The following is a 57,671-nucleotide window of genomic DNA, read 5'->3' as shown; positions in this document are numbered from 1 at the left end:
AGCGGCGAGAGCATCACCTCGGAGACCGAGGAGTCCGTCTACGGCCGGCTCGGACTGCCCTGGATCCCACCGGCGCTGCGCGAGGACCGCGGCGAGATCGCGGCCGGGCTGCGCGGCGAACTCCCCGACCTGCTCGACGACAAGGACATCCGCGGCGATCTGCACACCCACACCGACCTCACGGACGGACTGGCCCCGCTGGAGGACATGGTCGCTGCCGCTGCCGCCAGGGGCTACGCGTACTACGCGGTCACCGACCACGCCCCCAACCTCTCCATGCAGCGCATGACCGGCGAGAAGATCCTCGCCCAGCGCGAACGGGTCCGCGAACTGGACGGCAGGCACCACAGGATGCGGCTGCTGCACGGTACGGAACTCAACATCGGCCCCGACGGCTCGCTGGACTGGCCCGACGAATTCCTCGCGGGTTTCGACCTCTGTGTGGCCTCGGTGCACTCGCACTTCAATCAGAGCAGGCGGGAACTGACGCATCGCCTCATCCGCGCCTGCGAGAACCCGCACGTCGCGGTGATCGGCCATCCCACGACCCGCCGGATCGGCAAACGCCCGGGCATCGACGCCGACTTCGACGCCGTCTTCGAGGCCTGCGCGCGGGCGGGCACCGCTCTGGAGATCAACGCCCACCCCGAGCGGCTCGACCTGCGCGACGAGGACATCCTGCGGGCGAAGCGGTACGGGGTGAAGTTCGCGGTGAACTCGGACGCCCACGCCACCACGCATCTGCCCTACATGCGCTACGGGGTGGGGACGGCGCAGCGCGGCTGGCTGACCGCGGACGACGTCATCAACGCCTGGCCGCTGACCAGACTGCGCCGCTTCCTGGCCAAGAAGGGGTAGCGCCGGCAGAGGACCGGAATCCACCGGTTCCCGATTCGGCGGAATCGGCGATAACTGAAACGGCGGAAATATGTGATTCGCCGTGCCGGTCGGCGATCCGTCGCAGGGCCATGAATCCACCGAGCAGGTCAAGACTTAACTTCGGGGGACCCTGACCGTATGGTGTGGCTCGAATCGAAGGAGCCCCCGGTTGTCGAAAATGAAAAATGACCCCGCCGTGCGTGCGGTTGCAGCGGAGCGGGATTACGTGTCCTCCTTGTACGAGTTAATCTCCGAGCGGCTTTCGAAGGCGCGGGCAGATCGAGCGAACGTACTGAAGGCCCCGGCGGACAGCGCCGGTGAGGCATACGAGAGAGAAATCACCGCCGAGCGCCTGGCCGAGGAAATCCGCCGGCTGGAGGGCGCCGAACAGGGGCTGGTATTCGGGCGGATCGACCACATGGATGGCACGGCCCTGCGCATCGGGCGGATCGGACTGCACACGGAAGAGGACGACCTGCCTCTGCTCGTGGACTGGCGCGCGAACGCCGCACGGCCCTTCTACGAGGCGACACCCGTCCACCCGATGGATGTGCGCCGGCGTCGGCACCTGCGCCTCGAGGAGCGCACGGTCATCGCCGTGAGCGACGAGCTGCTGGACGGGACCGCTCCGACCGACGAGGACGTCGTGGGGGACGGCTGGTTGACCGAGGCCCTGTCGGCACGGCGCACGGGCAGGATGCGCACGGCCGTCGCCACCCTGCAGGCCGAGCAGGACGAGATCGTCCGCTCTGCGCACCGCGGGGTGACTGTGGTGCAGGGCGGGCCCGGCACCGGCAAGACGGTGGTCGCCCTGCACCGGGCGGCCTACGTCCTGTACGCGTTCCCGCGCGCCGCGGAGGAGGGTGTCCTGGTGGTGGGCCCGCATTCCCGGTTCCTCGACTACATCTCCCAGGTCCTGCCCTCGCTCGGGGAGAACGATGTCGTTCTGGCGACCTGCCGGGAACTGGCCGGAGTGTCCACGGACACGGTGGACCCGTTCGACACGGCGCGTCTGAAGGGCGGCCGCGACCTCGCCGACGCCCTGGCCGGTCTGCTGCGCGTCCACCAGGCCCCCGCGGGCGGCTTCACCGTGCGGGTCGGACGGGAACGGGTTCACCTCCGCGGCGAGGAGGTCGCCGCGGCACGCGCCGCCGCCGTGGCCGCCGTACCCGGGCACAACCCCGCGCGCCGGGTCTTCAAAGAGCTCTTGGTCGACGCCGTCACCGATGCGATGCAACGAGACATGGGCGGCCTCCTGGAGCAGATCGACGCCGATGCCGAACGGATGACGGGCATCGACCTCGACCGGTTCACGGGAGCGGCCCGGCGCCGTGTCGAAGGTGCGGCCGACCAGGGTCCGGCCCACGAGCTGGACCTGGACGCCATCCGCGCCGAGCTCCTCGACGACGCCGGCGTCGACCGGGCGGTCGAAGTGCTGTGGCCGCGGCTGCTGCCCGGCGCCCTCGTGAAGGCGCTCCTGACGGACGCCGACGCGCTCGCCGAGCACCTGCCCCGACTGACCGCGCAGGAGCGGTCCCTCCTGCTGCGCGGTCCGGACGATCCCTGGACCGATGCCGATGTGCCGCTGCTGGACGAGGCGGCGAGCCTGGTCGACGGCCCGCCCGAGCGGACGTACGGGCACGTCGTCGTCGACGAGGCGCAGGAACTGACCGCCATGCAATGGCGGATGATCGTCCGCCGCTGCCCGTCGAGGGCGATGACACTGGTGGGTGACTTCGCCCAGGCAGGCCCGGCCGCGACAGCACGCGACTGGCAGGAAGCACTGAGCCCGCATGTCGGACCGCGGTTCGCCCTGCACGACCTCACCGTCAGCTACCGCACCACGCGGGAGATCCTGGAAGGCGTCCGGGACCTGCTCACGCGGATCGCTCCGGACCGGAAGCCCACACGGTCACTGCGCAGCGGTGAGAGCCCCCGCACCGTGAGCGCACCCCCGGACGGGTTGGTCACCGCCGTCGTCCGGGAAGTCCGCGCCCAGAGCACCGCGCATCCGGGCGAGCTGCTGGGAGTGGTCTGCGCGGACAGCAGGGTGAGCGAGCTGACGGCCCGGGGCATGCCCCACCACGCACGCGTCGTGCCGGCGTCCGAAGCGCGCGGCCTCGAATTCGACGGGGTCGTGGTCGTGGATCCCGAGGAGATCGTCGCGGCCCGCCCGGGTGGGGAAAGGGACCTGTACGTGGCCCTGACCCGGGCCACGAAGCGCCTCAGCACCGTCACCGTCCGGCCCGCCTGACGGCTCGGCGCCCGCGTCGCCCCCGCGGGCGCCCCCGGTCCCCCGGCCTCGCCTCGGCCCCGATCCGTGAAGCCCGTGAGCCCCCGGCCCGCGCGCGACCGGGGGCGCGCCGGCCGCGCCCGCGGGCAGGCCCGGTTCAGTGGCCGAAGCCGAACCGGTTGACGTTCACGCAGCCGGCCGGCTGGCCGCTGGTGAAGGTACGCGTCGCGGTTGCCGGACGGCGGGGTTGTGGGCGGCATGGTCGGGGGAGTGGTCGGGGGGCGGTGTCGTACCACCCGTCGACCGCAGGACGGACACGTAGTCGACGACCGTGGCGTGGCCCGGCTCGGTGCCGGCGTCGGGGCCATGGCGATCTTCAGGATGATGGAGCCGGGTCCATGGTTCTGAGGCGCTCTCAGAGTGGTGGCCACTGTGCTCTGCGCCCGTGGCCGTCAAGGGCCGCGACGAGCACCTCCCGGCCCGGTGCGGCTCGGCGGGAACATCGGCCGAGGGTGGCCGCGGCCTCGGCGTGGGCGGAGCCCCGGCGGGGGCGGGGCATGGGCGCCGCGATCCGTTCGCATGTTCGAGATCTGGCAGGATGTGGGGCGTGACGACGGAAGGCGGAGTGCGCGAGGCGGGGGCGGGGGGCGAGGTCTCGTCGCGGATCCCGGACGACCTGCGGCGCGCCAAGGCGCTGGCGTACGACCCGGGTGGCTTCACGTGCTCGCGGGCGGTGCCCGAGGCGGAGAGCGCCGACTACGGGGCGTGCGAGTTCACCCTGGACGGTCTCTCGGTCAGGTTCCGCGTGGCCAGGACGACACCGACCAGGACCGGGCAGTTCGTCACGGTGTGGAAGAGGTCCGCGAGCGGGCCGATCCAGCCCTTCGACGCGGCGGATCCTGTCGATCTGCTCGTCGTGAGCAGCTGCGAGGGCGACCGGTTCGGGCAGTTCGTGTTCCCCCGGGAGGTGCTGCGTGAGCGGAACATCGTGTCGACGAACGGCATCGGCGGCAAGCGGGCCTTCCGCGTCTACCCGCCATGGGTGACGACCACCGGCCGGCAGGCCCGCAGTACGCAGGCCTGGCAGGTGGAACACTTCCTCCCGCTGTCCGAGGACGAGCCGATCGACATCTCCCGTGCGTACGCGCTGTACCACCCCGGTGCGGTCGGCCTTTAATGCGTTGTGGCGGGCAGCCGTTCCGGGCGAACATCCGGTGCATGGATGTGCCCGCCGAAAACCTCCGCTCGCACCGTGCCGACCTGCGCCGCTGGCGCATGAGCGACCTCGACGCCCTGGAACGGGCGATCCACGAGTCGCTCGACCATCTGGTGCCGTGGATGCCGTGGGCCGCCGACCCCGGCAGGCGGCAGACCGCCGAATTCCTCGCCAAGGCCCGGGAGCAGTGGGAGACCGGGCGAACCTTCGGCTACGCGATCACCTCGGACGCCCAAGTGATCGGCAGCTGCAGTCTCATGCGCCGCATCGGAGCGGGCGGCCTCGAGATCGGCTACTGGCTCCATCCTGCCTGGACCGGGCGGGGCCTGGTCACCATGGCCGTCGAGGCTCTCGTCGCCGAGGGCTTCCGGCTGGACGGCACCGACCGCATCGAGATCCACCACGACGCCGCCAACCATGCCAGCGGGGCCGTCGCCCGACGCTCGGGATTCACCGAGATCGAGCGCGTACCGGCTCCCGAAGGGCCGCTCACGCCCGGCGAGTCGGGGATCGACGTCATCTGGCGGACGACGGCGGACCAGTGGAGGACGCGGACCGCGCAGAGCGCCGCCGCCCGCCGGGCGAGCTGACCGGCGCCGCCGGTCGGGGACCGGCCGGACGCGGCCGCGCGCCGTCGCATCGCCGTGGACCATCCTGGCGGGCGGCGGGAGACTCCCGAGGGCCGCAGCGGTAGCGAGGCATGCGGCGACCACGCCGGAACGGGGGCCTGCCCGGACAGGTGGCGGCGGTATGCGTCCCGTAGAGTCCCGAAACCATGACCTCACCCGCATCCTTCACCTTCGTGCGCCACGTCGACGGCCTCCGCCATCGGTTCGAACCCGACGGCGAGCACAACGGCCGCCCCGCCTACCGCCGAACGGACGGGAACGTGCTGTGCGTCTGGTCCCCGACGGACGGTTGGCACTGCGAGATCGCCGACGGGCTCGTCACCGCGCTCCCTCTCGACGGCCGCGCCGACGGACCCGAACCCCCGGCCGCCGTCTGGCGCAGCTTCAAGGACGACCGCTCCTACCTCTACGACCTCCGGACCCCCGACTCCGACGCCGTCACCTGACACGGGATCGAGGCCGGCTGCCGACGGGCGAACCGATCGGTGCCCGAGGAAGTGATCCGTCCCCCCATTTCTTTCCGCCGGGACGGTGGCCGCGGCCCAAGGGGGGAAACCTTTTCGCACCCGCCGCCGCAACGGCGTCTGCGGTTCCGCCTATCGGCAAAACCGTCCGTGGACCCCGTGGGTGCGGTTACGGTCTGGCCCCATGAGGTTCCTGCACACTTCGGACTGGCACCTGGGCCGCCGGTTCCACGGAGTAGACCTGATCGACGCCCAACGCGAAGTCCTCGACCACATCTGCGAAACCGTCCGGACCCACCAGGTGGACGCCCTGCTCGTCGCGGGCGACGTCTACGACCGGGCCATTCCCGGACTCGACGCCGTACGCCTGTTCAGCGACGCCCTGCACCAGCTGGCGGACCTGGACATACCGACCGTCATGATCAGCGGGAACCACGACTCCGCACACCGGCTGGGCGTCGGAGCCCGCCTGCTGGCACGGGCCCGGGTGCACCTGCGGACCGACCCGGCCGACGTCGGCACCCCGATCCTCCTCGAGGACGCCGACGGACCCGTCGCCGTCTACGCGGTGCCCTACCTCGAGCCCACCCTCGTACACACCCAACTGGGCGCCGAGACGGTTTCCCACCAGGCCGTGCTCACCTCCGCCCTGGACCGCATCCGCGCCGACCTGGCCACACGCCCCGAAGGGACCCGCTCCGTCGTCCTCGCCCACGCCTTCATCACCGCCGGCGACACCCCGGCCGACGAGACCGGCAGCGAACGCAACATCAGTGTCGGCGGCGTCGCCGACGCCGGAGCCCGGGTCTTCGACGGCATCGACTACACCGCCCTCGGCCACCTGCACCGCCCCCAACGGGTCACCGACCGGGTCCACTACAGCGGCTCCCCACTGGCCTACTCCTTCTCCGAAACCGGGCACGACAAGTCGCTGACACTCGTCGACCTGCCGGGAAGCGCCGAGCCCACCGTGACCCGCGCGGCGTTACCGCCGGACCTGCAGCTTCCACTGGCACGCCTGACCGGCCACCTGGAGGACCTGCTGACCGACCCGGCCCAGGAGACCCTGGTCGAGTCCTGGCTGCACGTCACGCTCACGGACACCGCCCACCCCTACGAGCCGATGGCCCGCCTCAAGCAGCGCTTCCCCCACACCCTGCACATCGAGCACACCCCCGCCTCCATTCCCGCCCAGGCCACCACCTCCTACGGCGAGCGGCTGCGGGGCCGGGGCGACCTCGACATCACCCACGACTTCATCACCGCGGTGCGCGGCACCGAGCCCACCGACGAGGAGAGCTCCCTCCTGCGGGAAGCGATCGACGACTCCCGCATCAGCGCCCAGGAGAAGGAAGCCGTCTGACATGCGCCTGCACACCCTGCGCCTGCAGGCGTTCGGCCCCTTCGCCGGCACCCACACCGTCGACTTCGACGCCCTGACCCGTGACGGGCTGTTCCTCCTGCACGGCGACACCGGAGCCGGCAAGAGCACCCTCTTCGCCGCCGTCTGCGTGGCCCTCTACGGAGAGCCCCCCAGCGACCGAAAACTCCAGCTGCGCAGCGACCACGCGCCAGCCGGCCTCCTCACCGAAGTGACGCTCGAAGTCACCCTCGCCGGGAAGAGGTTGCGGATCCGACGCGTGCCCGCCCAGCAGAAGCCCAAGGTCCGAGGAGAGGGAACCACCCAGCAGCCGGCCGAGACCCACCTCAGCCAATGGTCCCCGGATCCCTCGGGACAGGGCCGCTGGGAGGCACTGAGCAGGTCCCACAGGGAAGCAGCGGACGAGATCAAGACACTGCTGGGGATGAGCCGGCAGCAGTTCTGCCAGGTCGTGCTCCTCCCGCAGAACGAGTTCACCAAGTTCCTGCGCGCGAGCGCCTCCGACCGCAAGGACCTGCTCGGCAAGCTCTTCCACACCCACCGGTTCGGGTCCGTCGAGAACTGGCTGGCCGCACGGAAGAACGCCCTCGCCAAACAGCGCGACGAGGCCCGTACGGCCGTCGTGCACCTGACCGAACGCATCCAGCAGGAGGCGGGGCAGGAGCTCGAGCCCCACGAGGGTGCCCCTCGCGCCGCCGACCCCGCCACCCTCACGGGCCCCGCCCTCGCGTGGGCGACCGCCCTGCACGCCAAGGCCGTCGTCCACGAACGCGACGCAGCCACCGCCGCCGGACAGGCGGAGGAGGAACTGGCCGCATTCCGCGACGCCGAACGCGCCGTGCACGACCTGGCCTCCCGGCAGGGAGCCCACCGCCAGGCGGGCGACCGGCTCAAAGCCCTCGACGAGCAGGCGGACCGGCAGGCCGACCTCGCCCGGCAACGCCAGGAGGCCTTGCAGGGCCAGAAGGTGGCCCCGCTGCTGGAAGCCGCGACCACCGCCGCCGGACAGCACGTCCGTGCGCAGGAGGACGAGCGCCGGGCGCGGGCCGTCCTGAGCCCCGAACACGCGGCGCTCGCCGCCGCCGACCTCATCCGCGCCGGGCAGCGCCTGCGAGCCGACATCGGAGCCCTGAACGCACTCCTGCCCGACGAGGCCGCCCTCCAGCAGCACAAGACGGACCTGCGGAAACTGGACGACGAACGCCAGGAACTCGCCCAGGACCTGAACGATGCCGAGGCCTGGCTGGGCGAAGCGCCGCAGCGCCGCACCCAGCTGCGCGCACGCCTCGAAGCCGCACGCACGGCAGAGGAGGCCGGCCGCCGGCACACCACTGCACTGGATCTCCTCGACACCCGCGTCGACGCGGCGAAACGCCGGGACACGCACGTCGGGCAGATCCGCGAGGCCGAGGAGGCACTCGCGGCGGCGCAGAACGCGACGGGCGAGGCCGCGCGGGAACACATCGACATCCGTCGCAGGCGCACGGACGGCATGGCCGCCGAACTCGCCCTCGGGCTCACCGACGGCGAGCCCTGCGCGGTCTGCGGTTCACCCGTCCATCCGAACCCCGCCGCCCCGCACCCCGACCAGCCCACGGCCGCCGACGAGAAGCAGGCCGAGACCCGCCACGCCCAAGCCCAGGACACCGAGCGCGGTCTCCGGGACAGCCTGCAGCAACTCCTCCAGCTGGCGGCGGCGGCCCGCGGCGAGGCGGGCGGAGACACCGCCCTGGCCGCCCTCACCGCCGAACGCGCCACGCTGCGGGACCTCCTGGCAGCAGCCCTCGAAGCCGCGGCCGACAGCGGTCCGGCGGCCGAGGAACTCGTCGCGCTGGAACGCCGGCACGCCCAGACCGACGAGGCCCGTACCGCGGCGGCCACCCGGCTCGCCGCGGCCGACGCCGCCTACGAGGCACTGGCCCACCAGACCGAGGACCTCGAGCGGAAGATCACCGACGCCCGCGCCGACGACCCCACCCTCGCCCGGCGCATCGCCCGGTTCACCCGGACGGCCGACCACCTCACCACCGCGGCCGAACACTCCGGCGACACGGCGCGCGCGGCCAACGAACGCGAGGAGTCGACGCGGGCGGCGGAGCAGGCCGCCCGCTCGGCCGGCTTCGACTCCCTGGAGGCCGCCGCACGGGCGCAGCGCTCCGACGAGGAGATCCGCACCCTGGAAGGAGAGATCGACCAGTGGCGCGAGCAGCGCGCCGTGGCCGCCGCACGCCTGCAGGAACCCGACATCGCCGCGGCAGCGGCCCTGCCGCCCGCCGACCCCGGGGAAGCCACCGGGCGGCTCTACGCCGCCACCGCCCGCCACACCGGCGCGGCCGCCCGGGCCGCACACGCCGCCACACGCGCCCGTGCCCTCGCGGACCTGCTGGCCCGGCTCAGCACCCGCATCGAGGAACTCGAACCCGCCGAACGAGCCCACCGCACCGTCGACAACCTGCACGGCCTGATCAACGGCACCTCGCCCGGGAACCGGTTGCGCATGCAGTTGGAGGCCTACGTCCTGGCCGCCCGGCTCGAAGAGGTCGTCGCCGCCGCCAACACCCGCCTCACCCGCATGTCGGACCACCGCTACAGCCTCGTCCACTCCGACGGGCGGGCCTCGCACGGAGCCCGCTCCGGCCTCGGCCTGAAGATCACCGACTCCTGGACGGGCAAGGAGCGCGACACCGACACCCTCTCCGGCGGCGAGTCCTTCTTCGCCTCCCTCTCCCTCGCCCTCGGACTGGCCGACGTCGTCACCGCCGAATCCGGCGGCCAGGCCCTCGACACCCTCTTCATCGACGAAGGCTTCGGCACCCTCGACGAGGACACCCTCCACAAGGTCCTCGACGTCCTGGACTCCCTGCGCGCGCACGACCGTACGGTCGGAGTCATCAGCCACGTCCCGGAACTCCGGCGCCGCATCACCCACCGCCTCCACATCCGCAAGACGACCACCGGCTCGACCCTCGCCCAGCTGACCGAGGCGGAGCAGTAACGCCGGCCTCCCGCCGCGGGCACCCGCCCATGACACGTTCCGTCCGCCGAGGCGATCGCCGCGGCGGACGGAACTCACCCGTGCGGCCCAATGCGCCCGACGTCAGCGGGGCGGGCCCAGCACCTCCTCGGCTCCGGGCAGGTCGTGGACGCAGACACCCCGCCCGGTCAGCGGCAGCAGCCCCGCCAGCGGGCACGACACGGGCATCTCGTGGTCGACCTCCCACTGCCCGACCTTGTTCCCACCCGTGTGGTCCGTCGTGCAGACGGCGTACAGGTGGCCGGCGCACCCCCGGCAGAGCAGGGGCTGGTGGCCGCTCACGGCCGTCCCGCCGGGTACGGCGGACTCGGCATGCCGCGTCCGTCGGGCGCTTGTACCGTCGGTCGCGACAGGAGTCCTCGAGATACGACAGGACCCCACAGGCCGGTTCGCGCATGCGGAACACGTCCCGTCAGCGCGCCGAGCCACCCGTGTGCCGCCCGCGTCGATGCCGAGCCGGTCAGCCCCTCGCGACGCGACAGGGCGCACGCGCAGCCCCCGTGAGAGAGGCCGTGCCGATGTCGAACGATGTTCCGATAACGAGCCTGCTGCGTGTGGAGAAGGGCGTCGCCGCCCCGGAGGAACTGGCCGCGATCGCGGTCGTCGTCGCCTGTTACGCGAACCGGACGTCCCTCGAGCGTGACGTTGACCGCGGCGCGAACGGCGGCGCCGGGAGGGGAGCTGGCGGCGGCTCCGGCCGCCGTCGTACCGTCCCACCCGACACCGGCTGCTGGGCAGGCTGCTGGACCTGCCGCTGAACCCCGTCCGCCGGCCGCGCGCACGGCCGGCGGACGGGGGGCGTGGGTGGTCACGCCCGGCGCAGCACCGTCGAGAGGACCTCGCGCAACGCCGCCGCGGGGTCGGCCGCGGCGCCTTCCGAGCGCCAGGCCACGAACCCGTCCGGGCGTACGAGCAGGGCGCCGTCGGCGCCCAGCCGGTGGACCTCGGTCCAGGGCGCCCCGCCCTCCGGGACCAGGTCCGCCCCCGGCCCGGAGCCGATCGTGTACGCGTCCAGCCGCACCTCCAGCTGCCGGGCCACCTGCTCCGCGGCCGCCTGCCACGGCGTCCCCGCACCGCTGAGCAGCACGAAGGAACGCTCGTACAGGTCCAGGGTGGAGATGCGCTCACCGGCCCTGGTCAGCCACATGTGCGGGGCCCGGGTCCCGGTGTCGCCCATCGACCGCAGCGTCTCGGGGATGACGGGCCGCCCCGGGTCGCCGCCGACGAGCGCGCCCTGCGTGTAGCAGTAGGCCATCGCCGTGGTGAGGACACCGCTGCCGGGGCCGCCGCCCATGGTGGGCGGAGGCACGTATCCCGGGTGGCTGTGTTCGGCCGAACGGGCCGAGGCCCGCTCGCTCGTGGCCCTGGCCACAGGCAGCCGCTCGGTCTGGTAGGTGTCGAGCAGCCCGATGCCCGCCCACCCGTTCAGCACCGCGGCGATCTTCCACGCCAGGTTGTGCGCGTCCTGGATGCCGGTGTTGGAGCCGAAGGCCCCCGTCGGCGACATCTCGTGGGCGGCGTCCCCGGCGAGGAACACCCGTCCGGACGAATACCGCTCGGCCACCCGTTCGGCCGCGTGCCACGGCGCCTTGCCGCCGATCTCCACGTCCAGGTCGGGTACGCCGACCGCCTCGCGGATCTGGTCCACGCACCGCTCGTCGGTGAAGTCCTCCAGGGTTTCGCCCTGGTCGGGGTGCCAGGGAGCGTGGAAGACCCACTGCGTGTCGTTGTCGACGGGCAGCAGCGCCCCGTCGGCCCCCGGGCGCATCAGGTAGCAGACGATGAAGCGCAGGTCGCCCAGCACCTTCACCAGCCGCTCCGAGCGGAAGGTGACGCTCACGTTGTGGAACAGCTCGCCGTTACCCGTCTGGGGGATCCGCAGCTGCTCGCGTACCGGGCTGCGCGGGCCGTCCGCCGCGATCAGGAAGTCCGCGCGCACCGTGAGGTGCTCGCCCGTCGTGCGGTCCTTCACCACGGCGTTCACCCCGGTGGAGTCCTGGTCGAAGCTCATCAGCTCGGTGCCGAAGCGGATGTCGGCACCCTGCGCCCGGCTCTGCTCCGCCAGCACCGGCTCGATGTTGTTCTGGCTGCACAGGCACCACTCCGTCGGGCTGAAACGCGCCAGCGCGCCGGACGGGTCGATGGACTTGATGAGCCAGTTGTGGTCGGCGGTGTCGGTCAGCGACCGCGCCTGCAGAATCCCCTGAATTCCCTCCAGTACGGACGCCGCCCGGCGGATCGCGTGCTCCGCCCCTGCTGTGCGGTACAGCTCCATCGTCCGGGCGTTGATGCCACGGCCGCGCGGGTGCGGGGAGGTACCGGAGTGCTTCTCTACCAGCAGGTGCCTCACTCCGTGGCGGCTCAGGAAAAGCGAGGTGGACAGGCCCACGAGGGAGCCGCCCACGACGAGAACCGGTACGCGAACATCGGCTTTGTCTTCCATCAGCTGCGGGCTCCTGTTTTCTGTGTGGGGGAGTGGACTCTTTATGCCCCCGATCCGGGATGAGGCCCAGTTGATTCGCCGGTTGTCACCCGCTTGATCCCGACATGTAGCGGTACGCCCCTACCCGGATGACGATGAGCGACAGCGGCTCCCCCGGGACGCGCCGGCCTGTCCATCCCCGGCGAGGCGGCCGCCGGCCCGGGCGGACGCCACCGGTGACGGACGAGGGGTCCGTACGCGATGGATCTCCACCCCCTCATGAAGGAGTGAGTAGATGACAACCACCCTGTCCGAACGGGTGTCGCAGTCAGCCTTCGACGGCTCCATGCTCCGGGTCGTCCTCCTGATGGATCTCCACGAGGGGACCCAGCAGCGGTTCTTCGAGGCGTACGAAAAGCTCCGCAACGACATCGCGTCGGTCCCGGGCCACATCAGCGACCAGCTGTGCCAGTCCTTCGAGAACCCCTCGCAGTGGCTCATCACGAGCGAGTGGGAGAGCGCCCCGCAGTACCTCGCCTGGGTCAACAGCGAGCACCACGCCGAACAGGTACGGCCGCTCGGCGCGTGCGCCCGCTCCATGCGCCCGCTCAAGTTCACCGTCCTGCGCGAGACCGGCCGCGGCTACGACCAGGCGTCCCGCCCGGCCACGGCGCGCCTGCAGTCCACGCCCCGCCTGGGCGCCGGCATCGTACGCCACGCCCTCACCTTCACCGTCAAGCCGGGCAGCGAGAAGGAGGTCGCGGCCATCCTCTCCAGCTACGCCTCGCCGGCGGCCCGCGTGGACGACCACACCCGCCTGTGCCGCACCTCGCTGTTCATGCACGGCAACCGGGTGGTGCGGACGGTCGAGGTCCAGGGCGACCTGATGGCGGCCCTGAAGCACGTCTCGGAACAACCCGAGGTGCGCGCCGTGGAGGAGGCCATCAACCCCTACCTCGAACAGGACCGCGACCTCGGCGACCCCGAATCGGCCCGCATGTTCTTCATGCGCGCCGCCGTCCCGGCCGTCCACCACATCGCCGCCCCGGAGCCCGAGTCCGACGACGTGCAGCGGCACGCGATCTACTACCCGGCGAAGCCCGGCTGCGGCCAGGCGCTCGCCAGATTCCTCGCCCGGCAGGACGAGGCCGCCGCACACCGGTCCGCGAGCCCCGTTCGGAGCAGCAGCATCTTCCAGCGCGACGACATCGTCGTCCGGCTGATCGACGTGCGCGGCCCGCTGAAGGCCGACCCCGAGGCCGTCTACGGCGTCTCGGGCCCCCGCAAGGCCGCCGTGCTCGACCGGCTGACGGTCGCGCCCGACGGGCGGGGTCGCGCCGCGCACCACACCATGAACCTGATCACCGACCGCCGGGCACCGGCGCAGTCCTGATCCCCCGGGACAGTCCGGCCCCGCACCCCATCGACCCCCACCCCGATCTCCGTCGAGGCTCTCACACGCCAGGAGGCACCCACCATGACCCAACAGCGCCCACGCATCGTGGACCTGAGCGAGACGCCGCCCAACCGTCGGCGCGGTGGCGACCTGAGGGCCGTACTCACCCCGACCTCGGTGGGTGCGACCAGCGGCTTCATGGGCCTGGCCATCATGGCCCCCGGAGAGTCGATCGCCGAGCACTACCACCCGTACTCGGAGGAGTTCGTGTACGTCGTCAGCGGGCGGCTGGAGGTCGACCTCGACGGGGAACCCCACCCGCTGCGCACCGACCAGGGACTGCTCGTCCCCCTGAACACCCGCCACCGCTTCCGCAACGTCGGGGACACCGAGGCGCGCATGGTCTTCCACCTCGGCCCCCTCGCCCCGCGGCCCGAGCTGGGACACGTGGACACCGAACAGGCTCCGAACCCGGAGGGAACCGCATGGGAGCAGCCGCCGGACCGTACAGGAGCGGTCTCGTGACCCGCCGGCGGGTGGCCGTCACCGGAGTGGGCGTCGTCGCGCCCGGCGGCATCGGCGTCCGCGACTTCTGGGACCTGCTGGCCAACGGGCGTACGGCGACGCGGGCCATCAGCCTCTTCGACCCGAAGGGATTCCGCTCACGGATAGCCGCGGAGGTCGACTTCGACCCCGCCGCGCACGGCCTCGACGACGAGGAGGCGGCCCGCGCGGACCGGTACATCCAGTTCGCCCTGGTCGCCGCCCGCGAGGCGGTGCGCGACGCCGGACTCGACCTCACCTCGGACGAGGCCTGGCGGACCGGTGTCTCCCTCGGCACCGCCGTCGGCGGCACCACCCGTCTGGAGCACGACTACGTCGCCGTCAGCCAGTCCGGCTCCTGGTGGGACGTGGACCACAAGCTGGCCGGCCGGCACCTGCACCGGGCGTTCACGCCGGCCACCCTCGCCTCCGCCGTCGCGGAGCAGACGGGAGCACGCGGCCCCGTCCAGACCGTCTCCACCGGCTGCACCTCGGGACTCGACGCCATCGGGTACGCCGTGCACGCCATCGCGGAGGGCCGTATGGACGTGTGCATCGCCGGCGCCTCGGACTCGCCGATATCGCCGATCACCGTGGCCTGCTTCGACGCCATCAAGGCCACTTCGCCGAACAACGACGACCCGGCCCACGCCTCCCGGCCGTTCGACGCCGACCGGGACGGGTTCGTCCTCGGCGAGGGCGGCGCCGTCCTCGTACTCGAAGAGCTGGAACGCGCCCGCGCCCGCGGTGCGACCGTCTACTGCGAGATCGGCGGCTACGCCACCTTCGGCAACGCCCACCACATGACCGGGCTGACCACCGAGGGCCTGGAGATGGCCCGGGCCATCGAAACCGCCCTCGCCCAGGCCGGGGTCGCCGCCGACGAGATCGACTACGTCAACGCGCACGGCTCCGGTACCAAGCAGAACGACCGCCACGAGACCGCGGCGGTCAAGAAGGTCCTGGGCGACCACGCCTACAGGACGCCGATGACCTCCATCAAGTCCATGGTGGGGCACTCCCTCGGCGCCATCGGGGCCATCGAACTCGCGGCCTGTGTCCTCGCCATGGTCCACCAGGTGGTGCCGCCGACCGCCAACTACGAGACGCCCGACCCCGAATGCGACCTGGACTACGTGCCCAAGGTCGCCCGGGAGCGGAAACTGCGCAGCGTGCTCTCCGTGGGCAGCGGCTTCGGCGGGTTCCAGTCCGCCGTGGTCATGACCCGGCCGAAGGAGGAGGTCTCGTGACCAGCCGTACGGTCATCACGGGCATCGGGGTCGTCGCGCCCAACGGCATCGGCGCCGACGCCTTCTGGAAGGCGACCCAGTCCGGCGTCAGCGTCCTGGACCGCGTCACCCGGGCGGGCTGCGAGCACCTGCCACTGCGCGTCGCGGGCGAGGTCAGGGGCTTCGACCCCGGCGCCCTGGTCGAGGAGCGGTTCCTCGTCCAGACCGACCGGTTCACCCACCACGCCCTCGCCGCCGCCGACCTCGCCCTGGAGGACGCCCGGCTCGGCCGGGCCGACTACGAGGACGACCCGTTCTCCTTCGGCGTCGTCACCGCCGCCGGCTCCGGCGGCGGCGAGTTCGGCCAGCGCGAACTCCAGCACCTGTGGGAGCAGGGGCCGCGCTTCGTGGGCCCCTACCAGTCGATCGCCTGGTTCTACGCCGCGAGCACCGGCCAGATCTCCATCCGCCGCGGGCTGAAGGGACCCTGTGGGGTCGTCTGCAGCGACGAGGCGGGTGGGCTCGACGCCTTCGCGCACGCCGACCGGGCGATCCGCCAGGGCAGCCGGGCCATGCTGGTCGGAGCGACGGAGGCGCCCCTCGCCCCGTACTCCATCGTCTGCCAGCTGGAGTACGAGGGGCTGAGCACGCGGGACGACCCGGAGCGCGCCTACCGGCCGTTCACCGACCAGGCCTGCGGCTACGTCCCCGCCGAGGGCGGCGCGATGTTCGTCGTCGAGGACGAGGACGAAGCACGCCGCCGCGGCGCCACCGTGCGCGCCGTACTGGCCGGCCACGCCGCGACCTTCACCGGCACCCGCCGGCGGGACGAGGCCGGCGAGGGGCTGGCCCACGCCGTCCGCGGTGCCCTCCGGGAAGCCGGCTGCGCCCCCGAGGACATCGACGTGGTCTTCGCCGACGCCCTCGGGACCCCGGAGGCCGACGCGGACGAAGCGGCCGCGATCCTGCGCGCCCTGGGCGACCACGGACGCAAGGTGCCGGTCACGGCGCCCAAGTCCGGTACCGGCCGGGCGTATTGCGCCGCTCCCGCGCTCGACACCGCGGCCGCGGTCCTGGCCCTGGAGCACGGCGTCGTCCCGCCGACCCCGAACGTCTACGACGTGTGCCACGACCTCGACGTGGTGACGGGCAGCGCCCGACCGGCCCAACTGCGCACCGCGCTCGTGCTCAGCCGCGGCCGGATGGGCTCGAACTCCGCGCTCGTCGTCCGCAAGGGCTCCCCGACGGCGGCCTCCCGGTCGGTCTGACCCGAGAGGTCCCTCACAGGAAGAGAGCACACACATGTCCGACCGACTGACCGTGGAGGAACTGGCGGCCCTGATGAAGACCGCCGGCATCACCGTCGATCCGACCGAGCTGGCGAGCCGTCCGGACTCCTCGTTCGACGAGTACGGCCTCGACTCGCTGGGCCTGCTCGGCATCGTCGGTGAGCTGGAGAACCGGCGCGGTCGGGCCCTGCCCACCGACGCCGACCGCTGCAAGACCCCCCGGGAATTCCTCGACCTCGTCAACCACAGCCTGATGACCGGAGCCTGACATGCCAGGACACACCGAGAACGAGATCACCGTCAACGCGCCCGTGGAGCTCGTATGGGAGATGACCAACGATCTCCCCAGCTGGCCCCAGCTGTTCAGCGAGTACTCCTCGCTGGAGATCCTCGAGCAGAAGGGGGACACGACCACCTTCCGCCTGACCATGCACCCCGACGAGAACGGAAAGGTGTGGAGCTGGGTCTCCGAGCGGACCGTCGACCGCAAGGGCCTCACGGTCCGCGCCCGGCGGGTGGAGACGGGCCCCTTCGCCCACATGGACATCCACTGGCAGTACTTCGAGGTGCCCGGCGGCACCCGGATGAAGTGGACCCAGGACTTCGCGATGAAGCCGGACGCGCCCGTGGACGACGCCTGGATGACCGACAACATCAACCGCAACTCCCCGATCCAGATGGCGCTCATCCGCGACAAGATCGAGCAGCGCGAACGCGAGGGCCGCACCCCGGCCGCGAGCCGTCTCTGAAACGAAAGGCGAGCAGTCGGATGAACGACACGCACCGCGCCCTGATCGTCGCCCGCATGGCGCCGGGATCGGGCCCCGACATCGCCGAGCTCTTCGCGGACTCGGACGCGGGTGAACTGCCGCACCTGGTAGGGGTCACACGCCGGAGCCTCTTCCAGTTCGGCGACGTCTACATGCACTTCATCGAGGCGGACCGGCCGCCCGGCCCGGCCATCGCCAAGGTCACCGACCATCCGGAGTTCCGCAGCCTGAGCGAGCGGCTCACGGCGTACGTCAGCCCGCACAACCCGGAGACCTGGCGCAGCCCGAAGGACGCCATGGCCCACGAGTTCTACCGCTGGGAGAACCCCCGCGCGAAGTGACCCGGCGGCCCGGACGGGACCCGCACACCGGCGTGTGCGGGTCCCGCCGCGCGTGGGCCGTCGACGGCGATGGCAGAGGGCAGGGCGGCAGAGAGCAGATCGGCAAACGGCACAGCAGCAAAGAGCAGAGAAGCAGGAGACGGCATGAACCCGACAGACACCGACCACTTCCCGGCGGACCCGGGCCGCCCGCACCATGGCGAGCACCCGCGGACCTCGCTGCGCGCGCTCGTCCTGTCCGGGTCCTCCCGTACCGGCTCGGTCAACGTCCGGCTCGCCGCCCTCGTCGCGGAGATGGTGCGCGAGGCGGGGGCCGTGGCGGAACCCGCCACCCTCCGCGACTTCCCCATGCCGCCGTACGACGGCGACGCCGAGGCGGGCGAGGGCCTGCCGGAGGGCGCCCTCGCCCTGTGCAAGCGGATCGAGGACGCACAGGCCCTGATCATCGCCTCACCCGAGTACAACGCCTCCGTGCCGGGCGTCCTGAAGAACGCCGTCGACTGGGTCTCCCGCTACCGCCCGCAGCCCTTCAAGGACAAGCAGACCCTGCTGGTGTCGGCCTCGCCCTCGATGGTCGGCGGCAACCGCGGCCTGTGGGCCCTGCGCGTCCCCCTCGAACACCTCGGCGCCCGCGTCTACCCAGACATGTTCAGCCTGGCGGGCGCCCACCACGCCTTCACCGAGGACGGCGCCCTGACCGACGCGGACCTCGGCGAGCGGCTCGGCGCGACGATCGGCTCCTTCCTCGACCTCGTCGAGGCCGACACCCGCTACCTGTGCCTCCAGCGCCGCTGGTACGAGTTCCTGGGCGACCGCACCGACGCCCCGGTGACCTCCCGCGCCCAGGACTGATCATCATCGGCCGCGGGGGGTGAGCTATGTTTGGCGCGAGTGACGTGAGAAGGAGGCCCTCCGGTGTCATCGGGGCAGCAGGCACGCGCACAAGCAGCTGCGATCACGCCGAGCGGTCAGCCGGCCACGGAGGTCCGCCCTCCGGCCGACCGGCTCCTCGCGCTCTTCGACGGCCGCCGCCTGTCCCCGGGCCAGCGGCGCATCGCCCAGTACCTGATCGACCACCTCACCGAGGCCGCGTTCCTGTCGATCACCGAGCTCGCCGAACGGGTGGGCGTCAGCCAGCCCTCCGTGACCCGGTTCGCGGCCTCCCTCGGCTTCAGCGGCTACCCGGCCCTGCGCGACGTGCTCCAGCCGATCGCGCTGAGCGCGGTGGCCGGCGCCCCCGACACCCGCGAGCAGATCCGCCGCAACGAACTCCAGGCGGCCGTGGACGCGGAGATCGAGAACCTGGAGAACGTACGCCGGCTGCTCGCCGACACCAACCAGGTGCTGGACATCGGCCGCGAGCTGGCCGCGTCGGTGCCGCTGACCATCCTCGGGCTGCGCATCTCGGTCTCCCTCGCCGAGTACTTCGCGTACGCCGCCCGCCGTATCCACCCCGACGTACGCCTCGTGACGCGCGGTGGCAGCGTGGCCTTCGACGCGCTGCTGCAGTCCAGGGCGGCCGGCGGGACCTGGGTCCTGGCGTTCGCGATGCCGCGGCACGCCAAGGAGACCCTGTCCGCCGTCCGGGCGGCCCGCAGTACGGGGCTGCGCGTGGTCCTGATCACGGATCCCACCCTCGGGCCCCTGGTGGACGAGGCCGACGTGGCGCTGACGGCGGCGACCGGTTCCCGCCTGGTGTTCGACTCCTACGCGGCGCCCGGGATGCTCTCGGCGGCCCTGCTGCAGGCGATGGCGGACGCGGATCCCGAGCGGACCCAGGCCCGGCTGGAGGACTACGAGCACGTGGCCGACCAGCACGGCTTCTTCCTGTAGACCCGCTGAAAGCCCTTCGCCCCGACTCCACCAGGCGATATTCAGCCTTCGAGGTGCATGAAATTTTTCATGCGCTTGCTTACTCGACGGTATATATGTTTACTGACGACGGCGCTCCTGATCCACCAGATGCCAAGGAGGACGACCCCACGTCCTCTCGAACGCACCGCGGTACGACGAACCTCCTCCTCACGTCGCGACCGCGGGTCGAGTCCAGGCTTTCGGATCCCGCAGAGCGCCCATGGCGGCCTCGGTCAACCCCTGGGCCGAGGCCGCCCCCCAGAACGTCTCGATCAGAGCTTCGACACCACTCGGAAGTGACGAGAATGCCCCAGACGGCCACGTTTACGCTCAGCCCGGACTGGCCCCTGCAGGTCAAGGCGCCCGGTACGCACGACTGGGAGCGCACGGCCACGCGCTGGTTGCGGGACCTCCTCCCGGCCCGATACGGCGGCTACCTGACACTGACCCGTCACCACGCTCTCCTCGCCCGGCACGTCCAGCTCCAGCTCCAGCACGAGATGCGTGCCGTACGGGCGGCCCTGCAGACCAGCCGCGCCGAGCTGCCCACGATGGGCATAGCCGAGTCGGTCATCGAGAACTCGATCAGGATGTACGCCCTGGAGCTGGAGCAGCTGGGCCGCCTCGCCCGCGGTGCGCGGCTGGTCTCGGACGCGCTCCTGGTGGGCACCCCCGCCCAGCGCCGGCGCTGACGGCGCCTTTCGGGACGGCCCTCAGGGCTTGCAGATCATTAACACGTCGTTTTGATCTTGTTGTTGGACTCGTCGGTCAGGGCGAGGACACGTGCTTGGAGGGCTGCGAGACCGGCGGGTGGGGTCGGTGCGGGTGTGATGGCAATGCCGTGGGCGTCGAGCAGCCGCCGGTTCTTCAGGAGGGTGCGGTGCATGGCGGTCCTGCTGCTGCCGAACAGCACGGCCAGAGGTTCCGCGGCCAGGGCCACCCGCAGGTGGAGCACGGTGGCCAGGACCTGTTCAAGGAATGAGAGCCGGGGCGGTCGGCCGCGCTGGAAGTCGCCGTCCGGGGCCAGAGTTGCTGTGAGGTGGTCCAGCTGCTGGCGGGTCATCCCGGTCAGCTCGGGATCGGACAGCAGGCACTGATCCCACTGCCGGGCAGGTTCCTGCGGGGCCCGGCCGGCCGGGACGGGCGGGGCCGGCTGGGGATGCAGGGCATAGTTCCAGTCGCCGTGAAAACTGTGTCGGGTGAGTGGCAGGGCTGCCATCTCCGCGTCCCCGATCTTGACGCCGGTGGGATAGGCGTTGGTGTCCAGATGGGCGGTCACACGCAGCCCGGTGCCGGTCGTGGTCGCCGCGATCGACTGCACGATGACCTCATGGTTGGTCAGCGGGCGGCCGCGCCAGTTCATGGTGATGTGCGAGAACAGCCGGTGCTCGATCTTGTTCCATTTCGACGTCCCCGGCGGCAGATGGCACACGGTGATCACGAGCCCGGTTTCGGCGGCGAGACGGGCGAGCTCAAGTTTCCAGGCCCGGGTGCGGTAACCGTTGGAGCCTCCCGCGTCGGCGGTGATCAGCAGCCGGGTCGCCCACGGGTAGGCGTCCTGGCCCTGGCCGCGCCACCAGCGGCGGATGGACTCCACCGCGAATGCGGCGGTGTCGTGGTCGGTGCCGACGTTGACCCAGCCGGTGTTCGCCACCGGGTCGTAGATTCCATAGGGGACGGCCTTGCCCAGCTCCGGGTCGGCGAAGTCGTGGACGTTCACCGGCACCGGATCGCCCGCCGGGCGCCACTGCCGGCCGGTGTTCTTGAAGCAGCCGACGAGTTCTTTCTTCTTGGTGTCCCCGCTGATCACGGGCTGGCCGGCGTCCCGGTGCTCGCGCGCCTGCTCGTTGAGATAGCGGAACTGAGCGTCGCGGTCTGGGTGCTGGCCGCCCTCCAGGATCTTGGCGTTGGCCTGGAGACTGAAGCCTTCCTCCCGCAGCAGACCGGCGACGGTATCCGCGCCGACCTTGTGGCCGACCCCGGTCAGCTCCCGCGCGAGGACGCGGGTGGACTTCACGGTCCACCGCAGCGGCGACATCGGATCCCCGCGCTCGTCCGGCTCCACCAGCGCCAGCAGCGCGGACCTCAGTCCCGGGTCGAGATGCACGACTCGTTTGCGTCCGCCACCCGGCCGCCGCACCCGCCCCAAGGGCTCCTCACCCGCCTCCAGCTCGAACACACCCTTGCGGACCGTCGTCTCACTCACCTCAGCCGCCCGGGCCACGGCACGGATACCGCCATGCCCCAGTACCCGAGCCTCGGCGGCCAACAGCAGACGACGCTGCCGCTCGTCCAGATGCGGGAACAACACCGCGAACTTCAAAGCGAGTTGAGTACAGACCTCTTCCGGGATGCGCATACCACACCAACGAGCCCTCGCACGGGAAGCAACACCTAAATGATCTGCAAGCCCTCAGGCCGGCTGCCACGAGCGCAGCCGGGCGGCGACGTCGAAGACGCCGACCCGCAGCATGCGGATGTCGGTGATGAGGTCGCGCCACTGCTCGTATGAGGCCTCCACCGCCTTGCCGCAGGCCTCGATGTAGGCGACGGCCACCCCGTAGGCGAAGTACTCGTTCGAGGCGGGCAGCGGCCGGAGCAGCACGATCGCGTCGAGCAGGGCGGCCGCACGCCAGTAGGCGTCGGGGTCGTCCACTTCCAGGCTGGGCGTGTTGACCCGGTGCCGGGCCACGGCGGCGACCAGGGCGGAGTGGTCGGCCACCTCCACGTCCTTGAACAGCGCTTCCTGCCGCTCCAGCAGCCAGCGGTGATCGATGTGCAGTTCCACGCGTCCGAGTATCCCCGCCCGGGTCCCGCCCGTGGGGCGTTTCGGCCGGGGCGGCGGGCCGCGGGGCGGATCACGCCCGTTCGGTCGCGGTGGCGGTCGCGCCGCCGGCCCGCCTCACCCCGGCCCGCCTCACCCGGCTGTCTGCACCGCCTCGGAGCAGAGACCCGCCGCCTGCGTCGACAGGTGTTCCTGCCGTACCGGACCGCGGTCCGCGAGATCCGACCGCGCAGAAGTGTTCCGCCGCGGGACTTTGCCTCCTACGGTCTGTGCAGCACAGTTCCGGGACCAGGAGGCAGCGTGAAGCGCGACATCGACATCGACATCGACCAGCTGGTGACGGCGATGCAGGCGGTCGACGAGGCGGGGCGGCTCTTCGAGGAGGCGCTCGCGGCGTACGAGTCGCGCGGCCTGAAGCGCACCAGCGACGACTTCAAGGTGGCCGGCGGCTCCGTGCAGACGCTCCAGGGCGCCGAGGAGATGGCGCTGGGCACCAGGAAGTTCCTCGCCGAACTCGCACTCATCCTCGGCTACGCGACGGCGGGCATCGAGGACCGTGTCGCCGCCCGGCCGGCGGTCGCCCGGGCCGGTTTCACCGGCATCAGCGGCGGCGGCGCCCGGATGGCGCGCCCGCTGCTGGAGCCGACGCTGCGGGGGCTGCGCCTGCTGCTCGGCGTCGACTTCTTCGAGCCGGCCTTCAAGGCCGAGATCGAGGAGGTGGTCCGGGCGGAGAAGGCGACCTACCCCGACCCCGCCACGTTCCGCATCCGCACGTCGGCCGGCGCCGCCTCCTCCGTCGGCCGAACGCGCTGACTCCCGGGATGCCGGACCGGCCCCACCCCGCGAGGCTGGGGGTATGCATCATGCGCCCGTCGTCGTACACCGGATCTTCCCGTCGGGAGGCCGACAGGTCACCCTGCGGACCGCCAACCGGGAGGAGCCCCTCGGGCTGGCCCGCTCGGACGAGGACCTCATCGAGTTCCTCCGGAGGGCCGGCATGCCGGACCCCGACGACGTCGTCCTCGGCGGCACCGAACTGGTGGAGTGGGAGTCGGACACCCCGCACGTCTACGAGGCCGACCCGCCGACCGAAGACCTCCCCTGAGCCGCTCTCCCCGGGACGCCCGTGTCTGCGCTCCCCGCGGGGAGCGCAGACCTGGAGGGACACACCGTGGTGGAGGCCCCCCCGGTGGACGTCCACCCGTCGGTCGCCCGCCCGCGGAAGACGGGCCGGGAGCCCGAAGGCCGGCGCCCGTGGGTGCCGGGGCCGCCGGCCCGCCCCGGCAGCCGGTGAACCCGCCTGGGGCCCGTGGAGCCTCCTGAGGCGGCCGTCCGGGCGCCGTCCCCCAGGCGGGCGGCCGAGCTGCTGGTCCGGGCGGACGGCCGACGCCTGAACTCGCCCCCGCCGATCTCACCGGCGGCGAAGCGCCGCCCCGGCCGCGCTGCCCCCTCGCCGTCGCCGGCCGCTCCCGCCGCCTCCATGTCGGGGTGCGCGTCCGGCGGAACGCGGAACCCCGCCCGCACGGGCGGCTCGGTCGCGCACCCGTCCGGTGCCATCCGCCCGCTCCGGGCGTGGGCGGCCCACCACGCCCCGGCTGTGTGAAGAGCGCGACGAGCGGCGCGGAGCGCCGAGCAGGGCCCCGCCCGGCCCGCTCCACTCCCGTAGTACCCGTATCGCATCGCCCGGTATCGCCGGGCACGGCCGGGACGGCGCCGGCCTGCGGGAGGAACCGAATATTCCGGCCCTGGCGCCGACGGGTTGTACTACTGACGTACATTGTCCAACGGCCCGCTGGGCCGGAAGGACAAATAGGGCGAGTGTGGGCAGGAGTGGCCAGGGCATGGCGCGACGCGGACGTGACGGGGCGGACCGCGGAGTCACCTCCGTCGAGCCCGCCGTCCTGGGCCACGAGATAGCCGCGGCCGCCGACGACGGGCATCTCGCCCCGGGTTGGCTGCGCCTGGGGCGCGACGGCCGGCTGACCGCCTATGCGAGCTGCGCCGAGGGCCTGGTGCGCTGGACGGAGTCGGCGCCGGGCTCGGACGTCTGGCACGGGCCCGACCTCTTCCCGGTGGACGGGTGGGCGGGCAGGTTCACCCTCACTCAGGACGCAGGCGGTTTCGTCTGGTTCGCCGGTACCCGCTATCGCGAGGGGGCGCCGAACGGCCGCGAGCTGGTCGTCGCCGCCCAGTACCAGACGGGCCGACCGCTCGGAGACTGGCGCGCCGTGGGCAACCCCTTCCCGGAGAAGGAGGAGGAGCCCGGGCCTTCGCAGGGGGACCCGATCGTGCTGCCCGACGGCGCCGGGGCGTTGCACGTGCTGGCCACCCGGTTCGGCATCGGTGTCCGGGGCCGGACGCGTCGCGCGGACGGCATTTGGGACAATTGGCAGGATTATCAGGGCAAATGGGTGCGCGGCCCCATCGCCCCGCTCGTAACGGCCCAGGGGCGCGCCGAGTTCCTCGCACCGTTCCGGGGTGGGGCGGCGTACTGGAGTCAGAGCGGGCCGGACAACGGCTTCAGGTGGCTCGGGCGCATGGAGGCCGACGCGGTCGAAGGGACCTACAGCTCCTGCGAGACGGGCCCCGGCAGGGGCACCTACTTCTGGCGCCACCCGGCGGACGGCGGGGTCGTGGCGTACCGCCCCCAGGCGCCGGCCGGGCCCGCGCGCACGCTGATGCCGCTGGGCGGGGCGGGAGGCGTGGGCCCTGTGGGCATCACCCGTGCCCGCATCAACGGCTACGACTGCACCGTCATGCTCCAGCGGGGCGCAGAGGGGCATCCGGAGATTGCCGCCTATCCCACGGAGGGCGAGCAGTACGGCGCCTGGTGGGCGCCCGTCGGGGACCGGTGCGCGGGTCTGCCGGCCATCACGCGCGACGCGCGCGGTGCGGTCACGATCGCGATGCTCGACACGGAGGGCGGGTTGCGCATCGCCCGGCAGGACCTGACCGACGCGGGCCTCGCCTTCGAGCCGTGGCGCCGCGTGGGGTGACCTACCTCACCGAGCGCACGCGTGCTCCGCTGCCGGGACGGCTTCCCGCGCATACGCCGCCCCAACCGGCGGGTAGTTGACGCGTCCAGCACGTACGGGATGTCATCGCTCGTTCGCATGCGTGAAGGTTTGGAGCGCTTGAGCGCTTGTGAATAGTTGCTCGGCGTTGAACAGTTGGCCTACGCTGCGCAGGCCTTGTGAACGTCGCATAAGTGTGCGGTCGCAGGCGGTGGGGAGGGTCGAGCGGACGGGGAGCGGTGGTGACCAGATTCAGGGGCGGGTCTGGGGGTGCGCCGCAGCAACTCCCGGTGCGCCGTGAGAAGTGTGTCTACCGAGGAGTTTGCTGAGTGGCAGGTATGCCCCGCCTGAGCGTCGTCGTGCCCTTCCAGGACGTCGAGATCTACCTCCAGGAGTGCCTGGAATCGATAGCCAGGCAGACGTTCCGCGACCTTGAAGTGATCATGGTCGACGACGGCTCCACCGACTCCTCGACCGCGATCGCCTCGGACTTCGCCCGCAGGGACCCGCGTTTCCGGCTGTTGAGACAGGACGCCATGGGTCCCGGTCACGCCCGGAACGTCGGCATCCGCGCCGCGCACCCCCAGGCCGAGTTCCTCGCCTTCGTCGACGGCGACGACGTCATACCCGAATACGCCTACGAGTTGCTCGTGCAGACCCTCGAGGCCTCCGGCTCCGACTTCGTCTCGGGCAACGTGCAGATGATGAACTCCACCAAGAAGTGGCAGTCGCCGCTGCACAAGGCGCCGATGCGGGCCAGCAAGCGCGGCACGCACATCACCAAGCTGCCCGACCTCATCTACGACCGCACGGTGTGGAACAAGGTGTTCAGGCGGTCCTTCTGGGACTACCACTACATCGCCTTCCCCGAAGGCGTCATGTACGAGGACTCCTGGGTGAACATGTTCGCCCATTTCCGAGCCGCCAAGGTCGACATCCTCACGGACATCGTCTACTTCTGGCGCCGGCGCGAGGGCGGCGCCGCACCCTCCATCACCCAGCGGCACACCGAGTTCAGCAACCTCCAGGACCGTGTCGCCGCCGTGCAGTCGGTCAGCCGCTTCCTCGCCGGGCACCGGGCGCGGTCCTACTCGGACCACAAGCGCAAGTACGACCTCGCCTGCCTGAAGTCGGACTTGATGCTGCACCTGAAGGTACTCCCGGACGCCGACGAGGACTACCGGCAGGCGTTCATGCGGTGGGCGAACGAGTTCCTGGACGAGGCCGACGCCGACATCATCCACGAACTGCCCGCCGACGCACGCGTGAAGTGGCTGCTGGTGCGTGAGGGCAGGCTCAAGGAACTCCTCGACGTCGTCGAGTTCGAGCGCAAGGGCGGGCCCATGCCCGTCCAGCGCCGCTTCCACCGGTACCTCAAGTACCCCTACCTGGGTGACCGGTCGATAGGCCTCGACAAGAGCGCGTACCGGCTGGACAAGGAACTCTCGCTGCACGGCTCGCTGTCCCGCGCTGCGTGGGACGACGCCGACCACCTCGTCCTCGAAGGCTCGGCGTACGTCCGCTTCATCAACGTGCACAAGCGGCACATGTCGATGAAGGCGATCGCGCTCCGCAACAAGAAGCAGGGCCGCGTCGTCGTCGCCAAGGCGAAGACCACGTACTACCCGCAGGCCACCGAGTACTCGAACCAGAACCGCTACTGCTACGACTGGTCCGGGTTCGAGGTCCGCTTCGACGCGACCCGGCTCAAGCGCAAGGGGGAGTGGGTCGAGGGGACCTGGGACGTGGCGGCAGGCGTCCTCAGCCGCGGACTGTTCCGCTACAAGGGGATAGCCCGCGGCGGCGCGGGCAGCGCGGCCAACCCGCCCTACCGGTACGTGGAGAAGAACACCCGCGTCGTACCGCTCTTCCTGCAGGGCAAGCTCAAGCTCCGCGTGGAGCGGGTCCGTTGCCGCATCACACGGCACCGGATCGTCGGCGACCACCTCGAACTCGGCGGTGTCTACCTCGGTCCCCAGCTTCCCGAGTGGGGCAAGTTCCGGGTGACCAGCATGACCGGCGCCGGCCGCCACGACTCGTGGGTCCACTTCAAGCCGGGCGGCGAAGGCTGGTACACCTTCGTCACCCGCATCCCGACCAAGGCGCTCGTCCCCGGACACCGGACGAAGTCCTCCGACGGCGTCCCGGAGAGCTGGAACACCGGAGCCAACGGCTGGAAGACGACCTTCCACGTGGAGGGCCGCAAGGCGGCCATCTACCCGGTCATGGCGGAGGACGCCACCGACGGCCACTACCGGATGCCGGCCGGGCTGCAGACCGAGGGCGGTGACCGCGAGATCTTCGTGCACCGCAACGGCTCCGGCTACGTGGTGCTGTTCGAACGCGACACGCTCCCGCTGGCCAAGTCGGCCACCTGGCGCCAGGACGGCTCCCTCGAGGTCCTCGTCGGCTACGCCGCCCAGGACAGGCTCGACGCCGCCGAGTACGCCATGGCGCACATCGTCGTACGCTCCCGCGCCCACGGTGCCGAACGAGCCGTCCCGATCACCTGGCACGGCGAGGACTTCAGCTTCGTCGTCACGCCCGCCGCGATGCGCACACTGGCCGGCGACATACCGCTCGCCGCCGGCCGCTGGGACTTCTTCCTGCGCCGCCAGGACCCCTCGGCCGTCAGGCCCGAGGACCGCTCCGGCGACCTCATGGTCAAGATGACGCAGGACCTGATACCCACCCTGCCCCGGGACATGAGCAGCAACGAGCGTCGCTACGAACTCCAGTCGGAGGCCTACGACCGGCTCTCGCTCCTGGTCCACTCGGCCATGCCGGACGAGGCCCGCGGTCCCTACCGGCAGAAGCTCATGCGCACCAAGACGTACCCCGAAGCCCGGCGCAAGCCGGTGACCGCCGCCGTGCTCTTCGACGCCTTCAAGGGCACCCAGTACTCCGACAGCCCGCGAGCCCTGCACGAGGAGATGGTCCGCCGCGGCACGGACCTCGAGCACCTGTGGGTGGTGCGCGACGACCAGGTCGCCGTCCCGCCCACCGCCCGTCCCGTCCGCATGTGGTCCCCGGACTGGTACGAGGCCATGGGCCGGGCGAAGTACATAGTCGCCAACAACCACCTCCCCGACTGGTTCCAGAAGCGTGACGGCCAGGTCGTCGTGCAGACCTGGCACGGCACCCCGCTCAAGCGCATCGGCCACGACATCGAGGCCGTGCACTTCGCGGACAAGCGGTACCTGGACCGCGTGGAGAAGGAGGTGCAGAACTGGGACATGCTGGTGTCCCCGAACAGTTTCAGCACCCCGATCCTCAAGCGCGCCTTCCAGTTCCCGGGCGAAATGGTCGAGAGCGGCTACCCGCGCAACGACGTCCTGCGCCGGGCGGACAGCGCCCAGCGGGCGGCGGACGTACGCCGCCGCATCGGCCTGCCGCCGGGCAAGAAGGTCATCATGTACGCGCCGACCTGGCGCGACGACCAGTTCTACGCGCCCGGCAAGTACAAGCTCGACTTCCGCATCGACCTCGACGACGCCAGGGCGCGGCTCGCCCACGACCACGTCCTGCTCGTGCGGCGCCACCCCAACGTCGTGGACCCGGTGCCGGGCGCCGGAGACGGCTTCGTCTTCGACGTGTCCGACTACCCGGACATGGCGGACCTGTCCCTCATCGCCGATGTGATGATCACGGACTACTCCTCCCTCATGTTCGACTTCGTCAACACCGGGCGGCCGATCCTCTTCTTCACCTACGACCTGGACCACTACCGGGACACCCTGCGCGGCTTCTACTTCGACTTCGAGCGGTCCGCGCCGGGTCCGCTGGTGTTCACCTCCCCCGAACTGATCGGGGCGATCCGCAACATCGACCGCATCCAGCACGGCTACGCCGCCCGCTACCGCTGGTTCCAGCAGGAGTTCTGCGACCTCGACGACGGCTACGCCTCGGCCAGGCTGGCCGACCGCATCCTGATCGCCGGCGGAGACCTCGACCCCGCGCGTGCCCAGGCGCCCGCCGTCGGTACCGCCCGCGGGCGCGCGGCGGACCAGGCCGGACGGGCAGCCCAGACGGGTCCCTGGAACGGAGGCACCCTCGGTCAGGTGCCGCGCCAGCCCGTGAGAAGAATGGATTCCGAGCATGTCTAAGGCAGCCCAGAACACACGCCGTATCTTCACCGGCGTGGATTCGTCCGGGGCGGTGCCCATCGAGTACCGGTTCGCCCATGCGCGGGGCGGCAACCGGCACCTGGTCGTCGTCTTCGCCAACTTCACCGCGCCCGGTGAGTACGGCTGGTCGAACGGCGTGCTCGACAAGGTCCGCTCGAACATCCTCTGGATCCGGGACCTGTTCGACGGTGCCAACACCTACTACCTCTGCAAGGGAATGGACTTCTCCCTGGAGCAGTCCGTGGCCGGGCTCATCTCCCGCGTCATGGGCGCGCTGTCCCTGTCGCCCGACCAGGTGACCATGTTCGGCAGCTCCAAGGGCGGCAGCGCCGCCCTCTTCTTCGGACTGAAGTACGGCTTCCGCAACATCGTGGCCAGCGTTCCGCAGTTCCTGATCGGGACGTACGTCAAGGAGGGCATACCCGGCGCGGCCAAGGTGATGATGGGCGAGGTGACGGAGCACAACATCCGCACGCTCGACTCGGTCCTCCCCGACCTCGTGCGCAGTGGGGCGAACCACACCGCCAACGTCTACGTGATCACGTCTCCCCAGGACGAGCAGTACAAGCGGCAGGTCGAACCGTTCATCGGGCTGTTCCAGGGGCGGGAGAACTTCAACCTCGTCTACAACGACTCGCCCCTCATCACCGACCACGGGAAGGTCACGCTGCGCAACCTGCCCACCATCATGGGCCTGTTGAACCTCCTCGTCGACGGGATCACCCCACGCATCGGCATGGTCCGCAACGGCTACGAGCAGCCCGAACGCGACGTCTCCGCCATCGACGCGTTCCTTGCGCAGACCTCCCAGGTGAAGGCCGACGACTCCTTCCCCAAGCCGGTGGTACTGACCCCGGCGCCCGAGGAGCGCGTGCCCGCCAACACGGTCCGGTTCACCGGCACCGCCGCGGGCGCGGTCCGGGTCAGCTTCTGGCAGGACGGCAAGTACCAGGGCGCGGCGCCCGTCGCCGCGGACGGAACCTGGGTCTGGGAACGCGCCAACCCCTGGGCCAAGGGCAGGCACGTCATCAGGCTGTTCGCCGCGGACGCGAACAACTACCAGACCGAGCGCACCGAAGTGGTCTTCACCGCCGTGGAGCACACCGCCGAGCCGCTGCCCGAATACGTACCGGCACCTCCGCCGCCGCCCCGTCCGGCCCAGCGCCTCGTGCTGACGGTGACCGCCCCCGCCGCCCACCAGCAGCTGCCCGGCCCCGTGGTCGGCTTCGCCGGCTACGCCCCCGGCGCCGTCCGCGTGGACTTCCAGGAGGGCGGAGTCGGCCTGGGAACGTGCGACGTGCGCTCGGACGGAAGCTGGGTGTGGGAGCCCGGCTGGGCCTGGAACGAGGGCGACCACTTCGTCGAGGCGATCGCCGTGGACGCGGTCGGCAACGCCTCCCCCTGGACGGCCGTCCCCTTCAGCATGACGAGGAGCGCCTACGGGGCGCCCGCCCAGGGCAACTACTTCAACGCGAGGTACTGACCTCGGGGGTGGCGGAGGCCCCGGAGGGACGCGTCACCCGCATCACCAGGGGCCGGTGGTCCGAGGCCTTGGTGTCCACCACCTCGCAGCCCGTGCGGGACAGCGCGGTGAAGAGGTAGTCGAGCTTCGTGCCGTCCGTGTGGGTGGGGCGACCCTTCCGGGAGCCGCCCTTCTGGTCGCACTCGCGGTACGTCGTGTACGCCTCCGACGGCCAGATCCAGGCGGAGGGGTTCCGCTCGCCCACCGGAGGCGGGGAGTTGAGGTCCCCGCCGACGACCGTACGGTCGTCCGTCGAGGCGGCGGCGAACAGCGAGCCCAGCTGGTCGTCGCGGAAGTCCCAGTCCGGGTGCTCGTTGTCGCTCTCCCGCAGCGAGATGTGCGCGTTGCACACCCGCAGCCCCTGTGCCGGGACGCGGGCGCACAGGATCCCGCGGTGCAGTCCCACCGTCGGCTGCTCGGTCGGGATCACCTCCACGTCCTCGAGCCGGGAAGCGGCCAGCAGCGCGAACCCGGCCTGCCCCCGCCCCTGCCCGGTGCACTGCACGGCGGTACGGGTGCCTGCCGAGTCCACCTCCGCGTACGGCTCGAAGACGGTGTTCCACTCCGGGCCCAGGCGCAGGGCCGAGGACGACAGGTCCTCCGAGCACACCTCCTGGAGAAGCAGCACGCGCACGTCGGAGTTTCCGATCAGGTCGCGCAACTGCTGGAACTTGTCCTTCGGGCTGCCCGTCCGATCACAGCTCCACTGTTGGACCCCACACAGGTTCCAGGTCGCGATGGAGACCTCGTCCGGCTTGGCCGGACCGAGGCCGGCGCCCGCGACCGAGGCCGGCGACTGGGCGGACGTACACGCCACCGCCGTCAACAGGCCGAGCGCCGTCGCCGTACGGCCGAACCGGCGGCGGATCGACCGCCACCCGGCCTCCTTGTGCATCTGCATTCCGACATCATTGGGTATGCGCCGGTCAGCTGCCGAATCGGCCCCGGTCCGACCGTTCCGCAACACCGTCCGGGTCGCGGTCCGGAAGCGGGCCGCCGGGCTCCGGGAGCGTCCGTCAGAGGGTGGACGCGGCCTCCTGGCCGGTGCGGCGGCCGGTCACGACCAGGTCGCCGCCGATCCGGACGAGGCGCAGACCGGTCAGGCGTAGCCGCTGTGGGTACGCGGCACGATCAGGGGCGGCGCGTCCTCGGCGCCACCGGTGGCGAGCAGGAAGTACGCCACCTGGCCGACGCTCAGCGGGAGTGCCGGCGCGGGCGGGGCGTCGAGGGAGTCCAGCGGGAAGTGGTGGCAGCCCGACAGGGCGGTCGTGCAACCGTCGGACGGGGACGGGGTGCCCGGAGCCTCGCGGGTGAACACCCGTCGAAGGAAGGGGCCCGGGCCGCGATCTCCCCGGCCGTCGCGATGTGGTCGAAGCCCCCGTACGTCGAGGGACCGACGTAGCCGACCGACCGGGTGACCCGCACGAGGTGCGAGACGGCGGCCGCGCGGTGGGAGACCGGGCACAGCAGGGGTACGGCGCGGTACGAGGTCCGTACTGCAGGGCCCGGCCGCGCAGCAGGCTGCCCAGCGTGGTGCCGCGACAGTGTCCTGCCGCCCGGTAGCGGTCGGCCAATCCCGCGGGCCGGGGCGTGCACCCGTCGAGCCCGAACGCAATGCGCTTTCCCGACCACGCATTCGGCATGCCCTGGGCGGAAGACCCGACGAACGCCGCTGAGCAGCACGAACGGCTTCGAGGCAGCGCCGACGGCCGTCCTTCAGCCCACCGTCCAGGGCACCCGGCAGGTGCGCGGAGCCGATCCCTCCGGACACAGAGCGGCCAGGGAACCGACTGCGTCCTCGAGGAGGCCACTCGACCCAGGCCAGCGCCTGCTCGTCCGCGTACAGGCCGAGCCTCAGGCGTCGTCGCGTCAACGCGTCCGCGTGACGCGGCGGTGCACTGGGCCGACGAGGTCGCCGCACCTCGGCCGGGCCGGTGACGTCGAGGAGCCCGACGCCGGGGAAGGCGGCGGCACGGACGCCAGATGTGGTCACGCTTCGACGCCCGTCACGTCCAGTGCCTCTCTCGCCAGTCCTATGAACGTGACGTACGCGTCCCGGAAGTCCACATAGGCGGCGTCGTACGCGCGTCTGTGTTCGGGTCCGGCGGCACCGATGAGCGCCTTGAGCCGCGGCTGCACGCGTCGCGCCATCTGCCGCACCCGCTCCGCCGCGTCGGAGACCTCGACGGGGCCGTCGAGCCGGACCTCATGGGTCGCCCTGTTGAGGCTCCCGATGGCCGGACCGATGCGCTCGTACATCTGCGTCAGGACCGCGTCGCCGCTCTCACGGTCAGGGGCCGCATCGGCATCGTTGATGAGCCATGCCACCTCGTTGAACGAGTGCGCGCAGGCCATCAGCTCCCGATAGGCGGACCGGCGCCGGTCGCGCTGCTCGCGGAGGGCCTCTGCCAGAGCGGTGGTCCGGGCTTGTGCCAGCGCCGCCCGCGAGGTCGCCCGTGCGGTGATGTAGCTGGCTCCGAGTGCTGTCAGGGCGGTGAGGATGCCGACCCACAGTCCGCTGTTCGTCATGATCGATGAGTCTGCCAGCCTGCGGTGGCGTCGCGACAGGACGGAAACCGACCACGCCCGGTGGTTTCGGCACCGCGGCTTCTCGAAGTCGGCGCCCCCGCGCTACGTCCGGCCGGTGCGGGTGGCGGGTGACGGGTGGCGCCGACGGTGGACGACGCCCGGCCTGCCGCTGGGCACTGCCGGCCGGGGGCCCCCGACCGCCGCCTGCACCGGCTGACCCCGCCGGGTGAAGTCCCCCCGTCCTCTCGGGCACCGCGCGTGCTGCCTCATCCGGTCCCCTCGCCGAGCACTCCGCACCGAGAGGGCTTTACCAGCCGTTCTACGGAAGGTGACGGCTCGTGACACGGCTGGGCCGGCGGCGAGCCGAACCAGGTTCGCGAGGGAGAGTGGCGAAGACCGTGCGGTCCTCCCGGCGGGCGGAGCCGCGTCAGGCCGCAGCTCCGCACGCGCCTGGCCGCACCTCTGCACGGGTCCAGCCGCGGCTCCCGCGCCCGGATCGCCGTCGGCGTCCGACCTCCCGGCGCGGGTGACAGAGCGGCCCCGGACCATTCCGCAAGGCTGTTCGGTGCGGCCGGCTCCGCCTCGCGCCACCGATCATGCGGCCGAGGTCAGGAGAACGCTGCCCCTGCGCGTACCGGCGCAGGGCAGGCCCGGTCTGCTTGACCGAATACCACCCCATTGGGCAGCTGGCCGAATGTGGAGCCGCTGTGTTGTCGATGAATCGGGGTCGGGACATGATCACTTCTCGCAGGACCTGACCATCCATTCGGGCATCGGTCCGGGGCAGTGAAATCCCTTCCGGTTGCGGTCTCTTGGCGTTGCCGGGCGGGCCGAGGTAAAGCGGGAGCCGGGGACATGTCGGCTTCGGCGGCTCTTCTCTGTCACCGCGCAGACACTTCGCGCTGCTTCATGACACTTTGCAGTGAAAGGAATTCCAGGCTTTCATGTACAAACGTTCAGGGTTCCTCGCCCTCACTACGGCGGGCGTCTTTCTGTTCACCGCTGGTCTCACGCCGTCCGTCGGCCAGGCAGCCGGCGGTACCGGCGAAGGGAAGGGCTCCTACGCCGACCGGAACGGCCTGTCGGCGGATGACATCAGACTCATCAACGCGCTGAACGAGGAGGCCCTGGACCTGGGCCGGCCGGACAAGACCCCCGGCGACGACCTGCCGAGCGCCACCGAATCCCTCAGGGCCTCCGCTGCCGCCGGCGACAGGGTGACGCCGCCCGCCGAGCCACTGGAGCGCATGCCCGACGCGTACCGCGCCCATGGAGGCAGGGCCACTACCGGCATCAGCAACTACATACGCAAGTGGCAGCAGGTGTACAGCCACCGCGACGGGCGAGTGCAGCAGATGACCGAACAGCAGCGGGAGCAGCTGTCCTACGGGTGCGTCGGCGTCACCTGGGTCAATTCAGGTCTCTACCCGACGAACAAGCTGGCCTTTGCGTCCTTCGACGAGGAGAAGCACAGGCGTGCTCTGGAGAACACCAGCCCCCGGCCGGGCGAGACGCGGGCGGAATTCGAGGGGCGCATCGCCAAGGAAAGCTTTGACGAGGCAAAGGGATTCGACCGGGCTCGAGATGTGGCATCCGTCATGAACCAGGCCCTGGAAAGCGCACATGACGAGAGTACCTACGTGAGCAACCTCAAGACGGAGCTCGCAAAGAAAGGCGACGCTCTCGCCGCCGAAGACAGCCGTTCACACTTCTACTCGGCCCTGAGGAACACCCCGTCCTTCAAGGACTGGAACGGGGGCAACCACGACCCCTCCAAAATGAAGGCGGTCATCTACTCGAAACACTTCTGGAGCGGGCAGGATCCCAGGAGCCCCTCTGACAGGCGGAAGTACGGCGACCCCGACGCCTTCCGCCCCAACCAGAACACAGGCCTCGTCGACATGTCGAAGGACCGGAACACTTCACGCAGTCCCGCGAAGCCCGGCGAAAGCTATGTCAACTTCGACTACGGCTGGTTCGGGGACCAGAAGGAAACAAACCCGGACGACACCATATGGACCCACGCCAACCACTACCACTCGCCGGACGGCGGCATGGGACCCATGCAGGTGTATGAGAGCAAGTTCCGCAGCTGGTCCTCCGGATACACGGACTTCGACCGCGGAACCTACGTCATCACTTTCATACCCAAGCACTGGAACACCGCACCCGCCAAGGTGAAGCAGGGCTGGCCGTAACAACTCGCCCTCCACGAAGGCGATTCCGCGCAGCTGACGCCGGACGGAGCGGGGGCGGCTCCTCGGGCGGGTCGAACGGCAGTCCGCCGCGCCGGCCGCGGGGTGGCCCGCGCGGCACTCGGCCGGTGGCTCGACACAGTGCGGCGGCAGGCCCCGACCTGTCCGCCCGCCCGGATCGCCGACGGCCGGATCCGGGCGAGCGTTTGATCGGCCTCGGCCGCTCCTGCCGGTTCCCCTTCCGGGAACCGGCAGGGGCGCTCCCGTTCCGGCGCCTGCTCCGGATGGACCGGCCGACGATGGCCGCAGCCTGCTCCGGGCGCCCTGCCCGCGTCCGCCGAGGTGTTCCCGTACGGTCTCCGCGACGCCGGCGCGCCCGCCGGCGCCGGCCGGCCTGCCGCGTGGGGAAGCCCTGGAACTCGGGGTGGTCCAGTGCGGGGCTCAGGCCGACGGCCGTCCGGGACGGGCGATACCGGGCTGCCGGCCGCCGCCGCCACGCACCACGGCGTGCGTGGGGCACGGCCGCCGCGATCTCCCCTGGCCGCGAGACACGGCCTGCTCCCCCCGTACGCGCCCGCGGAGCCCTGCCGGCACGACCGGCAGGACACCGCCTGACAAGTCACTACTAGGGTGGCGGGGTGACGAACGAGGGCGTGGGCATGAGCGAAGACGACCGGGTGCTGTACGGGTGCATGGGCCTGGGCGGGAGCTGGGATCCGCGGCCGTACGGGCCCGGCGACATCGATGCCGCCGAGGCGGCCGTCGAGGCCGCTCTCGACAGCGGGATCACCGTCTTCGACCACGCCGACATCTACCGGCACGGCAAGTCCGAGGCCGTCTTCGGCGAGGTCCTCGCGCGGACGCCCGGACTGCGCGACCGCATCACGCTCCAGACCAAGTGCGGGATCCGGCTCGGCGACGAGGACCGCCCGGGCATGTACGACCTGCGCGGGGAGACCGTTGTGCGACGCGTGGAGGAGAGCCTCGTCCGGCTGCGGACCGACGTGATCGACGTTTTGCTGCTGCACCGCCCCGACCCCCTGGCGGACGTGGACTCCATCGCCTCGGCGCTGACCTCCCTGCACCGGCAGGGCCTCGTACGCCACTTCGGCGTGTCCAACATGGGCGCCGCCCAGATCGCCCACCTCCAGGCTCGGCTGGCACAGCCGCTCGTGGCCAACCAGCTGGAGATGAGCCTGCACAGCCGCGACTGGGTGGAGGCCGGGGTCCTGCTCAACACCCCCGCTTCCACAGCCAACGGCTTCCCGTTCGGCACCCTGGAACACTGCCGCGACCACGGCATCCGCCTCCAGGCCTGGGGCGCGCTGGCCCAGGGCCGCTTCACCGGCCGTCAGCAGACGCCGGCCGAGCGGGCCACCGCCGAGCTGCTGGCCGAGCTGGCCCGGCGCAAGGGCACGACGCCCGAAACCATCCTGCTGTGGTGGCTGATCCGGCACCCGTCGCGGATCGCACCGGTCATCGGCACCACCCGCCCCGACCGGATCCGCGCCTGCCGCGACGCTGCCCGGCGCGAACCCGACCTCACGCACGAGGAGTGGTACGAGCTCTGGGTCACGGCCCGCGGCGTCCCCCTGCCGTAGGGCCGGAGTACCGGCAAGCCGGAGTCAGCGTAAGGGGGTTGGCCCCACGGCGGACCGACCGGTCTGCCGGATGTGGCCCCGGCGCGTGCGCGACGAGGCTTGCGCCATGACGACCTACCCGAAGAAGGCCCTGCTCCTCGCCCTCGCCGCGACCACCGTTGCGGCGGGCCTCACGGCGACCGCCGCCCCGGCCGTCGCCCGGTCCGCCGCCACCGCGATCCCGCGGCTCGACTGGCAGCCCTGCGCCCGACCCGGCGGACCCGCCGCCCAGGAGTGCGCGGTCCTGCCCGTCCCGCTCCACTACGACGACCCCGACGGTCGGCAGATCCACGTCGCCGTGTCCCGCGTCCTCACCGACCGCCCCGCGGCCCGCCGCGGCACGCTCGTCGTCCTCCCCGGCGGCCCGGGCGGATCCGGGGTGCAGCGCCTGGCACAGAAGGGCGCCGCACTCCAGCGGGAGTTGGCCGGCGCCTACGACCTGGTCGCCTTCGACCCGCGCGGGGTGGGCGCCAGCACCACCGCGAGCTGCGGACTCCCGTCCGAGGGCCGGTACCTGACCACCCTGCGGTCCTGGCCGGGGCCGGACGGGCAGATCACGGAGAACACCGCCCGCTCCCGCCGCACCGCCGAGGCCTGCGCCCGCAACGGGGGCCCCGAACTGCGCAGTTTCACCACCGCAAACCAGGTCCGGGACCTGGACCGCCTCCGCGAGGCCCTCGGCGAGCGCAGACTTTCCGCCTGGGGGACCTCGTACGGGGCGTACGTGGCGGCCGGGTATGCGCAGAAGTACCCGCGGCGCACCGACCGCTGGGTCCTCGACAGCACGGGCGACCCCGACCCGCAGCGGGTCGCCCGCGGCTGGCTGGCGAACATGTCGCGCGGCGCCGACGAGCGCTTCCCCGACTTCGCAGCCTGGGCAGCCCACCCCGACCGGGACCGGGACGGCCTGCGCCTGGCCGCACGGCCCGGGGAGGTCGAACCGCTGGTCGTCGCGCTCGCGACCCGGCTCGACCGGGAGCCGCGCCCGTCGGCCACGCCCGGCGTGCCCCTGACCGGCAACGGGCTGCGCCAGGCCCTCCAGAACGCCCTCTACGGCGACGCCGCCTTCCCCGGCTTCGCCCGACTCGTCAAGGCCGCCCAGGACCCGTCGGGAACCCCCGCGCTCCCGCCCGAGCTCGCGCAGCCCCTCCGGGACGAGGACGCCGCCGTCACGGTCGGCGTCATCTGCAACGACGTGGCCTGGCCGCACACGTCCGCGGCCGCCTACCGGGCGGAGGTGCGGCAGGACCGGGCCCGGTACCCGCTCACGGCCGGCATGCCCGTCAACGTGCTGCCCTGCTCCTTCTGGAAGACCGCCCCCGAGGAGGCGCCCACCCGCATCACCGACGACGGGCCGTCCAACATCCTCATGCTCCAGAGCCGCCGGGATCCGGCGACGCCGCTGTTCGGAGCCCTGAAGATGCGCGAGGCCCTCGGCGACCGAGCCCGCATGGTGACCGTCGAGCAGGGCGGGCACGGGCTCTACCTCGGCAACGGCAACGCGTGCGGCGACCGGGCCGTGACCGTCTTCCTCACCACAGGCCGGCGCCCCGTCCGGGACACCTACTGCGCGAACTGAGCACGCTGCCGCCCGCGGGCGGGCACCGGTACGGCGCCACGACGGCGCGACCGTCGAGCCGCCACCCCTCGGCATCCCGGGCCCGCTCCGGCCGTCATCGCGGCGACGCAGCGCAACCCGTACGACGTCGTTCCGCTCCGGGGTGACGGCCGCTCGGGCCGTCCGCAGCCGGGAGGGCACCGGGTGCCCTGTCGCTGCAAGGGCCCTTGCCGGTGTGACGGCCGTTCGGTGCTGCTCCCCGTTGCCGCTCCCACGAGGCCAGGTCACCCAATCTCCATCCGTACTTGTGGGTACTGCGGCCGAATGGCGCCGGATTTGATAGTTCTGGACAGGTCCGGTGTTGGAAACCTGCGGGAAGGACTGGGCATGTTCGATCTCCTACGCCCGGAAACCGTCATGTGTCCGTTCTGCAAGGCCACCGCCGCCGACGGGGTGGTGCGCACGCTGCGGACGGGGGCGGGCTCCCTCTCGGTGACCTGGCACGCCCTGAACTGCCCGCACTACGCGGCCGACCGGATCCTCGCCGAGAAGGAGGGCTGAGGGCCCGCACCCGGGCGGCGTCACACCGCCGTGCCGGTCTCCGCACCGCTCGGCTCGGCCTCCCGCGCGGCCCGGCGGCGCAGCGCGTCCTCGTCGGTGTCCGCGTCGTACGAGATCAGCTTCGGCAGCAGCGCGGCGAGCACCGCCACCGAGGCCACACAGGCCAGACCGCCGCTCCAGAAGGCCGGCCGGGTCCCGGTCCAGCCGGCCGCGGTGCCCGCCCGGACCTGGCCGAGCTGCGGGCCCACGCTGTACGAGAGCACCTCGATGCCCGCGAGCCGGCCGCGCAGCTCCTCGGGGATCGTCTGGTTCCAGATCGTGGCGCGGGCCAGCCCGCTCAGCATGTCGCCGACACCCGCCACGGCGAGGCAGGCCAGCACCAGCCAGATGCCGGGCGCCACGCCGGCCGCTGCGATCGCCAGGCCCCACACCGTCGCACCGGCCACGACCAGCAGCCCGTGCCGGCGCACGCGGGACACCCAGCCGCTGGTCAGCCCCAGCAGCATCGAGCCCACAGCCCCCGCCGCGTACATCAGACCCAGCGCCCACACCGCGTCCAGCTCGTCCGCGAGAAACGGGAAGATCGTGTTCGGGAAGGCGAAGCACATCGCCGCCAGGTCCACGGCGTACGTCCCCAGCAGCACGGGCCGGCTCCAGGCATAGCGGGCGCCTTCGGCGATCCCGCGCAGCGACGGACGCTCGGCGCCCTCGACGGGCGGAGCCGGGTTCAGCCGCGAGCAGAGCACAACGGAGCCGAGGAAGCCCGCCACGGTGACGGCATAGGCCGAGGCGTGACCGGCGTAGGCGACGACCAGGCCGGCCAGCGCCGGGCCGAGGATCGCGCCGAACTGGTAGCGCAGCCCGTTCAGCGCGGCCGCGGCGGTCAGCTGGTCGTGCGGCACGATCCGCGCCATCAGCGAGTCCAGCGCCGGCCGCTGCAGCCCGGCCAGCGCCGACACGCCCGCCGCGACCACGTACAGCGGCCACAGCAGCGGATCCGGCAGCAGTGCGTTCACCAGCAGCACCAGGGCCAGCACCCCGAGCGCCGCCTCGGTCAGCAGGATCATCCGCCGCCGGTCGACCGCGTCCGCCAGCGCGCCGCCGTACAGCCCGAAGACCACCAGCGGGACCAGCTCCACCGCGCCCATCGCACCGACGGCCAGCGGCGAGTCCGTCAGGTGTTTGATCTGCAGCGGCAGCGCGATCATCGCCATGAAGGAGCCGAAGTACGTCACGGTGCCCTGGTAGAAGAGCAGCCGGAAGTCACGGCTGGAACGCCATGGGGCGAGGTCGGGCAGTACGGCGGCCCATCGGGAAGTGCTCACGGGAGGCCATCGTGCGCGGCCGCCCCCGACCCCGGCAAAGGGTTTTATCCGGGCCCGTGCCGGATCCCCGCCGGGCCCGTGCCGGACCCGTGCCGGATCCCCGCCGGGCCCTGCCGGGAATCCGCCCCGCCGCCCGCCACCTGCCCCGGACGGGCGAATCAGGGGCGCGGCGCGTGGCGCCGGGGGCCCGCCGTGGCACCCATGGACCATGCCGCCGGTGTCACCGTTCCTGCGTACGGCCGCGTCGTACGCCTGGCGCCTGCTGGTCGTCGGCGCCGCCGTCTACGTCGTCTTCGCCCTGCTCGGCCGCTTCCACGAGATCGCCGTCGCGGTCTTCCTCGGCCTCGTGGTCACCGCGCTGCTGTGGGTGCCGACCCGGCATCTGGCCCGGGCGGTGCCCCGGACGATTGCCGTCGCACTCACCCTCATGGGCAGCGCCCTGCTCCTGCTGGGCGTGCTGACACTGGTCGGCGAGGCGGTGGCGGGGGAGAGCACCACCCTGGCCCGGGAGTTCCGCGAGGGACTGGCCAGCATCGAGGCGTGGCTCGAGAAGCCGCCCTTCCGGCTGAACCCGGAGGCGCTCTCCGACGTCGAGTCCCGGGTCGGCGAGTACCTCTCCAGCCACCGCTCCACGGTGCTGAGCCAGGCGGTCAGCGGAGCGGGGCGGCTCGTCCACGTCCTGACCGTGCTCGCCCTCGCGGTCTTCTGCTCGTTCTTCTTCCTCCACGGCGGCGACCGGCAGTGGGCGTGGTTCTGCGAGCAGCTGCCCGAGACGGCGCGGGAGCGCGCGACGACCGCCGGGCGCGCGGGCTGGCGCACCTTCACCGGGTACACCCACGGGATCGTCGTGGTCGCGGCGACGAACGCGGTCCTTGTCGGGCTGGCCCTGTACTTCCTCGGGGTCCCGCTGGCCGTCCCGCTGGCGCTCCTGGAGTTCTTCGCGGCCTTCATCCCCCTCATCGGGTCGCCGGTCGCCCTGGCGGTCGCCGCCGTCGTCGCCCTCGCCGCGAAGGGGCCGCTGGTCGCCGGGATCGTCGTCGCCCTGATCGTGGTCATCGGACAGATCGAGGGGCACCTGCTGCATCCGCTGGTGATGAGCCGGGCGGTCCGCCTCCACCCGCTCGTCGTGGCGATCTCGGTGGTAGCGGGCGCGATCGCCGCCGGCGTGGTCGGCGCCGTGGTAGCGGTCCCGCTGGTCTCCGTCGTCTGGTCGGTCCACTCCGCCCTGCGCGAGGCCCGGCGCACGGCGGGCGGGTGACCGCGCCGGTCGCTTCCTGCACAATCGCCTGATGAGCGATGAAGACCCCTACCTGTGGCTGGAAGACGTATCCGGCGAGGACGCCCTCGCCTGGGTCCGGGAGCGCAACGCCGAGACAGTGGACGCGCTGACCGGCGACCCCGGCTTCAAGGTGCTCGAGCAGGAGATGCGCGAGGTCCTGGACGACGACGGCCGGATCCCCCACGTCGTCCGGCGCGGCCGCCACCTCTACAACTTCTGGCAGGACGCCGACCACGTCCGAGGCCTGTGGCGGCGCACCACGCTCGAGGAGTACCGCACGGACCGCCCGGCCTGGGAGGTGCTCCTGGACCTCGACGCGCTGGCCGAGGCCGAAGGGGAGAAGTGGGCCTGGGCCGGCAGCAGGGTCCTGGCCCCCGAGCACCGGCACGCGCTGGTCCTGCTCTCACGGGACGGCGCCGACGCCTGCGTCGTGCGCGAGTTCGACCTGGAGACCCTGGAGTTCGTCACGGACGGGTTCGCGGTCGCCGAGGCGAAGACCCGGATCGGATGGATCGACCACGACCGGGTCTGGATCGGCACGGACTTCGGTGCCGGCTCGATGTCCACGTCCGGCTACCCGCTCCACGTGCGCCGCTGGCGCCGCGGCACGCCCCTCGAAGAAGCCGAGCTCGTCTACGAGGGACGCCCCGGCGACCTGTCCGCGTCCGGATGGCACGACGACACCCCCGGCTTCGAGCGGGACTTCGTCCACCGCCAGATCGACTTCTGGAACCAGGAGCTGTTCCTCCTGCCCGAGGACGCCTCCGGCCCGCCCGTGAAGATCGACGTACCGGACGACGCGACCGCCTCCGTCCACCGGGAGTGGCTGACCGTCACCACCAAGACGCCGTGGCTCGGCCACCCCGCGGGCAGCCTGCTCGCCTTCGACTTCGCCGCGTTCCTGGCGGGGGCGCGGCAGGCCGAAGTGCTGTTCACACCGGACGAGCGCACCGCGCTCGCCGGATACAACTGGACCCGCAACCACCTGATCCTCGGCACCCGGGCCGACGTCTCCTCCAGCCTGGAGCTGCTCACCCCCGGCGCCGGCGGCTGGCACCGGGCACCGCTGCCGGGCGTACCGCAGCTGTCCACCGCCTCGGTCACCTGCACCGACCCGGACGTGGGCGACGAGTACTTCCACATCGTCACCGGCTTCCTCCAGCCCTCCACCCTCTACCGGGGCACGGCGGGCGGCGAGGACGAGAGCGAGCCCGTCAAGCAGAGCCCGGCGCTCTTCGACACCGCCGGTCTCACCGTGAGCCAGTTCTTCGCGACCTCCGCCGACGGCACCCGCGTCCCCTACTTCGTCGTCGGCCCCGAGGAGCGGTCCGGCCCCGGCCCCACCCTGCTCTACGGGTACGGCGGCTTCGAGATCTCCATGGTCCCCTCGTACAGCGCGGTCACCGGCCGCGCGTGGCTCGCGCGCGGCGGCACCTACGTCGTCGCCGGCATCCGGGGCGGGCACGAGTACGGGCCCGCCTGGCACCGGGCGGCGCTCGGCGCGAACCGGATCCGGGCGTACGAGGACTTCGCCGCCGTGGCCCGGGACCTCGTCGCCCGGGACATCACCACCCCGGCCCAGCTGGGCATCGAGGGCGGCAGCAACGGCGGACTCCTCATGGGCGCGATGCTCACCCGCGAGCCGGAGCTGTTCGGCGCGGTCGTCGCGCACGTGCCGCTGCTGGACATGCTCCGTTTCCACAAACTGCTCGCCGGGGCCAGTTGGATCGCCGAGTACGGCGACCCCGACGACCCGGCGGACCGGCCCCACCTCGAGGGCATCTCCCCGTACCACCGGATCCGGACGGACGGGCCCGCGTACCCGCCGCTGCTCCTGCTGACCTCGACCCGCGACGACCGCGTCCACCCGGGGCACGCCCGCAAGATGGCCGCCCGGCTGCGCGAGGCCGGTCATCCCGTGTTCTTCCACGAGCACCTCGGCGGCGGCCACGCGGGCGCCACCGACCACCGGCAGACGGCCTTCAACGAGGCCCTCGTCCACACCTTCCTGTGGGAGCGCCTGACCCCGGCGAACTGAGCGGGAGGCCGGGGGCGCACACCCGCGCGCCCGGCCCGTCGCCACCCGGGGACCCAGCGCCGCGGAAGCGGCGCCGGCCGAGGCCCGCCCGGGGGAGGAGGGTCTCGGCGCTGAGACCGGCGAGTCGGACCCCGACTCGATCGGCTCGCGCCGGCGGGCCCTCGCACCGAAGCGCCTTCCGGCGCAGGAACACAAACGCCCGGGGAACGCCCCCGGAACACCGGATGGCGGCAAAACGGCGTCCCGGGGCCCCACGCAGACATCCGTTCGGGGGATTCGGGACGCCTGACGGACGCGGAAGCCGGCTGCGTGCTCCACGATCGGCGGGTGCAACCCCGGAGGGAGGACCCCATGAGCACCCCGTTCGCGTCCGCCGCCCCCTACTACGCCCGCTACCGCCCCCCGTACCCGCGGGAGTTCCACAGCCTGCTCGCGGACCGCTTCGCGCTCGACGGCTCCCAGACCGTGCTGGACCTCGGCGCCGGCCCCGGCACGCTCGGCCTGCCCCTGGCCTCCCTCGCCGACCACGTGTACGCCGTCGATCCGGAGCCGGCGATGCTCGCCGAGGGCACACGGCTCGCCGAGGAACGCGGCATCGCGAACATCTCGTGGCTGCGCGGCGACGACGCCCGACTCACCCGGCTGTGCCTGCCCCGGATCGACCTGTGCGTCATCGGCGGGGCCTTCCGCCGCATGGACCGCGGGCGGGTCCTGGCCGACCTGGACGAGGTGCTCGCGCCCCGGGGCGGGGTCGCCGTCGTCGAGTACCTGCACCGGGTCGGCGGTCCGCGGCCGGCCTGGCTTAGCGTGGTCGAGGAGGTACGCGAACGCTTCCTCGGACCCGCCCGGCACGGGGGACCCGGCCGGGACGACCCGGACCACCGGGACCACCGCGACGACCGGGACGACCGGGACCACCGCGACGACCGGGATTGCGGCGACGACCGGGAGGATCCGGGCGACATCCTCGCGAAGTCACCGCTCTCCCGGGTCGAGACACACCGGTGGGACCAGCCCGTCCGGCACACCGTGGACGAGGTGGTCGGCCTCCAGCTCTCCTTCCCCTCGTCCTGCCCCGCCGTACTGGGCGACCGCACGGCCGCCTTCGAGACGGAGCTGCGCCGTGCCCTCCTGGACCACGACCCCCGCGGAACGTACGCCCGGACCCTCCGCATCGGGGCCGCCGTCGCCACCAGACCGCGGCGCTGAGCCGGGATCCGGTCGCGGGGCGGCCGGAATCAACCCCCGAGCGCAGCGAGGAGTTCGCGCTCCCGGCCGGTGCTCAGGCCGGCCCGGCGGGAGCGGTCCAGGCCCTCGGCCCGCTCCCACTCCAGGAGGTCCGCGAGCATCTCCGCCCGCGGTCGGTGCCGCAGCCCGGCCGCGCGCGCCGCGGCTCCGCTGCGGGCGCTGAAGCCCGCCCACTGCGGGTCCGGCATCCACATGGCCAGCGACTCCGGCCCCATGAACGGCGCGACCTCCCGGTCCAGGAGCCACTGCGGGTCCGCCTCGGCGACGTCCCCCGTGTGGCCGCCCACGCGGCGCGAGAGCTCGACCCACTCGTCGAACGGCACGAGGGGCCCCACGGCGTCGAAGGTCCCGACCGTGCCCTCCTGCGCGAGGTCCAGCATCCAGCACGCGAGGTCGCGTACGTCCACCACCTGCGTCGGCAGGCCGGGGGAGTGCGGTACGAGCATGGGCTGGTCCACCGTGCGCGCTGCGCGGGCCACCCAGTACCCCGAGCGCCCGGAGTGGTCGCCAGGGCCGCCGATCAGGCCCGCCCGGGCGACGACGAGACGGTCGCCGACCGCCGCGCGCACGGCAGCCTCGCAGGCGACCTTGGCCTCCCCGTACTCTTCCCGCCCCACGTACTGCTGCTCGGTGGGCGCCAGGAGTGCGGCCGACTCGTCGGCGCCGACCGCACTGTGGTCGGCGTAGGCGCTGACGGACGAGACGTACGTCCAGTGCCGGGCCCGCTCCGCGAGCGCCACGAGCGCGTCGCGGACGAACGCCGGCTGCCAGGACACCTCCAGCACGGCGTCCCAGTCGCGGTCCAGGAGACCCTCATAGGCCGACCGGTCCTTCCGGTCCGCCGTCACCAGCCGCGCACCGGGGGCGACTTCACCGCTCTCGCCGCGCGCCAGGCACGTCACGCCGTGTCCGCGCTCCACCGCCTGCCGTGTGATCTCACGACCCAGCCACGCGGTCCCGCCCAATATCAGGAGATCCATCCGTCCACCCCAGCACACCGCTGGTGCGACCGCGACCCCGGTTCGCGGTCGGCGAAGGACGGGGGTTCCCGGGCCTCACAGGTCGCGCCGCATGCACACGCGAGGCCACCGGTCCAGGCCGTGGGCCGCCTCCCGCGCGCGGATCTCCCGCAGGCCGGGATTGAGCGCGTCCTCGCCGAGCGGGCGGAAACCGCAGCGCACGTAGTACGGGGCGTTCCACGGGACCTCGGTGAAGGTGGTCAGCGTCAGCGCGTGCACGCCCTCGCCCACCGCGACCGCCGCCAGGTGCTCCAGCAGGGACCGTCCGATGCCCCGGCGGGCGTGGCCCGGGTGCACGGACACCTGCTCGACGTGGAGGCTGCCCTCGACGCGCTCGGCGATCAGGTAGGCGACGGGGGCGTCGGCCCCGTCCACCGCCGCCCAGGCGAGGCCCGCCCTGCGGTAGGAGGCGAGTTCGGCGAGCGACAGCGGTTCGTCGTCGGCGATCTCCGGCATGCCGATGTCCCGGAAGCAGCGCCCGGCTGCCCTCTCGATGTCCTGGAGAGCGGTCAGTTCGTCCGGATGTACCACGCGTACGGGCATGGGGGCATTGTCCGCACGGAGCCGCCCGGCGTCACGCGGGTTTCCGCGGACCCGCCCGGACCGCGGCGGGTGTGCTCCGTACGAGTTCACTTCCGGTGCCCGTTCGGCCCCAGAGCCGAGCGCATGATCATCAGGTTGGCTCCCCATCGGTTTGATACGCCTATGCCACGAATGCGACGAACACGACCGATCAAGGCATGGGGCGCGGTGGCTGCGGTGACGGGGGCCATGCTGGTCGTCGCCGCAGCGCCCGGCCGGACCCCCGATGCGCACACCGCGGACCCGGCCCCGAACGGTCGCCCGGGACAAGCGGCGGTCACCCTCCTGGTGGGGAGAGTGCTGGAAGGAGCCCACGGGGCAGGTGAAGGGCGGTGTGCTGCCCGGCTGTTCCGGCGCGGGCTCTGCGACGGCTGGCAGGAGCAACGGGTGCGGGCCACCGCTCGCGGCAGGGGATCCGTACTCGAGGAGCCCGCCGTCGCCGACGCCGCCTGGGCGGAGGGGCTGCCCACCGACGCCGGCGGGCCCCTGGAGATCACTCTCACCGAACCGGGCCGCATCACGGACGTGACCGTGCGCGACGGGCACGGCCGCCACCTCTCCGGTGAACTCGGCCCGCACGGCGACCGCTGGCTGAACACCGAGTCGCTGCGGGCGGGGGAGACGTACACCGTGCAGGTCGGCGCGCAGGACGCGGCCGGCAGCCCGGTCGGCGTGACCATGGCCTTCCGGACCGCGCCGCCCGCGGACGGGGGCCGGCTCACGGTCGAGTTCGGGCCGGGCCCCGGGACGTACGGCGCCGGGGAGATCGTGACGGCCGCCCTGAGCCGGCCCGTCCCCGCCGGCGACCCCGTGGCGCGCGCCCGGCTGGAGCAGGCGCTGGAGGTGACCTCGGAGCCGCACGTCGAGGGCGCCTGGCACTGGGTCGACGCCTCGACCCTGCACTACCGGCCCCGCACGTACTGGCCCGCGCACACCGTGGTCCGCGTCCGCAGCGGACTCGACGGGGTCGAGGTCGGCGACCACGCCTACGGCGGCCCCTCCGAGGACCTGCAGTTCACCATCGGCGACCGGATCGAGGCCGTCACCGACTCCGCCACCCACCGGATGACCGTACGCCGCAACGGACGCGTCATCAGGACGATCCCGGTCACCACCGGCAAGGAGGGGTTCAGGACCCGCAGCGGCATCAAGGTCGTCCTGCGCAAGGAGTCCAAGGTGCGCATGCGCGGCGACACCGTCGGCATCAAGCGCGGCACCAAGGAGTTCTACGACCTGCCCGTCTCCTACGCGACCCGGGTGACCTGGAGCGGCGAGTACATCCACGCCGCGCCGTGGTCGGTCGAGGCGCAGGGCGAGGAGAACGTCAGCCACGGCTGTACGGGCATGAGCACCGAGAACGCCGCCTGGTTCTTCGAAACGGTTCGCGAGGGCGACATCGTGGAGGTGGTCAACAGCGGCGGGGAGAAGATGGCCCCCTTCGGCAACGGCTTCGGCGACTGGAACGTCGACTGGCGCAGTTGGCTGGCCGGCAGCGCGCTGGCCAACGTGGACGCGACCCCGCCCACTTCACCGCTCACGCCGTCCCGCCTGCACCCCACCACCTGACCGGGACACCCGGGACCCGGCCCGGCATCCTGGCCTAGGATCACCGCATGATCAGAGGAGTGATGTTCGACTTCTCCGGCACGCTGCTGCGCATCGAGTCGACCGAGGAGTGGCTCGGCGCGGGCCTGGCGGCAGCCGGCATCCGGCTGTCCGACGAGGAGTTCCGCGAGACAGCGGGGCGTCTGACGGAGTACGGCGCTCTGCCCGGTGGCGGCGCGCCCCGGCGGATCCCCGCACACCTCGAAGCCCTCTGGCCCGAACGGGACGTGAGCGCCGGTCAGCACCGGGCGGCGTACGGCGGCCTGGCGCTGGCGGCCGGCCTGCCTGCGCCGGAGCTGGCCGAGGCGCTCTACGACCGCCACATGAGTGCGGCCGCCTGGCGGCCCTACCCGGACACCGCGCCGACGCTGCGCGAGCTGCGGCGACGGGGCGTCCCCGTGGCCGTCGTGAGCAACATCGGATGGGACCTGCGGCCGATCTTCCGCAGGCACGGCCTGGACGAGCTGGTCGACGTGTACGTGCTCTCCTACGAGCTCGGCGTCCAGAAGCCCGACCCGCTGATCTTCCGGACCGCCTGCGACGCCCTCGGCCTGCCGCCCGCCGAGGTGCTGATGGTCGGCGACGACCGCACCGCGGACGGCGGCGCCGCGGCGCTCGGCTGCCCGGTGCACTTCGTCGACCACCTGCCGGCCGACCGGCGGCCGCACGGCCTCACACCCCTTCTGGAGCTGCTGGGGTAGCCGCCGGGTCCGGGCCGACGCCGACGGTTCCACCGGGAGGTACGCGGCCCGTCGCAGAACTCGCAGCCGAAGTCGTCCTCACCCGCTGGGGCCGCCCCTGTCAGGCCGATGGCGGGGGAGGGCCCTGTGTGAGGATCCGGGCCGCGGCGAACTCCTCGCGCCAGGCCTCATCGGCCAGCTCCAGGTAGCCGTACGCGTCCTCGCCGACCGGGATCCGCAGGGGCGTGGGGCCCTCCGCCGCGACGATGCCCAGGACGTGCGCGGCGAAGTCCTCGGGGCGCCCGGTCCCCGGGTTGTCCGCGAGGCCCCGCGCGCCCTCGAGCATCTCGCGGTTGGTCACGTCGTAGGCCGCGATCCGCCGGTGGGCCTCCGTCATGGACGTGCCGTAGCGCGTGGCGAACATGCCCGGCTCGATCACCGTGACGCGGATGCCGTGCGGGGCGCCCTCGACGGCCAGGGCCTGGCTCATGCCCTCCAGCGCGTGCTTGCCGGCGACGTAGGCGCCCAGACCCGGGAACGCCATGCGGCCGCCGACGGAGGAGACGTTGACGATGTGACCGTGCCCCTGGGCCCGCATCAGCGGCAGCACGAGGCGGGCGAGCCGCCACGGCCCCACCACCAGGGTCTCCAACTGGTCGCGCAGCTCGGCGTCCGACACCTCCTCGACCGCGCCGAACAGCCCGACGCCCGCATTGTTGACGAGCACGTCGATGGCTCCCATACGGTCAGCGGCGCGACGCACGGCCTCCTCGCAGGAGGCGGCGTCCCGCAGTTCGAGCGGGATCGGCACGATGCGGCCCGGCCAGGCCGCCGCGAGGTCCTCCAGGTCGGCGGTCTTGCGTGCGGTGACCGCCAGTTCGTCCCCGGCCCGCGCCGCGGCGGTGGCCAGCGCATGTCCCAGGCCCGAGGAGCATCCCGTGACCAGCCAGCGTCGTCCCATCGTTCCCCCGTGACGTTGCATCGCTTTCGGACTGTGGTGCCGACCGTCATGGTCCCGGCGAGCGGGCGAACGGTCACCACTCCCGCAGGGGCGTGCGGAGGTGCGCAGGCGTACGTACGGGCACGCGGCGCGCCCCGCCCACCGCCGGCCACTGTCCGGCGTCAGCCCGCGGCTTCGTTCACGTCAAGCGGCTCCGGCCCCGCGCTCCGGCGGGGGGCGGGGCGCAGCGGAGCCCGCCGTGGGCGGCGGCCTGCCCGTGCTCGCGCACCGTCCAGCAGCTCTCGTGAAGCGAACCCACCACCCCCCGACCACCCCTCGTCCGCGAGGCGCACGGCCGGCGTGGCGAGAGGACGGACAGCATCTCCTAGGCTGCCCCCGTACCCGGTGGGCGGAGAGAAGGGCGTCAGCAACATGTCGGAGGGCGGACGGGAGAAGCTGCCCGAGGCGCAGCGCGAGCACTGGCAGCAGACCTATGGTGAGCATCCCCGGATGTACGGCGAGGAGCCGTCCGCGCCGGCCGTGCACGCCGCCGCGGTGTTCCGGGCCGCCGGTGCGCGCGAGGTGCTCGAGCTGGGCGCCGGGCACGGGCGCGACGCCCTGTACTTCGCCCGCGAGGGCTTCTCCGTGCTGGCCACCGACTTCAGCCCGGCGGGACTGGAGCAACTGCGCGCGGCCGGCGCCGCGCAGCAGGTGGCAGAGCGGATCACCACGGCCGTCCACGACGTGCGCGAGCCGCTTCCCCGTGCGGACGCTTCGGTGGACGCGGTGTTCGCGCACATGCTGCTGTGCATGGCCCTCTCCACCGAGGAGATCCGCAGCCTGGTCGCGGAGGTCCGCCGTGTGCTCCGGCCGGGCGGCGCCTTCGTCTACACCGTTCGCCACACCGCGGACGCGCACTACCGGGCCGGTACCGGGCACGGGGACGACATCTGGGAGCACGGCGGCTTCGCCGTCCACTTCTTCTCCCGGGACCTGGTCGATGCGCTGGCCGAAGGCTGGAGCCTTGAGGAGGTCCACGCGTTCGAGGAGGGCGGCCTCCCGCGCAGGCTGTGGCGCATCACCCAGACCGTCCCCGTGTGATCACCCTGCGCCCGGCGCGCTCCGTGTACGTGACCGTGCGGTCCCGCATGTCGCGCGGCGGCCGCCCCCGGCCCGGGAAGGGGGACGGCTCCGACGGAGCCGCCCCCCTGGCACAGGGATGGGGTCGGGATCGTTCAGTTACCGCCGGGGAGGCGGTTCCAGCGGGAGGCATGGCCGACGCTGCCCCACGTCCCGTCCTGCCAGACGCGGGCGCCGTTCGCCTTGCTGTTGCCCTTGACCGTCAGATCCCTGGCGCTGCCGGCATTCACCAGCCGGCCGTTCGTCCCCCAGCCCCAGACCTGTCCCTTGACGCCGGCCTTGCATGCCCACTGCTGGGCATACGCGTAGTCGGCCCGGCTGGAGTTCTCGATCTCCAGACACTTGCCGCTGGCCTTGTTGACGAGCTTGAAGTAGGTGCGCTCGCTGTCGATCCACGAGACGCGCCACTTCGCCGCACTCTGGCCGTTGCAGCTCCACTGCTGGGCCCGCGCGCCGTTGGCGCTGCTGCCGTCCGCGATCTCGAGGCAGCGGCCGGTGTACTGGTTCACCACCAGCATCCAGGTGTCCGCGTGACTCACGGACGGGGTCATCAAAACGATGGCCGCGCCCGACGTTGCCACGGCGGCAAGCTTGGTGCTGATCTTCAATGTCTTCCCCCACATGTGATGTCTTCGCTTGTATGAACGTGACTGGTCCGTTCACGTCGCCCCCTGGGCGGGAACGATCACCATGATAGGGCCTGAAAGGCCCCTTGATCAGGGTTAATCGGCGCCATCAAGGAGACCGCCCGTGCCACGGAGGGGCTTTGCACAATGCGCTGTGGGAGCAAAGCGTCGGGTTGCCCGGGCGACTTCGCAGACTCGTGCCGGTCCGGGGAGAGCCGGCGGACCGGGGCCGCGTGGTCGCGGTACCGCGGATCCCGACCCGGTGGTGCGAAGCGGCCGCCCCGCCGGACCGGGATCCGAGCACACGCCAGGGCCCCAGGCACAAATCACAGCCGATTCCGCGCATGTCTCGTCACACGTCCGCCCAGGGCTTAGGGTGCCGTTACCCGGCCGGGTATCAGCGTGAAAACCGATGCCACTTCGCTGGAGGATGACTCTCCGTGTCGCATGTTTCGCAGGCTTCCGTCACCACCCCCGACGGCGAGCCGGCCCCGCCCGTTCCCACCTCGTACGGCGAGGTCAAAGGCTGGTTCTCGGCGTACGACCAGGTGCTCTTCGACTGGTTCCTGACACGCCAGAACACCGGTGGGGGGCAGCCGGGCGACCTGCTGGAGCTCGGCGCCTTCATGGGGAAGAGCGCGATCTTCCTCGGTCGGTACCTCCGGCCCGGTGAGGGGTTCACCGTCTGCGACCTCTTCGACTCGCCCGCGACGGACGACTTCAACGTCGCTGAGAACCGCAGCTCCTACCCCACGCTCACACGGCGCGGCTTCGAGACGAACTACCTGGCCTTCCACGAGGCGCTGCCGACACTGATCCAAGCCCCCACCTCGGTCGTCGCCGACCGGGTCAAGCCGACGAGCTGCCGATTCGTGCACGTCGACGCCTCGCACCTCTACGAGCACGTCGTCACCGACATCGCGTCCTCACGTCTCGTGGCGACCCCGGACGCCGTGGTGGTCTTCGACGACTACCGCTCCGAGCACTGCCCGGGCGTCGCGGCCGCCGTCTGGACGGCCGTGGTCACGGGCGGACTGAACCCCATCTGCGTCTCGGCCTCGAAGCTCTACGCGACCTGGGGCGACCCGGCACCCCACCAGGCAGCACTCCTCGCGTGGCTGGAGGGGCGCACCGACCTCTGGCACGGCGTGGACGTGATCGACGGCCGCCCTCTGGTACGCATCGGGGACCACGGCGTGGCGGCGCCCGAGGCTCCGCAGCCGCTGCACCCCGCGCCGCGTACGGAACCGGCTCCGGTCCCCGCCCCTCCCGCCGCCGCGCCCAGGCGCGGTGCCCGCTGGCGCAAGCTGGCCAAGGACCTGCTCCCGCCCGTGGTCACCCGCGCGATCGTCGCCCGGAACCGCCGCCGCAGGGGCTGACACCGAAGGGTGGCACCGAGGGTCCGACACGCAGAGGCAGACACGGCAACGGCGATACGGAGAGGCTGAGCCCCCCCCCGGGCCGGATCCGGTCCGGGGGGCGGCGCAGCCGCATCGGCCGCGCGCCGCAGAGTTGCACGAGCCCTGTCGCCATGGAGTGCGGAGTGCGGTGTGCGGTAGGCGTACGGGTGCTGCGGCGATGCGGCTCCGTCCTCCCGGCGCCCGCTGCCCTCACCGCGGAACCGCCGCAGAACCCCCCTGCGGAACTTTTGTCCAAGACAAGTGCCGGCGACTCCCGCGAACCTGGACGCATGTCCGGAGACGACGCAGGGGCCGCGCCCCAGGAGCACACTGCTGACCACCGCTGGGAGGTCGCCCGCCCCCTGGGCGGCACCTCTCTCGACGGCGTGCGGATGGCCGGGTTCCGGGACCGTACGGGCAGCAGGCTGGACATGCGGGTGCTGCCGCAGCCCGCCGTGATCGTCGTCATCGGGCTCGGAGCCGGACCGATCACGGTGGAGAGCACCTCCGGGAACCGGCCGCTGAGGGGTCTCGTCGCCTCCCTGTCACCAGGTCCGGCCCGTATCCGCGGTGAGGGCGTCGAATGCGTCGAGGTGGCGTTGTCACCCCGGGCCGCCTACGCCCTGCTGGGCGTTCCCCCACGTGAACTGGACGGCTCCATCACCGGCCTCGACGACCTCTGGGGGCGGCACGCTCGGCTGCTGCGCGAGCAGCTGGCCGACACCGCGTCCTGGCAGGAGCGCCTCGCGCTCACGGACGGATTCCTCAGACGGCGGGCCTCCGGGGCCCCGCCCATGGCGGCCGAGGTCGCCGCCGCCTGGGACGCCATCGTGTCCGGTCGCGGCCGGGTGCGGGTCGGTGACCTGGCCGCGTCCTGCGGATGGAGCCGCAAGCGGCTCTGGGCCAGGTTCAGCGCCCAGGTCGGCCTGACCCCCAAGCGCGCTGCCATGCTGGTCCGCTTCGACCACGCCGCTCGGGCCCTCCTCGCCGGCGAGCGGGCCGGCGACGTTGCCGCGGCGTGCGGATACGCCGACCAGCCCCATCTCCACCGCGACGTCCAGGCCCTCGCCGGGTGCACGCCCGGTGCACTGGCCGGCCTGACCGCGTCCACCGAATCCTGACCGTCCGTGTCCAGACCGATCGGTGATCGGTCGACCTCCGAAGGAAGGAAGCAAGACCTGTGATGAACACCGGTGTCCCAGCGGCACAGACGGCGGCAGGCCGGGAGCTCGTCGTCCGGCTCGCGTTCGGGAGCATGGCCGCGCACACCCTGCGCGCGGCGGTCCGCCTGGAGGTCGTGGAACAGATCGGCGAGGGGCCGCGCACGGCTGCCGAGGTGGCCGGCGCAGCCGGGACCGCGCTCCAGCCCACGACACGCCTCCTGCGCGCACTGACCGCCCTCGGCCTGCTCGCGGAAGACGCCCCCGACACGTTCTCGGTGACACCGGCGGGTGCGCTCCTCGGCTCCGATCACCCCGACTCCCTCGCGTCGTTCGTCCGCATGTTCACCGATCCGGCGATCGTGCGCGCTTGGGAGCACCTGGACAGCAGCGTCCGTACGGGAGAGATCGCGTTCGATTCCGTCTTCGGCACGGACTTCTTCAGTCACCTCGCCCGACACCCCGAACTCTCCACGGACTTCAACGCGGCCATGAGCCAAGTCGTCTCCGAGACCGCCGCGGTCCTGCCGCACGCCTTCGACTTCAGCCGCTTCACCTCCGTCACGGACGTCGGCGGAGGCAACGGCACCCTCCTGGCCGCCGTCCTCGAAGCGAACCCAGGTCTCCACGGCGTGGTCTTCGACACCGCAGACGGCCTCGCGGAGGCTGCCCAGACACTGGCGCGGCACCGGCTGGAGGACCGCTGCTCCCTCCTGGCCGGAGACTTCTTCCAGTCGGTCCCGCAGGGCTCCGACGTGTACCTCGTCAAGAGCATCCTGCACGACTGGACGGACGCCGGGGCGGTCACGATCCTGAGCCACTGCCGCCGGGTGCTGCCGCCGGGTGGCGTGGTCCTGATCGTGGAGCCAGTGCTTCCCGAGGTCGTCGGCACGCATGACGAGGGCACCTACCTGAGCGACCTCAACATGATGGTGAACGTAGGCGGCAGGGAGCGCACCCGCGCGGACTTCGAGGAGGTGTGCCGCCGGGCGGCCCTGCGCGTCACGTCGGTCACACCGCTCGCGGACGCCGCCCCTTACTGCCTGATCGAGGCAGTGGCCGGCTGACCACACACCGCGTACGCGCGCAGGTGGCCCTGGCGGCCGTCTCGGAGTCGGAGATCATCCCGGTACACGCTCGGCCGCTCCGCACAGCGGGCAGCCGGCGGCGGCGCACTGTTGAACCGGCTGCACTGCTGCCGCAGTCGGATCACGCGATGGTCGTGTCGCCCGATGACTCCGACGCTGGTGCGGTCTTTCACGCGCCGTGGCCCCGCAGGACCAGCACCACAGGGCCGGCCCCGCGGCGAGGCTCGGCATGGCGGCGGTCGGCAGTCCATGCAGCGGATCGCCGCCGCCTCCAGGTTTCGGCTCGGCCGACCGGGCCGGGTCGACGCCGGCGTGGGCACGCCGGCGTGGGCGAGCGCGGTCAGGTGTCGGGCATCAGTCGCCTCCGCCGCCACCGCATGAGGATCCGCCACCGCAGGACGCATCGTTTCCCCAGGAGAAGCTGACCCCGTCGCCGTTCCGCGATCGGGAACGTTGCCGACGCTGCGCCGGCCTGCCGCCGAACGCACCGCCGCGCCACATCTGGAAGAGCCCCCAGGCGAGACCGATTCCCGCGATCACCAGGTACTTCATGTCCATTGCCCCCGTTCCCCGTTCGCCGTTCCCGGTTCCTCGTATTCTCCCCCGTGCGGTGATCCGCAGCTCGGAGACGAGGCGCGGCGCACCGGACGCCTCGCCTCAGCCACCACCCTGAAAACCCCACAGCACGAACGCCACCGCATACAGCACGAAGGTCGCCAGGTGCGCGTACACCAGGGCCGCGAAGGCGCCCACCCCGCCCAGGACCGCGCCGCGGGCCTTTGCGCCTGTGCGCGACGGCGGCCACCAGGAGGCTGCCACCAGCGCCGCCGGCACGATGTACGGCAGGGCCAGCCACGTCGGCCCGTGAACGATCGGGGAGGAACGGTAGCCCCACGTACCGCCCAGCGCCGCTGCCACGGTGAACAGGGCAGGGGCCACCCACCACGGCCGGCCCGGGAGCCGTGCGGCCGGAGGCTTCGGAGCAGAGGTCGCATTCATGAGCCCACTACACCGACCGGAGCGCGCGTGCGCATGAGCGCACATACTCAGAACGGCTGGTCCGCATACGTGAGCGGGATTCAGGATCCGAGGCCGCAACCTTGGCGCGAGCCCGGCCCGGAGCCGCTCATCCCATCGCCCGAACAGGCCCTCGGGTGCAGCGGACCGTGAAGGAATCGCCACCGTATCGGTCCGCCGTCGCCGCCGCGGCAGCCCGTGATGCCCCCCCCACCCCTTGGGCCACCGAGTGAGCGCCGGCCAGGCCGTCCGGTCGTCCGCCAGGGCCCGCACAGTGGCGCGTCGTGTCCGGTCTCCGCCACCCCGGTTGAGCCGGGTGCCCGAGCCGACTGGCGCAGCGGCACCGCACGCGCGAGCGTGGCGGTGCTTCTGCCACCGCTCCTACGGAGGTCCGGCCCATGGCCGCACAACGCTCCGTCACGGCCCCCGGCCCACCGGATGACCGCACCGAGCCCCTCCCGCACAGGCCGCGCCGCAAGGACCTCGCCGTGCTGGGAACCGTCGCCACCGCCTACGCGCTGGCCCAGATGGCGTTCATGGTGCCCGGTACCGGGCTCGGGTGGGACGAGACCGTCTACGTCAGCCAGGTCTCGCCGGAGACCCCCGCCGCGTTCTTCAGCGCCCCGCGCGCCCGCGGAATCAGCTACCTCGTGGCCCCCCTCGTGACGCTCACCCCCTCCGTGCCCGCCCTGAGGGTATCCCTCGCCCTGCTCTCGGCATCGGGGCTCCTGACGGCGCTGTGGGCATGGCGCACGCTGCTGCCCCTGCGCGTCCTCACTCTGGCGGGAGCGCTCTTCGCCGGACTGTGGGTGAGCCTGTTCTACGGCCCGCAGGCCATGCCCAACCTCTGGGTGGCCCTTGCGGCGCTGGCGGCCACGGGCTGTGTCCTGAGAGCCGCCCGCGATCCGGGCGA

At 72.0% G+C, this 57,671-nt stretch carries 49 protein-coding genes (2 of these 49 only partly in view); 36 read left to right on the top strand and 13 right to left on the bottom strand.

Annotated features, from left to right (window positions below; translation table 11 throughout):
- The 7 genes from polX to ACZ6JS_RS24080 form a co-directional block, all read left to right on the top strand.
- On the top strand, window positions 1-858 hold the 3' end of the coding sequence (gene polX, locus ACZ6JS_RS24110) for a DNA polymerase/3'-5' exonuclease PolX (protein WP_469300793.1). The gene continues 867 nt to the left of window position 1, outside the view; the window shows 858 of its 1,725 coding nt (coding positions 868-1,725); its start codon lies off the left edge, out of view; the stop codon is at window positions 856-858.
- Window positions 859-1,105: 247 nt separating this feature from the next.
- Window positions 1,106-3,133 (top strand): HelD family protein, encoded by a 2,028-nt coding sequence (locus ACZ6JS_RS24105; protein WP_469301055.1) that lies wholly within the window; start codon window positions 1,106-1,108, stop codon window positions 3,131-3,133.
- 643 nt (window positions 3,134-3,776) lie between these two features.
- Window positions 3,777-4,289, top strand: a complete 513-nt coding sequence (locus ACZ6JS_RS24100) for a MepB family protein (RefSeq protein WP_469301054.1) — start codon at window positions 3,777-3,779, stop codon at window positions 4,287-4,289.
- A 41-nt stretch (window positions 4,290-4,330) separates the two neighbouring features.
- Window positions 4,331-4,918, top strand: a complete 588-nt coding sequence (locus tag ACZ6JS_RS24095) for a GNAT family N-acetyltransferase (RefSeq protein WP_469300792.1) — start codon at window positions 4,331-4,333, stop codon at window positions 4,916-4,918.
- A 185-nt stretch (window positions 4,919-5,103) separates the two neighbouring features.
- The gene (locus ACZ6JS_RS24090) at window positions 5,104-5,403 is read left to right on the top strand and encodes a hypothetical protein (protein WP_469300790.1); all 300 of its coding nucleotides are present in this window, start codon (window positions 5,104-5,106) and stop codon (window positions 5,401-5,403) included.
- A 202-nt stretch (window positions 5,404-5,605) separates the two neighbouring features.
- On the top strand, window positions 5,606-6,784 hold the full coding sequence (locus ACZ6JS_RS24085) for an exonuclease SbcCD subunit D (protein WP_469300789.1): 1,179 nt from the start codon (window positions 5,606-5,608) through the stop codon (window positions 6,782-6,784).
- A 1-nt stretch (window position 6,785) separates the two neighbouring features.
- The gene (locus ACZ6JS_RS24080) at window positions 6,786-9,797 is read left to right on the top strand and encodes an AAA family ATPase (RefSeq protein ID WP_469300787.1); all 3,012 of its coding nucleotides are present in this window, start codon (window positions 6,786-6,788) and stop codon (window positions 9,795-9,797) included.
- Between the two features lie 102 nt (window positions 9,798-9,899).
- Here ACZ6JS_RS24080 and ACZ6JS_RS24075 read toward each other — a convergent pair whose 3' ends face one another.
- Together ACZ6JS_RS24075 and ACZ6JS_RS24070 are read right to left on the bottom strand one after the other, a co-directional pair.
- On the bottom strand, window positions 9,900-10,118 hold the full coding sequence (locus tag ACZ6JS_RS24075) for a hypothetical protein (protein ID WP_469300786.1): 219 nt from the start codon (window positions 10,116-10,118) through the stop codon (window positions 9,900-9,902).
- Between the two features lie 526 nt (window positions 10,119-10,644).
- The gene (locus tag ACZ6JS_RS24070) at window positions 10,645-12,279 is read right to left on the bottom strand and encodes an FAD-dependent oxidoreductase (protein ID WP_469300784.1); all 1,635 of its coding nucleotides are present in this window, start codon (window positions 12,277-12,279) and stop codon (window positions 10,645-10,647) included.
- Window positions 12,280-12,553: 274 nt separating this feature from the next.
- On the opposite strand from ACZ6JS_RS24070, the gene ACZ6JS_RS24065 reads away from it, so the two are divergent.
- From ACZ6JS_RS24065 to ACZ6JS_RS24020, 10 genes are all read left to right on the top strand, one after another.
- Window positions 12,554-13,651, top strand: coding sequence for a SchA/CurD-like domain-containing protein (locus tag ACZ6JS_RS24065; RefSeq protein WP_469300783.1), 1,098 nt, complete (start codon window positions 12,554-12,556; stop codon window positions 13,649-13,651).
- 84 nt (window positions 13,652-13,735) lie between these two features.
- Window positions 13,736-14,179, top strand: a complete 444-nt coding sequence (locus ACZ6JS_RS24060; protein ID WP_469300781.1) for a cupin domain-containing protein — start codon at window positions 13,736-13,738, stop codon at window positions 14,177-14,179.
- Window positions 14,176-15,447, top strand: coding sequence for a beta-ketoacyl-[acyl-carrier-protein] synthase family protein (locus ACZ6JS_RS24055; protein WP_469300780.1), 1,272 nt, complete (start codon window positions 14,176-14,178; stop codon window positions 15,445-15,447). The genes ACZ6JS_RS24060 and ACZ6JS_RS24055 overlap by 4 nt, the downstream gene beginning before the upstream one ends.
- Window positions 15,444-16,694 (top strand): beta-ketoacyl synthase N-terminal-like domain-containing protein, encoded by a 1,251-nt coding sequence (locus tag ACZ6JS_RS24050; protein ID WP_469300778.1) that lies wholly within the window; start codon window positions 15,444-15,446, stop codon window positions 16,692-16,694. Before ACZ6JS_RS24055 ends, ACZ6JS_RS24050 begins: the two co-directional genes overlap by 4 nt.
- 34 nt (window positions 16,695-16,728) lie before the next feature.
- Window positions 16,729-16,983, top strand: a complete 255-nt coding sequence (locus ACZ6JS_RS24045; protein WP_469300776.1) for an acyl carrier protein — start codon at window positions 16,729-16,731, stop codon at window positions 16,981-16,983.
- Between the two features lies 1 nt (window position 16,984).
- On the top strand, window positions 16,985-17,464 hold the full coding sequence (locus ACZ6JS_RS24040; protein ID WP_469300774.1) for an SRPBCC family protein: 480 nt from the start codon (window positions 16,985-16,987) through the stop codon (window positions 17,462-17,464).
- 20 nt (window positions 17,465-17,484) lie between these two features.
- Window positions 17,485-17,826, top strand: a complete 342-nt coding sequence (locus tag ACZ6JS_RS24035) for a TcmI family type II polyketide cyclase (protein WP_469300772.1) — start codon at window positions 17,485-17,487, stop codon at window positions 17,824-17,826.
- 219 nt (window positions 17,827-18,045) lie between these two features.
- Window positions 18,046-18,678: an NADPH-dependent FMN reductase gene (locus ACZ6JS_RS24030; RefSeq protein ID WP_469301052.1), complete on the top strand. Its 633-nt coding sequence runs from the start codon at window positions 18,046-18,048 to the stop codon at window positions 18,676-18,678.
- A gap of 63 nt (window positions 18,679-18,741) precedes the next feature.
- The gene (locus tag ACZ6JS_RS24025; RefSeq protein ID WP_364853069.1) at window positions 18,742-19,659 is read left to right on the top strand and encodes a MurR/RpiR family transcriptional regulator; all 918 of its coding nucleotides are present in this window, start codon (window positions 18,742-18,744) and stop codon (window positions 19,657-19,659) included.
- A gap of 326 nt (window positions 19,660-19,985) precedes the next feature.
- Window positions 19,986-20,372, top strand: coding sequence for a hypothetical protein (locus ACZ6JS_RS24020; RefSeq protein WP_030848295.1), 387 nt, complete (start codon window positions 19,986-19,988; stop codon window positions 20,370-20,372).
- Between the two features lie 38 nt (window positions 20,373-20,410).
- Here the strand turns inward: ACZ6JS_RS24020 and ACZ6JS_RS24015 are convergent, their stop codons facing one another.
- A complete protein-coding gene (locus tag ACZ6JS_RS24015; RefSeq protein WP_469300770.1) occupies window positions 20,411-22,039 on the bottom strand; it encodes an ISAzo13 family transposase in 1,629 nt (542 codons plus the stop codon).
- A 54-nt stretch (window positions 22,040-22,093) separates the two neighbouring features.
- On the bottom strand, window positions 22,094-22,468 hold the full coding sequence (locus ACZ6JS_RS24010; protein ID WP_469300769.1) for a toxin Doc: 375 nt from the start codon (window positions 22,466-22,468) through the stop codon (window positions 22,094-22,096).
- A 297-nt stretch (window positions 22,469-22,765) separates the two neighbouring features.
- Between ACZ6JS_RS24010 and ACZ6JS_RS24005 the strand changes: the two genes are divergently transcribed.
- The 5 genes from ACZ6JS_RS24005 (at window position 22,766) to ACZ6JS_RS23985 (ending at window position 31,089) form a co-directional block, all read left to right on the top strand.
- Entirely contained in the window at window positions 22,766-23,278 is a 513-nt protein-coding gene (locus ACZ6JS_RS24005) for a hypothetical protein (protein WP_469300767.1), read from the top strand.
- 43 nt (window positions 23,279-23,321) lie between these two features.
- Entirely contained in the window at window positions 23,322-23,570 is a 249-nt protein-coding gene (locus ACZ6JS_RS24000) for a hypothetical protein (protein ID WP_030848285.1), read from the top strand.
- Between the two features lie 736 nt (window positions 23,571-24,306).
- Complete coding sequence (locus ACZ6JS_RS23995; RefSeq protein WP_469300766.1) at window positions 24,307-25,461, top strand: hypothetical protein; 1,155 nt, start codon at window positions 24,307-24,309, stop codon at window positions 25,459-25,461.
- 356 nt (window positions 25,462-25,817) lie between these two features.
- On the top strand, window positions 25,818-29,585 hold the full coding sequence (locus tag ACZ6JS_RS23990) for a bifunctional glycosyltransferase/CDP-glycerol:glycerophosphate glycerophosphotransferase (protein ID WP_469301051.1): 3,768 nt from the start codon (window positions 25,818-25,820) through the stop codon (window positions 29,583-29,585).
- A complete protein-coding gene (locus tag ACZ6JS_RS23985) occupies window positions 29,578-31,089 on the top strand; it encodes an Ig-like domain-containing protein (RefSeq protein WP_469300765.1) in 1,512 nt (503 codons plus the stop codon). The genes ACZ6JS_RS23990 and ACZ6JS_RS23985 overlap by 8 nt, the downstream gene beginning before the upstream one ends.
- Here the strand turns inward: ACZ6JS_RS23985 and ACZ6JS_RS23980 are convergent.
- The 3 genes from ACZ6JS_RS23980 to ACZ6JS_RS23970 form a co-directional block, all read right to left on the bottom strand.
- Window positions 31,073-32,029, bottom strand: a complete 957-nt coding sequence (locus ACZ6JS_RS23980) for an endonuclease/exonuclease/phosphatase family protein (RefSeq protein WP_469300763.1) — start codon at window positions 32,027-32,029, stop codon at window positions 31,073-31,075. The two genes, ACZ6JS_RS23985 and ACZ6JS_RS23980, sit on opposite strands and share 17 nt — an antisense overlap.
- Window positions 32,030-32,227: 198 nt before the next feature.
- The gene (locus tag ACZ6JS_RS23975; RefSeq protein ID WP_469300761.1) at window positions 32,228-32,446 is read right to left on the bottom strand and encodes a hypothetical protein; all 219 of its coding nucleotides are present in this window, start codon (window positions 32,444-32,446) and stop codon (window positions 32,228-32,230) included.
- Between the two features lie 671 nt (window positions 32,447-33,117).
- Window positions 33,118-33,657 (bottom strand): hypothetical protein, encoded by a 540-nt coding sequence (locus ACZ6JS_RS23970; RefSeq protein WP_469300759.1) that lies wholly within the window; start codon window positions 33,655-33,657, stop codon window positions 33,118-33,120.
- 944 nt (window positions 33,658-34,601) lie between these two features.
- On the opposite strand from ACZ6JS_RS23970, the gene ACZ6JS_RS23965 reads away from it, so the two are divergent.
- The 4 genes from ACZ6JS_RS23965 to ACZ6JS_RS23950 all read left to right on the top strand — a co-directional run bounded on the left by ACZ6JS_RS23965 (window position 34,602) and on the right by ACZ6JS_RS23950 (window position 39,611).
- Complete coding sequence (locus ACZ6JS_RS23965; protein ID WP_469300757.1) at window positions 34,602-35,855, top strand: protein-glutamine gamma-glutamyltransferase; 1,254 nt, start codon at window positions 34,602-34,604, stop codon at window positions 35,853-35,855.
- Window positions 35,856-36,511: 656 nt separating this feature from the next.
- Complete coding sequence (locus ACZ6JS_RS23960) at window positions 36,512-37,453, top strand: aldo/keto reductase (RefSeq protein ID WP_469300755.1); 942 nt, start codon at window positions 36,512-36,514, stop codon at window positions 37,451-37,453.
- Between the two features lie 106 nt (window positions 37,454-37,559).
- A complete protein-coding gene (locus ACZ6JS_RS23955; RefSeq protein ID WP_469300753.1) occupies window positions 37,560-39,071 on the top strand; it encodes an alpha/beta hydrolase in 1,512 nt (503 codons plus the stop codon).
- A 366-nt stretch (window positions 39,072-39,437) separates the two neighbouring features.
- Complete coding sequence (locus tag ACZ6JS_RS23950; protein WP_329105831.1) at window positions 39,438-39,611, top strand: hypothetical protein; 174 nt, start codon at window positions 39,438-39,440, stop codon at window positions 39,609-39,611.
- Between the two features lie 20 nt (window positions 39,612-39,631).
- Here the strand turns inward: ACZ6JS_RS23950 and ACZ6JS_RS23945 are convergent, their stop codons facing one another.
- Window positions 39,632-40,936 carry an MFS transporter gene (locus tag ACZ6JS_RS23945; RefSeq protein WP_469300752.1) on the bottom strand — a complete coding sequence of 435 codons (1,305 nt, stop codon included), beginning with the start codon at window positions 40,934-40,936 and terminating at the stop codon, window positions 39,632-39,634.
- 208 nt (window positions 40,937-41,144) lie between these two features.
- On the opposite strand from ACZ6JS_RS23945, the gene ACZ6JS_RS23940 reads away from it, so the two are divergent.
- The 3 genes from ACZ6JS_RS23940 to ACZ6JS_RS23930 all read left to right on the top strand — a co-directional run bounded on the left by ACZ6JS_RS23940 (window position 41,145) and on the right by ACZ6JS_RS23930 (window position 45,462).
- On the top strand, window positions 41,145-42,194 hold the full coding sequence (locus ACZ6JS_RS23940) for an AI-2E family transporter (protein WP_469300750.1): 1,050 nt from the start codon (window positions 41,145-41,147) through the stop codon (window positions 42,192-42,194).
- Between the two features lie 31 nt (window positions 42,195-42,225).
- Window positions 42,226-44,253 (top strand): prolyl oligopeptidase family serine peptidase, encoded by a 2,028-nt coding sequence (locus ACZ6JS_RS23935; RefSeq protein WP_469300749.1) that lies wholly within the window; start codon window positions 42,226-42,228, stop codon window positions 44,251-44,253.
- Between the two features lie 351 nt (window positions 44,254-44,604).
- Window positions 44,605-45,462 (top strand): class I SAM-dependent methyltransferase, encoded by an 858-nt coding sequence (locus ACZ6JS_RS23930; RefSeq protein ID WP_469300747.1) that lies wholly within the window; start codon window positions 44,605-44,607, stop codon window positions 45,460-45,462.
- Between the two features lie 29 nt (window positions 45,463-45,491).
- On the opposite strand, the gene ACZ6JS_RS23925 is transcribed toward ACZ6JS_RS23930, so the two are convergent.
- Both ACZ6JS_RS23925 and ACZ6JS_RS23920 read right to left on the bottom strand, forming a co-directional pair.
- Window positions 45,492-46,481, bottom strand: a complete 990-nt coding sequence (locus tag ACZ6JS_RS23925) for an NAD-dependent epimerase/dehydratase family protein (protein ID WP_469300746.1) — start codon at window positions 46,479-46,481, stop codon at window positions 45,492-45,494.
- A gap of 75 nt (window positions 46,482-46,556) precedes the next feature.
- Window positions 46,557-47,063, bottom strand: a complete 507-nt coding sequence (locus ACZ6JS_RS23920; RefSeq protein ID WP_469300744.1) for a GNAT family N-acetyltransferase — start codon at window positions 47,061-47,063, stop codon at window positions 46,557-46,559.
- Between the two features lie 426 nt (window positions 47,064-47,489).
- Here ACZ6JS_RS23920 and ACZ6JS_RS23915 point away from each other — a divergent pair, with 426 nt between their 5' ends.
- Window positions 47,490-48,668, top strand: coding sequence for a L,D-transpeptidase (locus ACZ6JS_RS23915; RefSeq protein WP_469300742.1), 1,179 nt, complete (start codon window positions 47,490-47,492; stop codon window positions 48,666-48,668).
- Between the two features lie 47 nt (window positions 48,669-48,715).
- A complete protein-coding gene (locus tag ACZ6JS_RS23910) occupies window positions 48,716-49,408 on the top strand; it encodes an HAD family hydrolase (RefSeq protein WP_469300740.1) in 693 nt (230 codons plus the stop codon).
- Between the two features lie 100 nt (window positions 49,409-49,508).
- Here ACZ6JS_RS23910 and ACZ6JS_RS23905 read toward each other — a convergent pair whose 3' ends face one another.
- Window positions 49,509-50,348 carry an SDR family oxidoreductase gene (locus ACZ6JS_RS23905; protein WP_469300738.1) on the bottom strand — a complete coding sequence of 280 codons (840 nt, stop codon included), beginning with the start codon at window positions 50,346-50,348 and terminating at the stop codon, window positions 49,509-49,511.
- Between the two features lie 411 nt (window positions 50,349-50,759).
- Here ACZ6JS_RS23905 and ACZ6JS_RS23900 point away from each other — a divergent pair, with 411 nt between their 5' ends.
- Window positions 50,760-51,428, top strand: coding sequence for a class I SAM-dependent methyltransferase (locus ACZ6JS_RS23900; protein WP_469301049.1), 669 nt, complete (start codon window positions 50,760-50,762; stop codon window positions 51,426-51,428).
- Between the two features lie 134 nt (window positions 51,429-51,562).
- On the opposite strand, the gene ACZ6JS_RS23895 is transcribed toward ACZ6JS_RS23900, so the two are convergent.
- Complete coding sequence (locus ACZ6JS_RS23895; RefSeq protein WP_469300736.1) at window positions 51,563-52,006, bottom strand: RICIN domain-containing protein; 444 nt, start codon at window positions 52,004-52,006, stop codon at window positions 51,563-51,565.
- Between the two features lie 527 nt (window positions 52,007-52,533).
- On the opposite strand from ACZ6JS_RS23895, the gene ACZ6JS_RS23890 reads away from it, so the two are divergent.
- The 3 genes from ACZ6JS_RS23890 (at window position 52,534) to ACZ6JS_RS23880 (ending at window position 55,720) form a co-directional block, all read left to right on the top strand.
- Window positions 52,534-53,472, top strand: coding sequence for a class I SAM-dependent methyltransferase (locus tag ACZ6JS_RS23890; protein WP_469300734.1), 939 nt, complete (start codon window positions 52,534-52,536; stop codon window positions 53,470-53,472).
- Window positions 53,473-53,783: 311 nt separating this feature from the next.
- A complete protein-coding gene (locus ACZ6JS_RS23885) occupies window positions 53,784-54,614 on the top strand; it encodes a helix-turn-helix transcriptional regulator (RefSeq protein ID WP_469300732.1) in 831 nt (276 codons plus the stop codon).
- A gap of 59 nt (window positions 54,615-54,673) precedes the next feature.
- Window positions 54,674-55,720 (top strand): methyltransferase, encoded by a 1,047-nt coding sequence (locus ACZ6JS_RS23880; protein WP_469300730.1) that lies wholly within the window; start codon window positions 54,674-54,676, stop codon window positions 55,718-55,720.
- A gap of 678 nt (window positions 55,721-56,398) precedes the next feature.
- Here the strand turns inward: ACZ6JS_RS23880 and ACZ6JS_RS23875 are convergent.
- A complete protein-coding gene (locus ACZ6JS_RS23875; RefSeq protein ID WP_469300728.1) occupies window positions 56,399-56,740 on the bottom strand; it encodes a hypothetical protein in 342 nt (113 codons plus the stop codon).
- A 416-nt stretch (window positions 56,741-57,156) separates the two neighbouring features.
- On the opposite strand from ACZ6JS_RS23875, the gene ACZ6JS_RS23870 reads away from it, so the two are divergent.
- Window positions 57,157-57,671, top strand: the beginning of a protein-coding gene (locus ACZ6JS_RS23870) for a hypothetical protein (protein ID WP_469300726.1). Its footprint extends 1,093 nt past the window's final position; only the first 515 of its 1,608 coding nucleotides appear in the window; its start codon is at window positions 57,157-57,159; its stop codon lies off the right edge, out of view.

The sequence above is a fragment of the Streptomyces sp. NPDC046349 genome (genome assembly GCF_055587885.1).
This window is presented reverse-complemented; position numbering and strand designations above follow the sequence as displayed.

Coding starts and splice junctions, on each gene's coding strand:
- ACZ6JS_RS24095 (WP_469300792.1), top strand. CDS start 4,331: ATGGATGTGCCCGCCGAAAACCTCCGCTCGCACCGTGCCGACCTGCGC.
- ACZ6JS_RS24090 (WP_469300790.1), top strand. CDS start 5,104: ATGACCTCACCCGCATCCTTCACCTTCGTGCGCCACGTCGACGGCCTC.
- ACZ6JS_RS24085 (WP_469300789.1), top strand. CDS start 5,606: ATGAGGTTCCTGCACACTTCGGACTGGCACCTGGGCCGCCGGTTCCAC.
- ACZ6JS_RS24080 (WP_469300787.1), top strand. CDS start 6,786: ATGCGCCTGCACACCCTGCGCCTGCAGGCGTTCGGCCCCTTCGCCGGC.
- ACZ6JS_RS24070 (WP_469300784.1), bottom strand. CDS start 12,279: ATGGAAGACAAAGCCGATGTTCGCGTACCGGTTCTCGTCGTGGGCGGC.
- ACZ6JS_RS24065 (WP_469300783.1), top strand. CDS start 12,554: ATGACAACCACCCTGTCCGAACGGGTGTCGCAGTCAGCCTTCGACGGC.
- ACZ6JS_RS24060 (WP_469300781.1), top strand. CDS start 13,736: ATGACCCAACAGCGCCCACGCATCGTGGACCTGAGCGAGACGCCGCCC.
- ACZ6JS_RS24045 (WP_469300776.1), top strand. CDS start 16,729: ATGTCCGACCGACTGACCGTGGAGGAACTGGCGGCCCTGATGAAGACC.
- ACZ6JS_RS24040 (WP_469300774.1), top strand. CDS start 16,985: ATGCCAGGACACACCGAGAACGAGATCACCGTCAACGCGCCCGTGGAG.
- ACZ6JS_RS24035 (WP_469300772.1), top strand. CDS start 17,485: ATGAACGACACGCACCGCGCCCTGATCGTCGCCCGCATGGCGCCGGGA.
- ACZ6JS_RS24020 (WP_030848295.1), top strand. CDS start 19,986: ATGCCCCAGACGGCCACGTTTACGCTCAGCCCGGACTGGCCCCTGCAG.
- ACZ6JS_RS24015 (WP_469300770.1), bottom strand. CDS start 22,039: ATGCGCATCCCGGAAGAGGTCTGTACTCAACTCGCTTTGAAGTTCGCG.
- ACZ6JS_RS24000 (WP_030848285.1), top strand. CDS start 23,322: ATGCATCATGCGCCCGTCGTCGTACACCGGATCTTCCCGTCGGGAGGC.
- ACZ6JS_RS23995 (WP_469300766.1), top strand. CDS start 24,307: ATGGCGCGACGCGGACGTGACGGGGCGGACCGCGGAGTCACCTCCGTC.
- ACZ6JS_RS23990 (WP_469301051.1), top strand. CDS start 25,818: ATGCCCCGCCTGAGCGTCGTCGTGCCCTTCCAGGACGTCGAGATCTAC.
- ACZ6JS_RS23985 (WP_469300765.1), top strand. CDS start 29,578: ATGTCTAAGGCAGCCCAGAACACACGCCGTATCTTCACCGGCGTGGAT.
- ACZ6JS_RS23980 (WP_469300763.1), bottom strand. CDS start 32,029: ATGCAGATGCACAAGGAGGCCGGGTGGCGGTCGATCCGCCGCCGGTTC.
- ACZ6JS_RS23970 (WP_469300759.1), bottom strand. CDS start 33,657: ATGACGAACAGCGGACTGTGGGTCGGCATCCTCACCGCCCTGACAGCA.
- ACZ6JS_RS23965 (WP_469300757.1), top strand. CDS start 34,602: ATGTACAAACGTTCAGGGTTCCTCGCCCTCACTACGGCGGGCGTCTTT.
- ACZ6JS_RS23960 (WP_469300755.1), top strand. CDS start 36,512: ATGAGCGAAGACGACCGGGTGCTGTACGGGTGCATGGGCCTGGGCGGG.
- ACZ6JS_RS23955 (WP_469300753.1), top strand. CDS start 37,560: ATGACGACCTACCCGAAGAAGGCCCTGCTCCTCGCCCTCGCCGCGACC.
- ACZ6JS_RS23950 (WP_329105831.1), top strand. CDS start 39,438: ATGTTCGATCTCCTACGCCCGGAAACCGTCATGTGTCCGTTCTGCAAG.
- ACZ6JS_RS23940 (WP_469300750.1), top strand. CDS start 41,145: ATGCCGCCGGTGTCACCGTTCCTGCGTACGGCCGCGTCGTACGCCTGG.
- ACZ6JS_RS23935 (WP_469300749.1), top strand. CDS start 42,226: ATGAGCGATGAAGACCCCTACCTGTGGCTGGAAGACGTATCCGGCGAG.
- ACZ6JS_RS23930 (WP_469300747.1), top strand. CDS start 44,605: ATGAGCACCCCGTTCGCGTCCGCCGCCCCCTACTACGCCCGCTACCGC.
- ACZ6JS_RS23925 (WP_469300746.1), bottom strand. CDS start 46,481: ATGGATCTCCTGATATTGGGCGGGACCGCGTGGCTGGGTCGTGAGATC.
- ACZ6JS_RS23920 (WP_469300744.1), bottom strand. CDS start 47,063: ATGCCCGTACGCGTGGTACATCCGGACGAACTGACCGCTCTCCAGGAC.
- ACZ6JS_RS23910 (WP_469300740.1), top strand. CDS start 48,716: ATGATCAGAGGAGTGATGTTCGACTTCTCCGGCACGCTGCTGCGCATC.
- ACZ6JS_RS23905 (WP_469300738.1), bottom strand. CDS start 50,348: ATGGGACGACGCTGGCTGGTCACGGGATGCTCCTCGGGCCTGGGACAT.
- ACZ6JS_RS23900 (WP_469301049.1), top strand. CDS start 50,760: ATGTCGGAGGGCGGACGGGAGAAGCTGCCCGAGGCGCAGCGCGAGCAC.
- ACZ6JS_RS23885 (WP_469300732.1), top strand. CDS start 53,784: ATGTCCGGAGACGACGCAGGGGCCGCGCCCCAGGAGCACACTGCTGAC.
- ACZ6JS_RS23875 (WP_469300728.1), bottom strand. CDS start 56,740: ATGAATGCGACCTCTGCTCCGAAGCCTCCGGCCGCACGGCTCCCGGGC.